At 68.5% G+C, this 57671-nt stretch carries 52 protein-coding genes and 5 pseudogenes (2 of these 57 cut by a window edge); 30 read left to right on the top strand and 27 right to left on the bottom strand.

The window, feature by feature from the left end; genetic code table 11:
- Positions 1-203, bottom strand: partial view of a glutamate ABC transporter substrate-binding protein gene (locus ACZ562_RS31730; protein ID WP_471186174.1) — the start only. The gene continues 751 nt to the left of window position 1, outside the view; only the first 203 of its 954 coding nucleotides appear in the window; its start codon is at positions 201-203; its stop codon lies beyond the left edge, outside the window.
- 210 nt (positions 204-413) lie between these two features.
- A complete protein-coding gene (locus ACZ562_RS31725) occupies positions 414-1139 on the bottom strand; it encodes an amino acid ABC transporter ATP-binding protein (RefSeq protein WP_471186171.1) in 726 nt (241 codons plus the stop codon).
- A 208-nt stretch (positions 1140-1347) separates the two neighbouring features.
- Between ACZ562_RS31725 and ACZ562_RS31720 the strand changes: the two genes are divergently transcribed.
- Positions 1348-2259 (top strand): LysR family transcriptional regulator, encoded by a 912-nt coding sequence (locus ACZ562_RS31720; protein ID WP_471186170.1) that lies wholly within the window; start codon positions 1348-1350, stop codon positions 2257-2259.
- 460 nt (positions 2260-2719) lie between these two features.
- On the opposite strand, the gene ACZ562_RS31715 is transcribed toward ACZ562_RS31720, so the two are convergent.
- From ACZ562_RS31715 to ACZ562_RS31700, 4 genes are all read right to left on the bottom strand, one after another.
- Positions 2720-3760, bottom strand: a complete 1041-nt coding sequence (locus ACZ562_RS31715) for a vWA domain-containing protein (protein ID WP_471186169.1) — start codon at positions 3758-3760, stop codon at positions 2720-2722.
- Positions 3761-4289: 529 nt separating this feature from the next.
- Positions 4290-4748, bottom strand: coding sequence for a Fur family transcriptional regulator (locus ACZ562_RS31710; protein ID WP_471186167.1), 459 nt, complete (start codon positions 4746-4748; stop codon positions 4290-4292).
- A gap of 1 nt (position 4749) precedes the next feature.
- Positions 4750-5298, bottom strand: a complete 549-nt coding sequence (locus ACZ562_RS31705) for an ATP-binding protein (protein ID WP_471186164.1) — start codon at positions 5296-5298, stop codon at positions 4750-4752.
- A gap of 310 nt (positions 5299-5608) precedes the next feature.
- A complete protein-coding gene (locus ACZ562_RS31700; RefSeq protein WP_471186161.1) occupies positions 5609-6061 on the bottom strand; it encodes an Lrp/AsnC family transcriptional regulator in 453 nt (150 codons plus the stop codon).
- 82 nt (positions 6062-6143) lie between these two features.
- Between ACZ562_RS31700 and ACZ562_RS31695 the strand changes: the two genes are divergently transcribed.
- Both ACZ562_RS31695 and ACZ562_RS31690 read left to right on the top strand, forming a co-directional pair.
- The gene (locus ACZ562_RS31695) at positions 6144-7337 is read left to right on the top strand and encodes a MalY/PatB family protein (RefSeq protein ID WP_471186158.1); all 1194 of its coding nucleotides are present in this window, start codon (positions 6144-6146) and stop codon (positions 7335-7337) included.
- Positions 7338-7361: 24 nt separating this feature from the next.
- A pseudogene (locus ACZ562_RS31690) lies at positions 7362-7580 on the top strand (zinc ribbon domain-containing protein); the annotation flags it as partial.
- Positions 7581-7623: 43 nt separating this feature from the next.
- On the opposite strand, the gene ACZ562_RS31685 reads toward ACZ562_RS31690, so the two are convergent.
- The 5 genes from ACZ562_RS31685 to ACZ562_RS31665 form a co-directional block, all read right to left on the bottom strand.
- The gene (locus tag ACZ562_RS31685) at positions 7624-8550 is read right to left on the bottom strand and encodes a hypothetical protein (protein ID WP_471186156.1); all 927 of its coding nucleotides are present in this window, start codon (positions 8548-8550) and stop codon (positions 7624-7626) included.
- A 533-nt stretch (positions 8551-9083) separates the two neighbouring features.
- Positions 9084-9305, bottom strand: a complete 222-nt coding sequence (locus ACZ562_RS31680; protein ID WP_471186153.1) for a hypothetical protein — start codon at positions 9303-9305, stop codon at positions 9084-9086.
- The gene (locus ACZ562_RS31675; RefSeq protein ID WP_471186151.1) at positions 9302-9700 is read right to left on the bottom strand and encodes a hypothetical protein; all 399 of its coding nucleotides are present in this window, start codon (positions 9698-9700) and stop codon (positions 9302-9304) included. The genes ACZ562_RS31680 and ACZ562_RS31675 overlap by 4 nt, the downstream gene beginning before the upstream one ends.
- 56 nt (positions 9701-9756) lie before the next feature.
- Positions 9757-11244, bottom strand: coding sequence for a sensor histidine kinase (locus ACZ562_RS31670; RefSeq protein WP_471186148.1), 1488 nt, complete (start codon positions 11242-11244; stop codon positions 9757-9759).
- The gene (locus tag ACZ562_RS31665; RefSeq protein ID WP_471186146.1) at positions 11244-11951 is read right to left on the bottom strand and encodes a response regulator transcription factor; all 708 of its coding nucleotides are present in this window, start codon (positions 11949-11951) and stop codon (positions 11244-11246) included. Before ACZ562_RS31665 ends, ACZ562_RS31670 begins: the two co-directional genes overlap by 1 nt.
- A gap of 454 nt (positions 11952-12405) precedes the next feature.
- Here ACZ562_RS31665 and ACZ562_RS31660 point away from each other — a divergent pair, with 454 nt between their 5' ends.
- The 12 genes and pseudogenes from ACZ562_RS31660 (at position 12406) to ACZ562_RS31605 (ending at position 25058) form a co-directional block, all read left to right on the top strand.
- On the top strand, positions 12406-13005 hold the full coding sequence (locus tag ACZ562_RS31660; RefSeq protein WP_471186144.1) for a DUF1349 domain-containing protein: 600 nt from the start codon (positions 12406-12408) through the stop codon (positions 13003-13005).
- Positions 13006-13487: 482 nt separating this feature from the next.
- Positions 13488-13841, top strand: coding sequence for a hypothetical protein (locus ACZ562_RS31655; RefSeq protein WP_471186141.1), 354 nt, complete (start codon positions 13488-13490; stop codon positions 13839-13841).
- A 192-nt stretch (positions 13842-14033) separates the two neighbouring features.
- Complete coding sequence (locus tag ACZ562_RS31650; RefSeq protein ID WP_471186139.1) at positions 14034-16805, top strand: helix-turn-helix transcriptional regulator; 2772 nt, start codon at positions 14034-14036, stop codon at positions 16803-16805.
- Positions 16806-17082: 277 nt separating this feature from the next.
- Entirely contained in the window at positions 17083-17283 is a 201-nt protein-coding gene (locus ACZ562_RS31645) for a hypothetical protein (RefSeq protein WP_471186194.1), read from the top strand.
- 318 nt (positions 17284-17601) lie between these two features.
- Positions 17602-17805 (top strand): hypothetical protein, encoded by a 204-nt coding sequence (locus ACZ562_RS31640; protein ID WP_471186136.1) that lies wholly within the window; start codon positions 17602-17604, stop codon positions 17803-17805.
- An 80-nt stretch (positions 17806-17885) separates the two neighbouring features.
- Positions 17886-18089, top strand: a complete 204-nt coding sequence (locus ACZ562_RS31635) for a hypothetical protein (protein ID WP_471186134.1) — start codon at positions 17886-17888, stop codon at positions 18087-18089.
- 377 nt (positions 18090-18466) lie between these two features.
- Complete coding sequence (locus ACZ562_RS31630) at positions 18467-20383, top strand: ABC transporter ATP-binding protein (RefSeq protein ID WP_471186131.1); 1917 nt, start codon at positions 18467-18469, stop codon at positions 20381-20383.
- A gap of 122 nt (positions 20384-20505) precedes the next feature.
- Positions 20506-22356, top strand: coding sequence for an alpha/beta fold hydrolase (locus ACZ562_RS31625; protein WP_471186128.1), 1851 nt, complete (start codon positions 20506-20508; stop codon positions 22354-22356).
- Positions 22357-22390: 34 nt separating this feature from the next.
- Positions 22391-22930 carry a DUF5819 family protein gene (locus ACZ562_RS31620; protein ID WP_471186125.1) on the top strand — a complete coding sequence of 180 codons (540 nt, stop codon included), beginning with the start codon at positions 22391-22393 and terminating at the stop codon, positions 22928-22930.
- Between the two features lie 8 nt (positions 22931-22938).
- Positions 22939-23211: pseudogene (locus ACZ562_RS31615) on the top strand (FAD-dependent oxidoreductase); the annotation flags it as partial.
- Between the two features lie 425 nt (positions 23212-23636).
- A complete protein-coding gene (locus ACZ562_RS31610) occupies positions 23637-24437 on the top strand; it encodes a phytoene desaturase family protein (protein WP_471186191.1) in 801 nt (266 codons plus the stop codon).
- A gap of 150 nt (positions 24438-24587) precedes the next feature.
- Positions 24588-25058, top strand: a complete 471-nt coding sequence (locus tag ACZ562_RS31605; RefSeq protein WP_471186123.1) for a GNAT family N-acetyltransferase — start codon at positions 24588-24590, stop codon at positions 25056-25058.
- 372 nt (positions 25059-25430) lie between these two features.
- Here the strand turns inward: ACZ562_RS31605 and ACZ562_RS31600 are convergent, their stop codons facing one another.
- Positions 25431-26648 carry an aminotransferase-like domain-containing protein gene (locus tag ACZ562_RS31600; protein WP_471186120.1) on the bottom strand — a complete coding sequence of 406 codons (1218 nt, stop codon included), beginning with the start codon at positions 26646-26648 and terminating at the stop codon, positions 25431-25433.
- Positions 26649-26823: 175 nt separating this feature from the next.
- Positions 26824-27507, bottom strand: coding sequence for a hypothetical protein (locus tag ACZ562_RS31595; protein WP_471186117.1), 684 nt, complete (start codon positions 27505-27507; stop codon positions 26824-26826).
- A 621-nt stretch (positions 27508-28128) separates the two neighbouring features.
- Between ACZ562_RS31595 and ACZ562_RS31590 the strand changes: the two are divergent.
- A pseudogene (locus tag ACZ562_RS31590) lies at positions 28129-28417 on the top strand (transposase family protein); the annotation flags it as partial.
- Positions 28418-28528: 111 nt separating this feature from the next.
- On the opposite strand, the gene ACZ562_RS31585 reads toward ACZ562_RS31590, so the two are convergent.
- The gene (locus tag ACZ562_RS31585; protein WP_471186114.1) at positions 28529-29260 is read right to left on the bottom strand and encodes a hypothetical protein; all 732 of its coding nucleotides are present in this window, start codon (positions 29258-29260) and stop codon (positions 28529-28531) included.
- 265 nt (positions 29261-29525) lie between these two features.
- Positions 29526-29659, bottom strand: a pseudogene (locus ACZ562_RS31580) (transposase); the annotation flags it as partial.
- Positions 29660-29690: 31 nt separating this feature from the next.
- On the opposite strand from ACZ562_RS31580, the pseudogene ACZ562_RS31575 reads away from it, so the two are divergent.
- The 5 genes and pseudogenes from ACZ562_RS31575 to ACZ562_RS31555 all read left to right on the top strand — a co-directional run.
- Positions 29691-30895 (top strand): annotated as a pseudogene (locus ACZ562_RS31575) (RNA-guided endonuclease InsQ/TnpB family protein); the annotation flags it as partial.
- A gap of 745 nt (positions 30896-31640) precedes the next feature.
- Positions 31641-31931, top strand: coding sequence for a hypothetical protein (locus tag ACZ562_RS31570; protein ID WP_471186111.1), 291 nt, complete (start codon positions 31641-31643; stop codon positions 31929-31931).
- A 43-nt stretch (positions 31932-31974) separates the two neighbouring features.
- A complete protein-coding gene (locus ACZ562_RS31565) occupies positions 31975-33432 on the top strand; it encodes an FG-GAP repeat domain-containing protein (RefSeq protein WP_471186109.1) in 1458 nt (485 codons plus the stop codon).
- Positions 33433-33462: 30 nt separating this feature from the next.
- A complete protein-coding gene (locus ACZ562_RS31560) occupies positions 33463-34893 on the top strand; it encodes a VCBS repeat-containing protein (RefSeq protein ID WP_471186107.1) in 1431 nt (476 codons plus the stop codon).
- 9 nt (positions 34894-34902) lie between these two features.
- A complete protein-coding gene (locus ACZ562_RS31555) occupies positions 34903-35154 on the top strand; it encodes a hypothetical protein (protein WP_471186104.1) in 252 nt (83 codons plus the stop codon).
- A 498-nt stretch (positions 35155-35652) separates the two neighbouring features.
- Here ACZ562_RS31555 and ACZ562_RS31550 read toward each other — a convergent pair whose 3' ends face one another.
- A complete protein-coding gene (locus ACZ562_RS31550) occupies positions 35653-36246 on the bottom strand; it encodes a TetR/AcrR family transcriptional regulator (protein WP_471186102.1) in 594 nt (197 codons plus the stop codon).
- Between the two features lie 169 nt (positions 36247-36415).
- On the opposite strand from ACZ562_RS31550, the gene ACZ562_RS31545 reads away from it, so the two are divergent.
- Complete coding sequence (locus ACZ562_RS31545) at positions 36416-37222, top strand: SDR family NAD(P)-dependent oxidoreductase (RefSeq protein WP_471186099.1); 807 nt, start codon at positions 36416-36418, stop codon at positions 37220-37222.
- Between the two features lie 1172 nt (positions 37223-38394).
- Here ACZ562_RS31545 and ACZ562_RS31540 read toward each other — a convergent pair.
- On the bottom strand, positions 38395-39096 hold the full coding sequence (locus ACZ562_RS31540) for a TetR/AcrR family transcriptional regulator C-terminal domain-containing protein (protein WP_471186097.1): 702 nt from the start codon (positions 39094-39096) through the stop codon (positions 38395-38397).
- Between the two features lie 151 nt (positions 39097-39247).
- On the opposite strand from ACZ562_RS31540, the gene ACZ562_RS31535 reads away from it, so the two are divergent.
- On the top strand, positions 39248-40714 hold the full coding sequence (locus ACZ562_RS31535) for an MFS transporter (protein WP_471186095.1): 1467 nt from the start codon (positions 39248-39250) through the stop codon (positions 40712-40714).
- A 42-nt stretch (positions 40715-40756) separates the two neighbouring features.
- On the opposite strand, the gene ACZ562_RS31530 is transcribed toward ACZ562_RS31535, so the two are convergent.
- Both ACZ562_RS31530 and ACZ562_RS31525 read right to left on the bottom strand, forming a co-directional pair.
- Positions 40757-40906, bottom strand: coding sequence for a hypothetical protein (locus tag ACZ562_RS31530; protein WP_471186092.1), 150 nt, complete (start codon positions 40904-40906; stop codon positions 40757-40759).
- 263 nt (positions 40907-41169) lie between these two features.
- Positions 41170-41340 carry a hypothetical protein gene (locus tag ACZ562_RS31525; RefSeq protein WP_471186089.1) on the bottom strand — a complete coding sequence of 57 codons (171 nt, stop codon included), beginning with the start codon at positions 41338-41340 and terminating at the stop codon, positions 41170-41172.
- A 161-nt stretch (positions 41341-41501) separates the two neighbouring features.
- On the opposite strand from ACZ562_RS31525, the gene ACZ562_RS31520 reads away from it, so the two are divergent.
- On the top strand, positions 41502-41936 hold the full coding sequence (locus ACZ562_RS31520) for a VOC family protein (RefSeq protein WP_471186087.1): 435 nt from the start codon (positions 41502-41504) through the stop codon (positions 41934-41936).
- 244 nt (positions 41937-42180) lie between these two features.
- Here the strand turns inward: ACZ562_RS31520 and ACZ562_RS31515 are convergent, their stop codons facing one another.
- Complete coding sequence (locus ACZ562_RS31515) at positions 42181-43728, bottom strand: serine/threonine-protein kinase (protein ID WP_471186084.1); 1548 nt, start codon at positions 43726-43728, stop codon at positions 42181-42183.
- Positions 43729-44462: 734 nt separating this feature from the next.
- Positions 44463-44603, bottom strand: a complete 141-nt coding sequence (locus ACZ562_RS31510; RefSeq protein ID WP_471186081.1) for a hypothetical protein — start codon at positions 44601-44603, stop codon at positions 44463-44465.
- Between the two features lie 586 nt (positions 44604-45189).
- Here ACZ562_RS31510 and ACZ562_RS31505 point away from each other — a divergent pair.
- Positions 45190-45738, top strand: coding sequence for a hypothetical protein (locus ACZ562_RS31505; RefSeq protein WP_471186079.1), 549 nt, complete (start codon positions 45190-45192; stop codon positions 45736-45738).
- Between the two features lie 139 nt (positions 45739-45877).
- Here the strand turns inward: ACZ562_RS31505 and ACZ562_RS31500 are convergent, their stop codons facing one another.
- Positions 45878-46003 carry a DUF6204 family protein gene (locus ACZ562_RS31500; RefSeq protein ID WP_471186077.1) on the bottom strand — a complete coding sequence of 42 codons (126 nt, stop codon included), beginning with the start codon at positions 46001-46003 and terminating at the stop codon, positions 45878-45880.
- Positions 45996-46736, bottom strand: a complete 741-nt coding sequence (locus ACZ562_RS31495; protein WP_471186075.1) for a TetR/AcrR family transcriptional regulator C-terminal domain-containing protein — start codon at positions 46734-46736, stop codon at positions 45996-45998. Before ACZ562_RS31495 ends, ACZ562_RS31500 begins: the two co-directional genes overlap by 8 nt.
- A gap of 27 nt (positions 46737-46763) precedes the next feature.
- Here ACZ562_RS31495 and ACZ562_RS31490 point away from each other — a divergent pair, with 27 nt between their 5' ends.
- Entirely contained in the window at positions 46764-48422 is a 1659-nt protein-coding gene (locus tag ACZ562_RS31490; RefSeq protein ID WP_471186072.1) for an MFS transporter, read from the top strand.
- A 321-nt stretch (positions 48423-48743) separates the two neighbouring features.
- Here ACZ562_RS31490 and ACZ562_RS31485 read toward each other — a convergent pair whose 3' ends face one another.
- A complete protein-coding gene (locus ACZ562_RS31485; protein WP_471186070.1) occupies positions 48744-49958 on the bottom strand; it encodes an NAD(P)/FAD-dependent oxidoreductase in 1215 nt (404 codons plus the stop codon).
- 603 nt (positions 49959-50561) lie between these two features.
- On the opposite strand from ACZ562_RS31485, the gene ACZ562_RS31480 reads away from it, so the two are divergent.
- The 3 genes from ACZ562_RS31480 (at position 50562) to ACZ562_RS31470 (ending at position 52219) form a co-directional block, all read left to right on the top strand.
- A complete protein-coding gene (locus ACZ562_RS31480) occupies positions 50562-50819 on the top strand; it encodes a hypothetical protein (RefSeq protein WP_471186068.1) in 258 nt (85 codons plus the stop codon).
- Between the two features lie 8 nt (positions 50820-50827).
- Positions 50828-51196 carry a PIN domain-containing protein gene (locus ACZ562_RS31475; RefSeq protein ID WP_471186186.1) on the top strand — a complete coding sequence of 123 codons (369 nt, stop codon included), beginning with the start codon at positions 50828-50830 and terminating at the stop codon, positions 51194-51196.
- Positions 51197-51406: 210 nt separating this feature from the next.
- Positions 51407-52219, top strand: a complete 813-nt coding sequence (locus ACZ562_RS31470; protein ID WP_471186065.1) for an SDR family NAD(P)-dependent oxidoreductase — start codon at positions 51407-51409, stop codon at positions 52217-52219.
- 174 nt (positions 52220-52393) lie between these two features.
- Here ACZ562_RS31470 and ACZ562_RS31465 read toward each other — a convergent pair whose 3' ends face one another.
- The 3 genes from ACZ562_RS31465 to ACZ562_RS31455 all read right to left on the bottom strand — a co-directional run bounded on the left by ACZ562_RS31465 (position 52394) and on the right by ACZ562_RS31455 (position 55332).
- A complete protein-coding gene (locus ACZ562_RS31465) occupies positions 52394-53284 on the bottom strand; it encodes an ABC transporter substrate-binding protein (RefSeq protein WP_471186063.1) in 891 nt (296 codons plus the stop codon).
- A 689-nt stretch (positions 53285-53973) separates the two neighbouring features.
- Positions 53974-54450, bottom strand: coding sequence for an Lrp/AsnC family transcriptional regulator (locus ACZ562_RS31460; protein ID WP_471186060.1), 477 nt, complete (start codon positions 54448-54450; stop codon positions 53974-53976).
- Positions 54451-54852: 402 nt separating this feature from the next.
- The gene (locus ACZ562_RS31455) at positions 54853-55332 is read right to left on the bottom strand and encodes an SRPBCC family protein (protein ID WP_471186058.1); all 480 of its coding nucleotides are present in this window, start codon (positions 55330-55332) and stop codon (positions 54853-54855) included.
- A 956-nt stretch (positions 55333-56288) separates the two neighbouring features.
- Here ACZ562_RS31455 and ACZ562_RS31450 point away from each other — a divergent pair.
- Positions 56289-57671, top strand: partial view of an amino acid permease gene (locus tag ACZ562_RS31450; RefSeq protein WP_471186056.1) — the 5' portion only. It continues 18 nt past the right edge of the window; 1383 of the gene's 1401 nt are visible here — the first part of the coding sequence; the start codon lies at positions 56289-56291; the stop codon falls past the right edge of the window.

The following is a 57671-nucleotide window of genomic DNA, read 5'->3' as shown; positions in this document are numbered from 1 at the left end:
ATCGAAGCGGGATCCGCCACCTCGGCTTCGGCGAGGATCGCGTCGAGGGTGGCGGCCTTCGCGGACGCCCCGGCCTTCGAGGGGAGGGCTGTCGTGGATGATCCCGAGCACGCGCTGGTCAGCGCAGTGACGGCAACCAGCGCCGCGGCCAGGGCGGTCCGGCGCCCGAAGGAGGCTGGTGCGGTTCTCACGGGGGTACGCATTGCTGCTCCTTGGTGCAACGAGAACGGAATGAAATGGGGGGTGTGTGGGCCCGTTGCTTCAGGCTCGTGGCTCGCGTGGCAGCGGGATCGGACGGCGCTCCAGCGGTTCGGAGGCGCCGTCAGGCGGTTTGGAAGGCGCTCGGCGGGCCCGATGAGCGAGGTGACGCGTTCACGGGAGTGGAGCGTTCGCGGTGGACGGGGCGGGAGAGGTCAGTGGGCGAGGACCTTGGACAGGAAGTCGCCGGCTCTCTCGTGGACGGGGTTCGAGAAGAAATCGGCCGGAGCGGCGGTCTCGAGGATCCGGCCCTGGTCCATGAAGACGACGCGGTCGGCGGCCTGGCGTGCGAACCCCATCTCGTGGGTGACGACGATCATCGTCATGCCCTCGGCCGCCAGCTCGACCAGGACGTCGAGCACCTCCTGGATCATCTCCGGGTCGAGAGCCGAGGTGGGTTCGTCGAAGAGCAGCACCTTGGGGTCCATGGCGAGAGCCCTGGCGATGGCCACACGCTGCTGCTGTCCACCGGAGAGCTGCGCCGGGTAGGCGTCCGCCTTGTCGGCCAGGCCCACGCGTTCCAGAAGCCGGCGGCCGTGCGTGTCCGCCGCGGAGCGCGCCAGTCCCCGCACCTTCACCGGGGCCAGGGTGATGTTCTGCAGTGCGGTGAGGTGGGAGAAGAGATTGAACGACTGGAAGACCATTCCGGCGTCGGCGCGCAGCCTGGCGAGGTCCCGGCCCTCACTGGGCAGTGGCACTCCGTTGACGGCGATCGCGCCTGCGGAGATCGTCTCCAGCCGGTTGATGCAGCGGCACAGGGTCGACTTGCCGGAACCGGACGGTCCGACGATCACCACCACCTCGCCCGCCCTTACGTCGAGGTCTATGCCGTGCAGGACCTGAGCTGCGCCGAAGTGTTTGTCGACCCCCCTGACCCGCACAAGCGGCTCGGCATCTACAGGGGGTGAGGGGGCCGGTCCCGGAGGACCGGTTCTGCGGGGACTGTTCACAGGCACTCCTGATGACAGCGACTCGAGACACCTTGGGTTTCGGGTTTCGGTGTGCTGCGGACATTGGAGCCGACCGGGCACACTGAGGTCCAACGAGGGTTTTTTCGCCAAGGGATAAAATTCGCTTATAGTGGTCGCTGTGCTGGATGTTCGCCAGCTGGAAGTGCTGGCAGAAGTCGCGAGAACGGGCTCCTACACGGCCGCAGCGGCATCGCTGGGCTATACGCAGCCCGCGGTGAGTTATCAGATGCGCCGGCTGCAGCAGGCGGTGGGCGCACCGCTGGTGACACGCATCGGCCGCGGGCTGCGGTTGACACAGACCGGCCTCGCCCTGGTGCGGCACGCCGACACGATCTTCTCGGTGCTCAGGGCGGCCGACCAGGATGTCGCCTCGATCGTCGCCCGCGGCGGCGGTCTGGTGAGGCTCGCCGCATTCCAGAGCTCCTGTGCGACCGTCGTCCCTGAAGCCGTCGCGCGGCTGCGCACCGAGCATCCCCATGTACGGATCGACCTCACCCAGTCCGAACCGGTAGAGGCCCGGCAGCTGATCCGCGCGGGTGGGGCGGATCTCGGACTGCTGTGCAACTGGGAGAACGAGGACGTTCCCGAGGGGGAGACGACCATGCTCCGGGTACCGCTCATGACGGACCGACGCTGTGTTCTGATGCGCCGCGACCACCCGATGGCTGACGGCACGGTGATCGGGCTCTCCGAACTCGCCCATGAGAACTGGGTGATGGAGAGCGTCCGCGACCGGTTCCTGGCCGCCTGCACCAATCTGGGCATCCGGCCGCGGATCAACGCGACCGTCGACGACCAGTTGGTCGTGCAGTCGCTGGTCGCCGCCGGTCAGGGCATCAGCCTCGTGACGGAACTGGCCCTCCGCCCCCACCTCCACCCGGAACTGGTGTACCGCCCGCTCCGCGACTGGCCCCTGCGCCGCACCTACGCGCTGTTGTGGCCGGACATGGCGAGCGTCCCCGCCGTGGCGACGGTCCTGGACGAGCTGAAGCGCGCCGCCCGCACCACTTCCGCGACCACTGCTCGATAGGCCCGACCCCGCACCGGTGGAGGCGGTGAACCAGGACCGCGGAGGCAGGCGGGGTGACGCGCTGTCACCGCAGGCGAAGCCTTCCGCCCCGCGAGTTCCTCCGCGGCCCCGCGGCGGCCGGGACGACGGGCCGCTCGTGTATACAGAGAGCGAGGTCGCGGGCCGGGCGCGCGGCGCCGCCAGGGATCCGCTGTAGCGTCGCCGGCTCGGTGTCGGCGATACGGCGCTGGCGGTGCCCGCGCACCGGCAGGTCGCGGCTGTACGGGGCCGGGGCACCGCCCGGTAGGGGAGTGGAGGTGTGGGTTCCGTCGGCGCTGCTGACCGCGGAGGGGTGATCGGCGCCAAGGCGGCGGCGGTCTCAGCGGCACGTACTCCCACGCCAGGCCCGCAGCCGCCGACCCTGTTGCTGGTGGGGTGCCGGGCCGACGAAGCCTCCGGGACCCGTCGTGGTTTCAAGGCGTCAGAGCATAAGCAGTAGCCGCGTGTTCGGTACGAGCTTCCGGTTCACGCTGGTGCTCTGCACAAAGATCGTGAAGTCGTCGTTGTGGTCCGGCTTGACGCGAACTTCCACGTCCGGCAGGCCGAGCAGGGCTCGGGCCTCGGGCCCCGTGTACACCCGGTCCGTCTTCTTCTCCAGCACTGCGATCTGCTTCTGCGCCTGGATCTTCTCCGACTTGCTCAGCTGGTAGAACGCACCACCGGTACGGTAGGTGTGCCCGCATTCGATGACCCAGTCCCGGATCGCCGCGTCACGAGCCACCGGGATCAGCTGGTACACCGACGGATCCACCGGGGTGAGGCCGGCTGCCTCGATGGTGTCCTTGTTGACCGCCTCTGCACCCATGGAGAACACGGCCCGTGATCCCCGGATGCCCTGGGCGCGGCCGACCATGAACTTCTCGGTGGCCTGCTGGATGACCTGCCCGGCCTCCTCCAGACCCTGTGTGCTCGTGGCGTCCCAGATGGCGATGTTGTCCTTCGGGAACCCGCACTGCATGGCCTCGCGCTTGCCCATCTGGTCCGGCACAAGGACGGCCAGCGTCCAGTTGTCTTCCTGTATCTCGATCATCTGGGCCACGGCCGCAACCAGTTTACGCGGATCCCTGGCAGCGGCATCCGGGCAGCGGTGACTTGCGTTCTCCTGCCCGTCGGTGAGTACGAACGTCAGGAAGCTGTGGTCTCCGTACAGTTGAGCTGTCTGCGCCAGCTCCCGCTGCGATTTGAGCGTCGCCGCCAGCAGCGCTGTCATTCCACCGACCCGGTACAGCTGCTTCAGGGACGGCATCCGCAGCACGTCCTTGTCGTAGACGACGCACTCCACGTTGTCAGCGAAGACGTACACCGTGACGCGGGTTTCCTGGTCCAGTTCCTGCGATCGTCGGGCCAGGTAGGCAATCTGCTGGTCGGCGACTTCGACGACCTTGCGGCTCAGGTGCGACATGGACGAACTGGCATCCAGCACAAGAGCGACGTGATTGATGTAGTTCTGGCTTCCGGACATGACGGCTCCCCCTCTTTCCGACTCGATGCTCCTACCGTCTCACGCACCACTGACAATCGACCTTGGCTCCCAGGCTGGATGGGGACGGCGGCGAGGATGGCGCGGGTCGCCACCTCCACGGCGATGTCGTGGCGGTAATGGTGGGTTGACCGCTGTGCGGCTGGAGGGACCGTGTCAACGGAAGGATTCAGTGGCGGCGGTTCTGCCTGGCTGGTCGATGTGGGTGATGTTGTCGCTGGCCTCCAAGGGCTTGGCGGAGGCGGGTGTTGAGGGCCAGTCAGACTCGTACGGGCTGCGCTGCGTGTGGTGCCGGCGCGGGAGGGCGGACTGCGGGCGGCGGAGATTTCCTTGACCGGTTCGGGGAGTGACGACGGAAGGTGGTGTTGCTCAGACCGAGCCTGCGGCCAGGGCGAGGACGCCGGGGCGTTCGCCGTTGTCTCGGCACTCGCTCAGGTACTGGCGCCCATGATTTTGCGGCCGCGGGTCTGGGCGGGGATGGCGGCGGTCCGGGTCCCCAGGAGAGGGCGCGTCAGGGGGCCAGGGCTTGCGTCCGGCAGTCGGGGCACAGCCCCCAGAACGTCACCGCGGCCTCTTGTGTGTCGTACTCCTCCGGCAGCTGAGGGTCCATGCAAGGAGCCGTGCCCACAGCGCACACCACGTCACGGATGGTGCCGCAGTGGCGGCACACGAAGTGGTGGTGATTGTCGTGGAGCTCTGTCTCGTAGCGGGCCGGGTGACCGGGGATCTGCGTGCACCGCACCAGGCCGGCGTCCGTGAGGGCGCGCAGGACGTTGTAGGTGGCCTGCAGGGACAGGCGGCCGGTGACCCGCTGGGCGTGCTTGCGCAGGGCATCGGCGTCAAGGTGGCCGGGCGACTCCTGGACAGCCACGAGGAGGGCCATGCGCGGGGCGGTCACCCGCAGGCCTGCCGTGCGCAGCAGTGCCGCGGCCAGCGCCATGGGCTCCTCGGCGTCGGTCGCGGTCGTCATGTCACCTTGCCCTTCCTGTCATGTCTCCGCATCCGCCCCAGCGGGGCGGGTCAGCGTCTGCGGAGAGCTCGAACCACACGCTCTTGCCCATGGGCCCGTGCTCCCAGCCCCAACGCGCGGCCAGCATGCCCACGAGCGCGAGTCCGCGGCCGTTCTCCTCCTCGAGGCCGGCGTCCGTCGGGCGGGGAATCACCGAAGAGCCGTCGGAGACCAGGCAGCGCACATCGGACACGTGCTCGAGTGTGAGGCTCAGCGGGGCGACGGCATGGCGCAGCGCATTGGACACCAGCTCGCTGACCAGCAGCTCGGTGGTCGGGACGAGACCGCCCAGGCCCCATCGGGAGAGTACGTCGCGTATGACCGACCTCGCCTGGGCGCATGCCGTGGGTGACCACGGCAACGTCCAGGGTCCGGCCACGAACGATTGCACCCTCATCACATTGGGGGGAGCGCCGGCGGTCACCGGTGGGACGGAGTGCCGGGGGGCGGGGACGGTCTCATCGGCGACCGTTCCGCCAGGGTGGGGCTTGAGGGGCACTGTGCGGTCCATGAGGCGCACCTTTGAGGGGCGGATTAGTCACTTCCAAGCTACATCTATTCTGGAATCGGTCAAGTGTATTGATAACGTCACTCTTCCCGACTCGGTCCAGACATCGCCCGGCCCTGCGACGTGCCGACAACACTCGCTCGATGCCACCGGTGGTCTGGACGTCCTCTCGCTGTGGCAGGCGCGTGCAGGCCCTGGGCCGGCGCCAGGAACCGAGGCTGTCGAGGACGGCCGTCGCGGGTGTGCGGTCCGGGTGGCCGAGGCACGGGTGGCGCGCCCTGCCGGCAGCGCGAGCCTTGTGGGTGGCGCCCTCTTACGCGGGCAAGGGGCGCGGGCCGACGACCCGCTTCATCACGATCGTGGAGGTCAGCCGATCCACGATCGGCAGTGTCGCGAGTTTCTCCTCAAAGAGCCGCTGGTACGCGTCGAGGTCGGCTGTGACCACGCGCAGCAGGTAGTCGGGAGTGCCGAACAGGCGCTCTGCCTGGACCACCTGCGGGATCGCCGCAACACCCTCGTCAAAGGCCGCAAGTGACGGGCGGTCACCGTGCCGCAGGTGGATGAAGACCAGGACCTCGAAGCCCAGCCCGACGGCTGCCGGGTCGACGAAGGCGCGGTAGCCGCTTATCACTCCGGAGCGCTCCAGCTCCCGCACACGACGCTGGCACCGCGACACACTCAGCCGCACCCGTTCCGCCAGCTCCGTGATCGTCAGTCGGCCGTCCTGCTGAAGCTCCGCAAGAATTTCGCGGTCTATGTCGTCCACGCGTCCAATAATCTCATGGACCGTGGCCGACCTGGCAAAAGAGGCACAAAAATCCTGGTCCAGGTCGCCTACTGTGACCCTCATGAACAGAACGCCCCGTGTCATACCCGGCGAAGCGAATCCGCTGTGCCGACTCTCCCTCGACCAGTTGCGAACCCGCACGAGCGAGAAGTGGCGGATCTACCCCAGCGATGTCCTGCCCCTGTTCGTGGGAGAGATGGATGTGCAGCTGGCCGACCCGGTGGTGAACGCGATCACGGACGCGGCCCGTCGGGGTGACACCGGCTACCCGGCCGGCAACGGATACTCCGAGGCGCTGGCGGACTTCGCGCGCGAGCGGTGGGACTGGGACGGGATCACCGTGGAGCGCACCGCCATGGTGCCCGACGTCATGCGGGGCATCGTCGAAGTGCTCGACGTGATCTGCGGCCCCACGGACGCCGTAGTGATCAACTGTCCTGTCTACGCGCCCTTCTACCACTTCGTGGAGCACACCGGCCGCCCCATCGAGGAGGCGCCCTTGGACGACGACGGTCGGATCGACCTGGCCGTCCTGCAAGACGCGTTCAGTCGCGCCGTGGCCCGCGGAAAGCGGCCCGCCTACCTGCTGTGCAATCCGCACAACCCCACCGGCACCGTGCACACCGCCGAGGAACTCGCCGCCGTCGCCTCCCTGGCCGACCGTTACGGCGTCCGGGTCTTGGCCGACGAGATCCACGCGCCCCTCGTGATGCCGGGCGCCGTGTTCGTGCCGTACCTGAGCGTGCCCGGCGCCGAGAACGGTATCTCCGTGATGTCGGCGTCCAAGGCGTGGAACCTCGCGGGTCTCAAGGCAGCGCTGGCCATCGCCGGGCCCGCCGCGACCGGCGATCTGGCCCGCATCCCCGAATGGGTCCGGGAAGGCCCCAGCCACGTCGGTGTCATCGCCCATATCGCCGCACTCCGCCACGCCACCGACTGGCTCGACGCCCTCCTGGCCGGCCTCGACAGCAACCGCCGACTGCTGCACGAACTCCTCGCCGAACACCTGCCGGACGTCCGCTACCGGCCCGGCGAGGGCACCTACTTCGCCTGGCTCGACTGCCGCGCCCTCGGTCTGGGCGACGACCCCTCGGCCGTCTTCCTCGACCGAGGCAGAGTCGCCCTCAATTCCGGTCCTTCCTTCGGAACCGGTGGCGCGGGGCACGCTCGACTCAACCTGGGCACCTCGCCCGAACTGATCACGGAAGCGGTCCGCCGTACAGCCGCAGCCGTCAGATCCTCAGGAACCCGATAGCGTCACGCGGTGACGCCCCTCTGAACGCAAACACCTCCGTCCGTGCACGACGCGGGATGGTCCGCGTTCGTCGGCATGCTCAAGCACGGCCGCACATTCGCCAAGGTGGACCGGGCCTTCCCGTCCTCTCAGGTCTGCTCGGCCTGCGGATTCAGGGCCGGACCCAAGCCCCTGCACGTCAGGGAGTGGACGTGCGGCGAGTGCGCCACCGCGCACGACCGCGACCACAACGCAGCACGCAACGCAGGCCCCTCTCCCCGCGCGCTGTGGGTGACTGTTGCAGTGCTCACCTCGTGACTCGGCTGGGCAGCCCTGTCGCCCGCAGCGGGGAATACGGAGCTGGTGCTTGGCCGTAGTCGTTCTGAGTCGAAACGAAGGCGCACGCTTGGATCTTGCGCCAGGCATCGCGATCGGCATCCGTCCGGGCGATCACGTACTGGAACGACTTACCCCGCGTGAGGGGCGAATGAATAGCCCACTGGGCCGAGGTGGCGTAGTTGACATGGAAGGCATCCGGCGCGTGGTGCTCTATGACGCCGCCGTCGGCCAGGGAGCACCCGTGCTGTCGCATGTCGGGGTAGCCACCACCGGCGTCAGCGAGGCTGCCGCCGCACCATGCGCCGTTGGTGAGGAACATCAGCCCGTGCCTGTCAGCTACGCGTCTGAACGTCTTTGACAGTGCGATCGCACCGTCGCGGTATGCCTGCTGCGTGCTCGACGACAGTTTGGTCCAGTCGAAACCGGCATAGTACGAGCGCGTGCCGAGGTCATCGGCGAACCAGCCGCCCATGTGAGGGTTCTCGGCGACCATCCTTTCCAGCACTCCCTCCAGCTTGGAATGGAGCACACTGCCGACCCGAAAATCTGTGAGGTAGCCCCATTCGTTGGCTTTGGGCAAGCCAGGCCACCGGGGAACGGCGGGCCCGAACTCGGAGGCGTTCAGCAACAGGTCGTGATAGCGGCCCCATCTGTTGTCGATGACGCAATCGAGGTAGATGAGGACGGTGCCGCCGGCCGCAGAGACCGACTCGAATGACCGATGGGCGTAGTTGGTACGGCCGGCCACAACCAGACCGCCCGGCCGTGCGTAGGACGACACATTGCTGAAGTTGTCGTCGTAAGCAATCGCGGCTGCCTGGGACGGGCGGTTGTACAGCCTCCTTACGGGTATCGGCTCATTCGAGGCCGACGCGCTGGGGGCGGCGCGCGGCACGGGCGAGGCACTCGGGCTGGGCATACTGGTCCGATCGGCCGGACCGGGCCGCATGGCCTGGGGCGTCCTCGACTTTCCCGAACTCGTGCCAGGGGAGGCCGCCGCGGCTGGCACCCCACTCGGCGTGGAGCTCGCCGAACAGCCCGTCCAGATACCTGTCGTAGTCACCAAGCCTGCGGCGGCCGTGATCTTCAAGGTGTCGCGCCGGTTCATAACAGGGCCGATCCTTTCCTACGTCTGCCAAGGCGCCCGCGCGCCAATAGTCCGGCCCCCGCCATGCCGCGTCGTCGACGACACTGCGGAGATCCCGGCTGCCCGGATCTGGTCCTGCCGGCCGTCGAGTGGGCCCTCGGCGAGCACGCCGTACTGCCGTGCTCGCTCACAGCCCAGGCGGGTCAGTACGGCGAGCACCCAGCCAAAGCCCACTACGAGCTGACCACTTGGAACTACAGCCGGCACGTGCGCGCGGGAGGTGGCCGGTCGGCGTCGTCAGCTCGCGGGCCGGTCCGCCCCGTTGAACGCTTGACGGCTTCTCAGTCGTCTTCCGCCGCTGCCGACTCGGCCTCGGCGACGGCCGATTCCGCGGCGTCGACGAGCTTGCGCATCTCGCCGACCTCCGCAGGCTCGGTGGTCACTTGTGCTCCGGCCGGGCCGCCGTCCTTGCCGCCGCCTGGCCCGCATCCGGTGATGCCCGCGAGGCCGGCGAAGCAGAGGACGGCGGCCGCGGCGGCGGCGGAGCGCGGTACGGCCGTCACTTCCCGTCTCCGTTGTCGTTCGTCTCGCACCAGGACTTCACCGAGGCCAGGTCTTCCTGGCGCTTCTCCAGGGTAGGGATGAGCGAACGACGGAAGGTGAGCTTGCCGTTGAGGTAGGTCTCGACCTCGGTGTGCCCGGCCTTCCGGGCGTTCTCGGCGCGCTTCTCCAGCCGGCTGATGGACCCGCGCTGCGTCGAATCGCCCTCGAGCCGCTCCAGCGCCCGCTCCAGCCGCTTCTCGATCCTCGGCACCCGCTTGCACAGGGCCTTCGCGCCGTCACCCGTCGGCGTGCTGTCAGTTGACGGTTTCCCGGTGTCGGCCGAGGCTGCGCCTGCTGTGGTGAGCAGGGCCGCGACGGCGGTGAGAGCCAGGGCCGTGGTCGTGGCGGTCCTCATGTCGGTGTACCTCCTGGAACGGCGCGCGGGCCCGTGTGCCCACGCCTGGCCGGACGTTAGGAGCCGATCTTGTGGAAACCTTGTGGGTGCGGGGCCGTCGCGATCAGCCAGTCCCGCTCGGCCGGCAACGACGGCACGGTCTCCCCTGGCACGGGCAGGCGGACCTCGAACCGGGTGCCGGCGCCCGACGGCCGGCCCCGGACCTGGACACGGCCACGGTGCAGCGCCGTCTGCTGCGCGACGAGGGTCAGGCCGAGTCCCGAGCCAGGGCTGTCGGGCCCACGGCTGAAGCGCTCGAACACCGCATCGCGCCGCGCCGGCGGGATGCCGGGTCCGCGGTCGTCCACGGTCAGCACCGCGACCGGCTCCGCAGGGGTGCCGCCCGTGCGCAGTCCCACCTCGACGTGGGCCCGGCCGTCCTGACTCCGCCCGTGGACCAGGGCATTGGCCAGGAGGTTGTCGACGACCGTGCGCAGTCCGGGCTCCCACCCGTACACACTCGTACGTGGCAGCGCGGGCACGCCGATCTCCGCCGTGGGGTGTCTGCGCCGGGCATCGGCGACCGACGCGTCGACCACGTCCGCCAGGTCCACCGGGCCGAAGGCGTCGGCCTCCACCAGGTCGCCCCGGCCGAGTTCGCGCAGCATCACCAACAGGCCCAGCAGCCGCGAGTGCTCGGTGTGCAGATCGTCCAGCACCTCCGTCCGCTCGGCCGGTCCGAGGCCGGGATGATCGGTGAGGACGTCCAGGTTCGTCCGCATGCTCATCAGCGGGGTGCGCAGCTCGTGCGCGGCGGCGGCCGCGAAGGACCGTGCCGTGGCCAGGGCGCCGGTGGTCCTGGCGGCCTGTTCGTCGTAGCGCGCCAGCACGGTCTGCAGGGTCCGGGCGAGGTCGTCGACCTCGGTGACGCCGGTCGCGGTGTGCTCCAGCCGGGCCGCGTCTTCCGTCGGGTCGAGACCGCTGGTCCGCTGCTGCAGCCGCTTCAGTGGACGGGCTGCCCGGGAGGCGACCGCCAGGCCCAGCAGGCCGGCCACCGGAGCGGCCAGCAGGGCCACGCTCACCACACGCCTGCGGACGAGGGCCAGTTGGTTCCGGCTCGCCGTGTCGGGCGAAAACAGCCACAGCGTGCTGTCGACGCCCGGCCGCGTTGCCCCTACGCGTACCGACAGAACCCGCCAGCTGTCGTCCCCGTCCTCGACGGTCACCGGGCTGGGGGCGTTGCGGGGGAGAGGTACGGCAGCGCTGGGCTGAGGCCCGCCCGAGACGGTTCCCCCGGGTCCGGTCAGCCGGATGCCGACATCCAGGGCGGAGGCGTACAACTGCCGCTCGCGAGCCCGCTCGACAACGGCCAGCCGGTCGGCCGCCGTGACCCGCAGCAGCCGGCGGGCGTCTCCCGCGGCCTGCGTCGCCCGCTCCCGCAGATGGGCGTCCTGCTGTGCGTGCAGATCACGCGCGACCAGCTGGAGCAGCAGCCAGCCGGCCGCCAGAACCAGTACCGGCACGGTGATGCCGACGGCGAGTGCGATACGGGTGGACAGTTTCATCAGTGCTGCCCTCCGTCGTCGCAGCGCAGCACGAACCCGACGCCCCGCACGGTGTGGATGCACCGTGCGCGTCCGCCGCTCTCCAGCTTGCGCCGCAGATAGCTGACGAAGGTGTCGACGGCGTCCGTACGCACCTCGAAGTCGTACCCCCAGACACGGTCCAGCAGCTGGTCCCTCGTGAGCACGATCCCCGCGTTGCGTGCGAGGGCCTCCAGGAGCTCGAACTCCCGCCGGGTCAGCGACAGCAGCTCCCCGCCCAGCCGTGCTTCCCGGGCCGCCGGATCCAGCACCAGCGGTCCGGCGCGGACGACGTCGGTGACCCTGGGCGGGCGCCGGCGCAGCAGCGCGTCCAAACGCAGCACCAGCTCCTGCAACGCGAACGGCTTGACCAGGTAGTCGTCGCCCCCGGCCTGCAGGCCGGCGATCCGGTCGGCCGTCTCGTCCAGCGCCGAGAGCATCAGGACCGGCACGTCGTTGCCGTCGTCGCGCAGGGCCCGGCATACCTCGATGCCGTTGACGTCCGGCATGGAGATGTCCAGTACGACGACATCGGCGAGCTGCCCCCGCACATGCGCCAAGGCGGGCCGTCCGCCCTCGGCCAGGGCCACGGCGAAACCGGCCAGCCGCAGTCCCCGCTCCAGCGATCGCCGGATCGCCGGATCGTCGTCCACGACCAGCACCCGCCCCCTGCCTGTGTCCGTGCCCATCCGCCCGCTCCCCTCGTCAATTCCAGCGGCCCGAGTTTAGGCAGCTCTTCCACCGACAGGCCGCGCTCGTGGCCGCAGCCGGATCACCGCCGGGAAAGGCATCTTCAAGTGCCGCACCAGTTCCCCGAAGGAGCCGAGGCTGGGGCGGGCCGGCCGGTTCAGCGACGGTGGGGCGGTCACCCAGAACCGCTCGGCAGACGCAGCCATGCTCGACACCTTCCTCACCGCCGCCCCCACCGGCCAGGCGAGCCCACCCCGACGGACACACCGGACTGCGCACCCTGCCCGCCCCGGCCGCCTACGAGTCACTGCGCACCGGCCAGCCGGTGACCCCTTCCTGTACGCCTGACAGCTCCGGAGACCGCCCTTGTCTGCACCGCCCAATGCGACCGTGCCCTGTCGATAAAGTAGGGCGTGAGCGGCCACCACGGCCGTCTACGAGGGAAGGGGTGTTGTGGGCGACAGTAGTGGGATCGCGCCGTGGGACGAGGCCGTGTGGCTCAACCGCCCACCGGCCGTGGAACGGGATGGCGGCGATCTGCTGGTGACCACGGCGCACGGCAGTGACTTCTGGCGCCGTACCAGCTACGGATTCATCCGCGACGACGGCCACGCCCTGCTCGCCGACTTCCCGGTGGGCACCGCGGTCGAAGTGACTTTCGAAGCCGACCTCACTGCCCTGTACGACCAGGCCGGGGTGATGGTCCGCGTCGACGAGCGAACCTGGGTCAAGGCGGGCGTCGAGGCCACGGACGGCAGCCCGCATCTGGGGGCCGTGGTCACCCACGACAGCTCGGACTGGTCGCTGGCCCCCGTCCCCGAGTGGGCCGGCAAGCCGGTTACCGTGCGCGCCAGCCGTTCCGGCGACGCGCTGACCATCCGCGCCCGCAGCGGCAACGACGCCTGGCGGATGGTCCGTCTCGCGCATCTCCCGCCGGACGCGACCACGAAAGCGGGACCGTTCTGCTGTTCACCTCAGCGCGAGGGTCTGCAGGTGCGTTTCACCGGCTTCACCTTCGGCCCGGCCGACGCCGGCCTGCACGAAGGTCTGTAGCCGCACCCGGCCAGCATCCAAAGCGATCAAACGGCTCGGAACCGTCGATGGGAACCGACAACCGACAACGCTGGGACAACCTGCAACGAACACCAGCACCGTCGTGGCGACCCTGGCTGCAGGCGGCCGATAGCTGCCGCCACAGGCCCGACCCCTGGTCGTGAAGAACAATGTGAAGAAGACGGCCATGAACAACCGCAGTGGGAAGGGGGTACAGCGTGTCGAAAACAGTCTGGTTCACCCTCGGCGCCGTCCTCCTGGCGGCCGTGGTGGTGTTCGTTCTCATGGTGTTTCACCTCATATGTGAGCGTGTCGTCGACGAAAAAGCATGGCGGGGGGCTGGCACGTGGCGCCCGGACGCCCCCGACCAGCAAGAGTGGCCGGAGTGAGGGTGACCGCGTCCCCGACGGAGCTGCGTCCGGCCCCAGCACCTGCCGCCGCACCGGCCCGAGACACGGCTGAAGCCACCTGCGCCAGTGCCAGTGCGGTTGGCGAATCCACCTGCCGAACTCGGCACGCTCGCTGAGGAACTCAAGAAGATCGACACACCTGCCTCCGAGGTACATCGGGTTCATCTGGGCCGAGTCACTCGACCGCTGGCTCTGGTGGTCACTCGTGGCGCCGCGGTGCGCAAGCGATCACTCACCGTGTCCGGCGCGTCAGGCGCCGCCAGGCAGTTGCTCGACTACGCCCTGGAACGCCTGCTCTTCCACATGGATTTCACAAGATCGGTTCTTACGGTGCGGGCATGGGCAGCGCTGTCGGCCCCACACACAGGCGAAGAGGAAGCGCGCGATGAGCAACTCCTGGTAGAAGGGGGCCCGGGTGATGAATGAGCTACTGCCCCGTGCGGGCCGGTAGGCCGACGGTCTCCATGCCGCGGATGAAGCCGCTTTGTCCTGCGGCCGGTTCTCTCCCGGTACCCGCTCAGCACATCGTGGGTTCGTCGGCGCGGACAGACAAACCAAGGGGGAGCCTCTACCGGTTCCCTCCTGCAGAGGAAGATCACGTGTAGGTGGGGGAAAGACGTGGTGCCTGAAGTCAATGTCGCTGCTGCGTCGGCCGCTGGCTGCCGTGCGCTCTTTGGCCGGGTCGACGAGATGGCAGCGCTGCAGGCGGCGTTGCGCGGCCTGCAGGCGGGGAAAGGGCATGCGATCGCGCTGGTCGGGGAGCCTGGGATCGGCAAGAGCGCACTGATGCTGGCGCTGACGGCGCACGCTCGCGCCGCCGGGATCCCGGTTCTGGCTGCGCAAGGGCACGACTGGGACTCGTTGTACTTCCGCGGCGCCATGCCTACCGGCGGCCGTGATGTGCATGGGGACGGGGCGCCGAAGGGTGCCGCCGTGGTGGTCACGGTGGACGACCTGCATCACCTTGCGGCCGATGAGATACCTGCGGTGCAAGGGTTGATCCGGGCAGCCAACACCGGTCCGATACTGCTCCTCGTGGCGTACCGGGACCGCCAGCTCTCGCACGCTCTCGCCGCGATGCTGTCCCGTGCGGCGGGCGCGGGCCAGCTCGATGTCGTGAGGCTGGGCCCGCTCTCCCCGGAACAGACCCGCCTGCTTCTCTGCGATCAGCAACTGCTGGAGGGCCTCCACCGAGCGGCCATGGGCAATCCGCAGTATCTCAAGGCAATCGGGGTCCTCGGCGAAGCGAGCACCGACGGTGCCACGGCGATCCTCGGCGAGCTGGCCGGCCTGGACCGTGCCGCCCTGTCGGTAGTTCATGCGGCCTCCGTTCTCGGTGAGCGGTTCCACCCGGAGTTGCTCGCCGCGGTCGCGGGGTTGGAGGTGGCCGAAACAATGACCTTGTTGGACGAGCTCACCCGCCTCGACATCGTTCGGCCGACGGATTTCGCGGGGCAGTTGACCCTGCGCCATCCGGTGGTGGCCGATGTCGTCTACCAGCAGCTTGAGCCCGGTCAGCGATCGGCGTTGCACCTGCGTGCGGAGGCCGCGCTGGCCAAGCGGGCGGCTCCGATCGCGCAGCGCGCCCACCATGTCGCACGGGCCGCAGATCCGAACCGGCCCGACCATGTCACCACGCTGATCGCCGCCGCACACGAGACGCTTTACCCCGCTCCTGCGGTCGCCGCCGGATACCTGGAGGCGGCTGTGTCACTGCTTCATCCAGGGGAGGCTCACTGGCGGGAAGCTCAGGTTCTGCTCGCTCGTGCGAGGCTGCTGACGGGGAAGGCCGTCGAAAGCCGGGCCCTGCTGCATGCGCTGCGACCGGGCTCACCGGGCGAACCGCCTTTCGACCTGTCCGCGGTCGCCGACGCGTGCCGGGTCGAACGACGTCTCGGCCGGTACACCGAAGCAGCCGCCATCGCACGGTCCGGTCTCGCGGCGTTGTCCGACCATGACACAGCGGTAGCCGCCGCCTTGCACACCGAGCTGGCCGATACCGCTCTGGACGAGCAGCACTACGAGGCGGCCCGGCAGCACGCCGAGACGGCTGCGGCGATCGCACGCACTCACCACGAGGTCGCCGACGAGGCCCACGCACTGGCGCTGGCATCCGTCGCCCACCTGTTCACAGCCGACCAGGCCGCAGCCCGGACCACGGCCGCCAGAGCAGCCGAACTCGTCGACGCCGCCACCGACGCCACTGTCTTGACGAATCTGGAGGCCGTCTACCAGCTGGGCCTGACCGAAGCGACGATGTTCCGGTTGACCGATGCCGGACGCCACCTCGCCCGTGGTGCCGAGCTCTCCCGGCGCAGCGGGCAGACCGAGATCCTGCCGCCGATCCTGAAAGCACTGGCGGACGTCCAGCTGCGGTCGGGTGATCTGAGCTGCGCATTGGCCACCCTCGATGAGGCGGCGCAGTATGCCGAGCGCGGTGGCAGCCCCGGGACACGGGCCCTGACCATGGCGCTGCGAGCCAGGGCTCTGTTGTGGCAGGGCGGCCACGGTGATGTGAGCGAGGTACTGACGCTGGCGGAGCAGGCACGGCATGTCGCGAGTGGTCCCGCGACCGCGTGGGCCGTCATCGTCCGGGGTTTCCATGCCGAGGTCGTGCTGCTCACCGGCGACCCGGAACGCGGCAAATGGCTCCTGCTGGACGCCGTGGGCGGGCCCGAGCTGCCTCGGCTGACGACATGGCGCAAGCCGCGCTGGTGCGACACCCTGGCGCATGTGGCAGTGGCCAGCGGCGACGAGCGGTTGGTCGAGCGGTCGGCCACGATCGCCGAGCAGTGCGTCGAGCAGCTTCCCTCCCCCGGCCGACGGGGCTTCGCCCTGCGCGCACGGATGCGAGCGCTTGCCATGTGCGGTGACACCGAGCGGGCCGTGCGGAGCGCACAACAGGCCATCGAGGACTTCTCCGCGTGCGGCAAACGTATTGAGGCATGCCGCACACTGCTCGCCGTGGCCGCGCTGTCACTGGACGCGGGGCGAACCCACGGCGTGGACGACTGGCTGAGCCGTGCCGCCTATCTGGCCCGGGAGTGCGGTTCGGCCCGCCTGGCCGCCGAAGCCGCCTCCGAGCAAAGTCGGCTCGCCACAAGCATCGCGAAGGTGCACACCAGAGACGGGCTGGCAGTGCTCAGCGCACGAGAGCGGGAGATGGCCGACCTCGCCAGTACCGGCATGACCAGCCGTCAAATCGCAGACGAAGTCAAACTGAGCGTGCGGACGGTCGACACCCATCTGGGCCGGGTTTACCGCAAACTGGGGGTTTCGAACCGCGCGGGACTTACCCGCACCGTACTGAGCGGTAGTGGACGGATCAATGCCGGTCCGCGCTCATCCGGGAATCGGGACACTGACGGCAAGGACATCGCAGAATGCTGAAGCTTGTCCTGCCGCGTGGGAACCGTCGCGCGGCCTGACCTCGCAGAGTGAGACCACCACCCGGCCACGAACTACCGCAGGCATCAAGCGATGTCACCCCCGACAATTCAACGGAAGTTCAATAGCAAAGCCGTTGTACGTGACGTGCGCGGTCGACCGCGCCGTGGCCGCTTTTTGGGCCGTGGCGAGTCGCCCTCACGTGAGAGGAGTCGATCACCGCCCGCGACCAGTCCGGCTTCCTCGCGGCCCGCAGCTCTTCAGCAGCACGAGATGCAACGTGTCCCACACGCCCGCCTCGTTCCACGCGGCCAGGCGCCGTCAGCACGTCATGCCGGAACCGAAGCTGAGGATGGGAAAGCCTTTTCACCGCTTCCGCAAGGTCGTCCGCGGCCGTACAGACGGCCTCCAACTGTCGCAGGAGGGCGAGCATCTGCTTGCCAAGGGCGGCGTCCTCGACCAGCGGAGGCAGGTAGCGTAGCCGACCCAGAAGGTTTCCCCTCCCCGCGGACCTCGGGCCGACAGAGCCCGTTCTGCCATTTGGCGCATGCTCCAGGGCGGCCGGGTAGTAATCGCGCAGCAGTGAGCGGAGCTGGTTGCACAGCTGCTGCCGGAGGAACACTGCGCCAGGCCAGGGCCGGCGAAATGACGAGGCTGCAGATACCACTACGTATTTCTGAATGACGTATTCCTGCGGATACCCGAGGCAGGCGCTGCCTGAGAGTCTCAGCCATGCAGCGAGGAATGGGTGCTGGAACACCCGCCACGCCAAGTGTGAGCTCAAGGAAAGGAATCCCTGATGTCCCTTTTGTTGCAGCAGGTCAACGCCAGTAGTGGGCTGGCCGCGATCCCGATGCGCACCGCTGAGGCACACCAGCTCGGTGACCTGGCACCCGCCCTCTCCACGCCCGCCGCGGTGATCGCGGGTGCGCAGGTCGCCGCACTCGCGGTCGCCGCGTTCTCCGCAGGTTACGCAGCCGGCACCGGCCACCTGCCGAGCTAGTGGGCGCCCGTCCGCGCACATGCCCGACGCGCGCGGACCGACATTCCACCAGGTGTGATGACAAACGAAGGAGAAGTTCCATGTCGGTACTGGCAGAGCGGGTGAACGCCAGCGGTGAGCTGGCCGGGATTCCCATGCACACCACCAGGAGTCGGCAGCTCGGTGACTCGGCTCCGGTCCTGTCCACGCCCGCCGTGGTGGCGGGTGTTTTCGTGACCGTCGCCGGGTTCGCGGCGGGCTATGCCGCCGGGCAGGCCGCCGGCGGCAATACCAAGCCGAACTAGTGCCGCGTCAGCCAAGGTTTGCCCGTCAAGGAGCGGCGTCCGGCACGCACTCTCGGCGTGCCGGCCGGAAGTCCTCGTACTGGACGTACTTGGGCTTTCGGCCGGTGCGGCGAGAGTGCGTGCCGGGTGTCGCGACGGGGCGAACCTTGGCTGACGCGGCACTAGCAGGCGCCGGATCCGCGTACGTGTCCCCCGCGCGTACGCGGGTGCGGCTACTGCGATTTGCCGCGTGATGTCGTCTGGCGCAGTCCTCGCAGCTGCGGGGATGACTGACTCGAGGGCGACACCACTCAAAGATCATCAGTAGCCGGCCCGACCGGTCATCGTCCGGACAGCGGAAAACATTTCAACCTATAGCGAAGGAAGCGGGACGACCGATGGCCGACGCCTCCCTGCGGGCCGACACTCAGCGCGGCGAGCGGAGTGCCGACGATGACAAACCGGACGGGGAGGCAACCGCTCGTCCGGCTCCGGAACAGTCCGAACCGCCCGGATCTCTCAGCTCAGACGCCGACGAGCGGCCTCTCTCGGTGAGAGAGACGCTCGTCGCTCTGCGGGAGCATGTGCGGCCGCATCGCCGCGAGATCGCTCTGGCGAGCGTGCTCCTCGTGCTTTCCGGTGCGGTCGCCCTGGCCCAGCCTCTGGTGGTTAAGCAGCTGTTGGAGGCGTTCGGAGCGGGGCGCGGGCTGCGGCTGCAGGTGGTGGAACTCGTCGCCCTGGTCCTGGGCGACGCCGTGGTCCTGGCGGTCGGCAACTTCCTGCTGATGCGGGCGGCGGAACGCGTCGTGCTGGCCGGTCGGCGGGCGCTCGTGGGCCATCTGCTGCGACTGCCGATGGCGGAGATGCGCCTTCAGAAGCCCGGCGACTTGCTCTCCCGGGTCACCGGCGACACCACCCTGCTGCGGCAGGTCGTCACCCAGACTCTCGTGCAGTCGCTGACCGGGTTGGTAACCGTCATTGGCACTCTGGTGATGATGGCGATCGTCGACCCCGTCCTGCTCGCCGTTACCTTGGGAGTGATCATCCTGCTGGGCGCCGTTGTCGGCGCCGTCATGCCGCGGATCCGGAGCGCGGCGCTGCGCGCCCAGGTCTCTGTGGGGCAGATGGGCGGCGCGCTGGAGCGGGCACTGACCGCGTTCACCACGGTGAAGGCCTCAGGAGCGGAGAGAGTGGAGACTCGGCGCGTCGGTGAGGGCGCCGTGGCCGCCTACGAGCAAGGGGTCCTCCTGGCTCGGTGGACCTCGGTGGCCGGTACGGCGGCGGGCCTGGCCATTCAGGTGGCGTTCCTGGTGGTTCTGGGTGTGGGCGGAGCCCGAGTCACCAGTGGCGCGATCTCGCTGGCGACGCTCGTGGCGTTCCTGCTGTACGTGATGTACCTGGCTCAGCCGGTTCTGTCCCTGGTCAACGTCGGAACGTACTTCCAGGCCGCCCGCGCCGCCGTCCAGCGCATAGCCGAGGTCACACGACTGCCGGTCGAGCCCGGCGCACCGGAGCCCGCAAGGGCGGTCACCGGCGCGCCGATGGAGAAGGTCGTGAATTCCGTGGCGGGTGCGGAGAAGGCCTCGGCCAGCGTCGTGTTCGACAACGTCACCTTCACCTATCCCGGCCGGGACATACCCGCGCTGCGTTCTTTCTCGCTCACGGTCCTGCCCACCCGGCTGACAGCCCTGGTGGGCCCTTCAGGGGCCGGGAAGACCACCGTGCTCAACCTCATCGAACGGTTCTATGCCCCCGACGCGGGCGGTGTCCTGCTCGATGGCCAGGATCTCGGGCAATGGCGCCTGGAGGACTTGCGGGCGGGCATCGGCTACGTGGAACAGGACGCGCCCGTGATGGCAGGCACGTTGCGCGACAACCTGATCTATGCGGCGCCTTCGGCCGACGACGCGCAACTTGAGGAAGCGCTGCGGATCACTCGGCTCCAGCCGCTGGTGGAACGGCTCGGGGGAAACCTGGACGCTGAGATCCACCATCGCGGTGCCTCGCTGTCCGGAGGCGAGCGCCAACGGATCGCCATCGCGCGCGCTCTGCTTCGCCGTCCCCGCCTGTTGCTGCTCGACGAGGCCACTTCGCAGCTGGACGCCGTCAACGAGGCGGCACTTCGGGCGGTCATCCAGGACGTGGCCACCCGCACAACCGTGCTGGTCGTCGCCCACCGTTTGTCCACCGTGCGTTCGGCCGCCTGCATCGCGGTCATCGAGGACGGCGCACCGAGAGCCGTGGGCACCCATGCCGAACTGCTGCGGCATGACGACCTGTACGCCGAACTCGTCGCGAATCAGCTGCTCGACTGAGTTCCGTTCCGACCCATTGCAGCCGGCCCCGCAGCCGCGAGGCCGGGAAGAGGAGTCTGTCTGTCATGGCTTTGCTGCCGCGATTGCTGCGCACCCTCACGCCCTGCGTATCGTCCCCCTCGGTGAGCAGAGCCACGGCCCTGACGTCGACCGAGCGGCTCAGCGCGGTGACCCACCTGGTGTCCAGCCTCGAATACCTGAAGATGGAAGAGGACCGCGCAGCAGGAGGGGTGAACAACTGGGAGATCGGCCGCGGTTCCTTCGCCAACTGGCCGCCGTCGCTGCGAAGACTTCTCGACGCCGCCTCGGACCGCCGTACCACCAGGGCCCTGCACATGATCCGCGCGGGCGCCGCGGCCTCTTTGCTGGCACCGCTGCCGCGCGGCGGGCGCCTGGCAGCGAACGCTGTGGTCACGGCGACGTCGCTTGCCCTCTATCCGCGCCACCACTACGGCACGGACGGGGCCGACCAGGTGTCGTTCCTGGTGACGGCGGTCGCGACGGTGGCGCGCGCAGGAGAGCGGCGACCCGAGCTGGTCGACGCATGCCTGTGGTTCATCGCGTCGCAGTCGGTGCTCTCCTACGCGGTGTCCGGATGGGTGAAGGTCACCAGCCCAACGTGGCGAAGCGGTCGCGCACTGCCCGGGATCCTGCGCACGCAGTCCTACGGTGACCGCACTTCCTGGGAGCTGACGCAGCGCTACCCCCGCACGGCTCGCCTGCTTGGAGCCGGTGTCCTGGGGCTCGAGTGCGCCTTCCCCGCCGTGTTCCTCGCCCGGGGCCGGCTGGCTCCCGCGATGGTGGCGTCGGCAGCCGCGTTCCACGTGGCCAACGCGCGGGTGATGGGGCTGGGGCGGTTCGTCTGGTCCTTCGGCGCCATGCACCCCGCAGTGCTGTATGCCGCCGGTCCACGGAAGCGCACGGGGCGGGGCGGTCGGCCGGAGTTGCGCGACGACGCCTTCCCGGCGGTGGGCGCGGGTCTGCTGGCGGCCGGGTGGAGTGCGGCCCTGGCGGCCGCGGCGCGGGACCGCAGGACCGTGCTGCGCGGCCGAGGCGATGAGGTCATGCTGGCCACCGCCTCCGGCAACACGCTCGCCTACCGCTGGATCCCCTCGCACGAAGCGAACCAGGGTTCCTCCGCCGCTTTGAAACCCCTGGTCATCCTGGAGAGCGGCCTGGGGACGACCGCGGAGCACTGGGAGTGGACAGCCTCTGCGCTCGCGCGGTGCCATCCCGTCATCACCTACCAGCGGGCCGGCCAGGGCCGGAGCACCTACAGCGGGCCCAAGAAGGGCTTCCGCCTCGACGACGCGGTGAACGACCTGATCGACCTGGTCAAGCACACGGGCGGCGACCGCCCGGTCGTGCTGGTCGGCCACTCCCTGGGCGGCTACCTGGTGGCGAAGGCCGCCGAGCGGCTCCCCGGTCACGTCAGCGCTGTCTGCCTGCTCGACTCCAGCCACCCGGCCGAGCTCAAGCGCTCCTTCCGCCAGGCGCGTGGTGAGCAGGCCCTGACCGGCATGCTCTCCCAGATGCCGCCGTCGCTGGCCTTGGGGCTCGGTGTCCTGCTCAAGCGCCCCGACTGGGCCGAACGGCTGCCCGACAACGTCCGCCACCTCGCTCTGGCGCAGTACCGCGACCGGCGTCTATGGGCGGCGGCGCGGCGCGAATGGAGGGCAACGCTCGATGAGTTCACCTCCTTCGACGGCACCCTGCCTCGCATCGAAGTGCCCGTGATGGTGGTCACCGCCGGCCGGACCGCAGCGAACGACCCGGTCCAGTACGAGCTGCACCAGGAATTCACGCATGCGACTTCCCGGGCCGAGCTCCATCTCCTCGACGGAGTCGACCACGATCAGATGCTGAGCGACCGGCGCGCCGCCGGCCGGGTCGCCGAACTTCTGACGGCCTTCATCGACGACCAGCCCAGCCCGAGCCTGCAGGGGGACACCGATGGCGACTTCGCGAACTGACGCCGGTGTGCCTCGGCGCCCGCAGCACGGGGCCATGTCCCTGCTGGTGCTGGGCGGCCTGGCGGCATGGTTCGGGGTGACGGCGGTGAGCCAGCACCCGCAGAAGGTCTTCGACCGTATGCGGGAAATCGACCGAACGGGGCTTCTGGTTCCGAACTGGCGCTTCTTCGCCCCCGAGCCCGCACAGCATGACTTCCACGTCCTGCACCGGGTACTTACGGCCCAGGACGAGCAAACGCCCTGGGTCCAGACCACGCAGGTCACGCCCCGGACGTGGTCGCAGATGGTGTGGTTCCCCTCGCGGCGCCGCGAGAAGGCCATGTTCGACATCTGCGGCGAGATGATCACCATCATGGGACGGGCGGACCACGATGTGACCCACTATCCCGCGTACGCGATGCTGCGCGATCGCGTGGCACACCAGGTGCTGCGCGAGTACGCCGACCGCGATCAGCCGCAGGGCTTCCAATTCCTCATCGCCAGGGACAGCGGATACGACCGGAAGCCTGAACCGGACTACATCTTCGTCTCCCCGTTCGTCCTGCTCCCGGCGTCCGCCGCGCGGGAAGCGTGAGCAGGCGCATGGGCGCGTGGCTGGGGAACGCCTCGCACGGTGCGGTGGACGCGGTTGTGGTCGGCTCGGGGCCCAACGGTCTGGCCGCGGCGATCACCTTGGCCGGAGCCGGGCTCCAGGTCGTCGTGTACGAGGCCGCCTCCACCGTCGGAGGCGGCACTCGCACCGCTGCGCTGACACTCCCGGGGTTCTGCCACGACGTCTGCTCGGCAGCTCATCCCATGGGCATGGCCTCACCCTTCTTCGAAGCGTTCGACCTCGCGGCCCACGGCGTTCAGATGCTGCAGCCCGAGGTGGCCTATGCCCATCCCCTGGACGGGGCCACCAGCGGCCTGGCCTGGCGGGACCTGGATCGCACCGTCGAGGGGCTGGGACGCGGCGGGCGAGCCTGGCGGAACCTGTTCGATCCGCTGGTCAGCCGCTGGCGGGAACTGGCGGACCTGGCGACATCGGATCTCCGGCACCCGCCCGCGAATCTGACCACGGCGATGCGGTTTGCCACGCGCGTTGTGGAACGCGGCTCTGTGCTGCGGGCGGCACGATTTCGAGACCAAGCCGCCCCAGCGCTGTTCGCGGGCGTCAGCGCCCACGCGATGTCGCCGCCGGGGTCTCCCGCGACCGCGGCGATCGGTCTGGTTCTCGGCACGCTGGCACATGCGGTCGGTGGCCCGTCGCTCGGGGCGGCAGCCAGGCCATCGCCGACGCCATGGCGCGGGAGCTGGTCAAACGCGGCGGGTCGATCGTCACCGGTCACCGAGTGGAGAGCCTGGAGCAGTTGCCGCGTGCCAAAGCCGTCCTGCTGGACGTCGGCCCGGACGGGCTACTGGCGCTCGCCGGCGACGCCTTGCCCGAGGGCTATGTCCGTGGACTGCGGGCCGTCCGCCACGGTCCGGCAGCCTGCAAGGTCGACTTCGCCCTGTCCGGCCCCGTGCCATGGGCCGACGCGAGCTGCGAACTCGCCGGCACCATGCACCTGGTGGGAACGGACGAGGAGGCGGTGGCCGTGGAGCGGGAGGTCGCGCAGGGCCGTCATCCCGAACGCCCCTATGTCCTGGCAGTGCAGCCAGGGGTCGTCGACGACAGCCGCGCTCCCAAGGGGCGGCACACCTTCTACGCCTACGCGCACGTCCCTCATGGCTCTCCCCTGGACCTGGGTGACGCAGTCACCGCCCAAGTGGAGCGCTTCGCCCCGGGGTTCCGCGACCTGGTACTCGCGCGCCATGTCGTTCCTGCGGCCGAGCTGGAACGCCACAACCCCAACTGTGTGAGCGGTGACATCAGCGGCGGTGCCCTGTCCCTGTGGCGGACCTTCATGCGGCCGATGCCGCGCTGGGACCCATACACAACCCCGGTCGACGGCCTGTACCTGTGTTCGGCCTTCACACCTCCGGGCCCCGCTGTGCACGGGATGTGCGGGCTGCATGCCGCGGGACGGGCCTTGCGGCACCGCTTCGGAATCCGCACGGACCCACTGGACCTGGTGGCCGGCACCGGGCGGGTCCCGTGAGCAAACACGACCCGTTCCTCGAACTCTGCGACAACGCCACCAAGGCCAACGCTGTCTGATGCTCTCCCGGCACGGGGCGCTTCGGGTGGGTAGCCCCGTGGCGCAGGGGTGCCAGGTTGTCAACGCGAGCGCGTATGCAAGGCTGTGACCATGGCTCTTTCACCCGCATCGGGTATCTTCACGATCCGCAGCGCACGCCCCGAGGACTACGACACGATCGTCGCGGTGGTCGATACCTGGTGGGGACGGCCGGTGACAGGCCTACTCAACCGGCTCCACCTGAACCACTTCCATGACACCAGCCTGATCGCCGAGGGCGAGCACGGCGAACTCGCCGGCTTCGTCATCGGCTTCCTGTCCCCCTCCCGACCGGACGAGGCCTACATCCACTTCACCGGGGTCGCCCCGATCACGCGGCGCACCGGGCTGGCCCGGTCGCTGTACGACCGGTTCTTCGCCGGCGCACGCCAGAGTGGCCGTACGGTCGTCAAGGCGATCACCTCACCGCAGAACACCCGCTCCATTGCCTTTCATACCGCCATGGGCTTCGACTGCTCGGAACCGGTGGCCGACTACGACGGCCCGGGACAAGACCGCGTCGTCTTCTCTCGCAGTCTGTGACGGAACCGATGGGGAACGCGCCGGGCCCGTCGGCCAGTTGGCCCCGCACGGAGCCTGGGCTGACGCGGCACTAGGTAGCGCAACTGCACTGGGTCTACTGACTTCGGCGTTTCGGGGTCTGGATGTGTCGGGACCGGGGGCGCGGCCCGTCCGAGCCGGTACGCCGGAAGCATGCGGTATCCGGACGAGGGCGGGCTGACCGCCCAGCAGCGCAGGCGCTGGGAAGAGGTACGGATGCCGGGCCCGCGGTCGTGGGCGCGCACTCCTCGCACGCGCTGCGACACGCTGACGATCGCGCGGGTGCTGCGCAAAAAGGGAGGGCCAGCCCTTCCGGACGTGGCCGGCCGGATCCGGCTGGCCACGGGCCACGCCTTACCGCCCGCCGTCGCGCTGCGGCATCGCGGCCCCGGCGGTGTCCCCGACCTCCACTTGGGCGCGAATCACGTCCGCGAGGATGCGAACGCCCTCCCGGATCTGTTGTGGCGGCGGGGTGCAGAAGGACAGTCGCAAGTTGCGCTGCCCGTCACCGTCGGCGAAGAAGCAGGCGCCGGGCACGTAGGCCACCCGCGACTGAACCGCCGGTGTCAGCATGTGCATCGAATCGAGACCTTCGGGCAGGGTCACCCACACGAAGAATCCACCGCCCGGCGTCGTCCAGGAGACACTCGGCGGCATGAACTCGTCCAGAGCCTCCAGCATCGCGTCCCGCCGTTCCCGGTACATGACCCGAAGACCTTCCACCTGCCTGTCCCACGGCTGCGTGCGCACGAAACGGTCCACGGCCAACTGAGCCAACGGAGAATGGGAGAGCATGGCGACCTCGGCGGCGAGCACGAACTTGTCCCGAACCGCGCGCGGTACCAGCGCCCACCCCACGCGCAGCCCAGGAGCCAGCGTCTTGGAGAACGATCCCAGATACACCACGTCCTGCGGCGCGTCGGCCCGCAACGCACGCATGGGCTTCCCGTCGAAGTACAGCAGGCCGTAGGGATTGTCCTCCACGACCAGCACCCCGGCGCGACGGCACACCTCCAGGACCCGAGGGCGCCGCCACGTGGTGAGCGTTACCCCTGCTGGATTCTGAAATGTGGGCACGGTATAGAACAGTTTTGCGGGACGCCCCGCTGCAGCGAGTCGAGTGAACGTCTCCTCCAACGCCTCCGGCACCACACCCTGCCCGTCCACGGTTACCTGTACCACCTGTGCCTCGTGTACGGCGAAGACACCCAATGCGGTTAGATAGGAAGGAGCCTCCGTCACGACGGCGTCCCCGCGGTCGACGAAAAGGCGCGTCACCAGGTCCAGGGCCTGTTGCGATCCGACCGTGACCACGATGTCGTCCGGATGCGCGTCGATGCCCTCTGCGGCCATCACCCCACAGATCGTCTCCCGCAGGTCCGCGTCACCCTGTGCGGTCCCGTATTGCAGCGCCACCGTGCCGCGCTGCGTCACCAGATCGGCCATCATCGCGCCGAGGGTATCCATGGGCAGGTTGCCCACATCCGGCATGGCGGCGGCCAGCGGCACTATCTCGGGATGAAAGGCCGTGGCGAACAGTGCCTGTATCTCGGACGCGTCCGCTCCCGCCACCCGCTGGGCATAGCGTCCGTGCCAAGGATCGAGGTGCGCTCCCCGCTGAGATGCTCCGTGAATCGTCATTCAGCCCACTCCGTGTTTCCCGGCCCTCGTAGCCAGGAGAGTTGGTTCCAGCGAGAACGGCCTGCTTTTCGTACAGGCTCCGCAGCACTCGCTCATGGAGGCTGCGCTATGCGACTGGCCCACTCATGCGGGACCGCGCGAAACGTGTGATCGACCGCAGCCAGGACAACGGCAGGAGGCGCCAGAGCGGGGCACCCGGCGACATCGGGATCCGTGCGCGGATCACGGCACCGTAATCCATCGACCGTTCATGCGGGAAGTAGCCTGGCTTACAGGCCACTATGTGATCGAATCCTTTCCTGTGGTAGTAGCGGAGTTGCGGATCCAGCGGCAGACGGTCGCGTCGCAGAGTACGCACGTATGTCTCAACGGGCTCCTCGGGGTTGCTGCTCCGCCAGGCCCGCAGGCCTGGCAGGGGGGACCCAAGGTAGATGTCGCGCCAGCCGCCTTTCAGCGCTATCGGCCAGAAGAACGCCAGCACAGCGTCGACGGCTTCCGGGTCAACGCTGGTGAGGCTGATCCCGAACAAGCTCCGTGTCCTCCCCTCAGCGGGAACGTCCGCACCGGCGCACTGCGCCCACGTGTCAGCGGCCACCACCTGCTGCACCGTGATCGGTTTCACGAACAGGGACGCCAGTGCCTCGCCGGTGTCCACCGAGAAAGCACCGATGCAGAGTTGCGGATTTGCCGCCAGCCGGCGCTCCAGGTCCAGGAGAGATGCAGCCTGATCGTCGGTCCACGTCGCGCGCTCCAGCAACATGAGCCGCTCGAGGTCATCCGGCTGCAGCAAGCGTGCCTTCGTGGCCCTGGGTGAGGATGGGGGTTTCCCGGCCCCGGTTCCCTTGACTGACGGCACCGCACTGTGCCTATCAGCGATGAACGTAGCCAACTCGCCTCCACGATTGGCGCCAATTTCTCACGGAGAGAAGGTATGTCGCGGTCGCGTGCTTGGGGTGGCGAGCACGTGTCCTCTCAATGACGAATCCACAGCGCCAAGATGTCTTGGTGCCGCCAAGAATCACGGGGAATTGCTTGGACTTTGGAATGTGTCGGTCCTGCGGCTCTCTGCGTGAGAGCATCCCTGCGGAGCCTCGGCTCTGGCCCAGGGGGCGTGTCCAGCGTATCGGCCGTGTTGGGGTTCCTTCCCTCGGGCAACTGGTGAGTGCTCATCAGCAGCGCCTTTCTGTGGTGGCGTTGTCGGGCGGGCGGCGCTGTGACCGACAACTGGTGCTTGCGTCGCAGCCTCATGAGCGCCGGTGCTCTCGTCTCTTCCGGGGGCCGGTTCGGGGATGCAGACAGGTCCCAGCGGAGAAGAAGGGGAAATGCGGCTGCGGCCTCGGACCCCAGTCGGGACGCTGTCGGTCAATTAGGTGCCTGCTGCTTCGCCCCGTCGATCCCCGACTGCAAGACATGGGTGCTGTCCGGAGCGAAGGCCGCCGTCGGCCGTACAACGGTGACCGCCGACGGCGGCTACCGGGGTACCAGCCTGGTCATCCCGTACCGCCGCGAACCCGGCCAGACGGAACTGCCGACCTGGAAGGAGGAACACGATCGCTCGCAATCGCAAGGTCCCCGCCCGCGTCGAGCACGCCTTCGCCCGTATGAAGAGCTGGAAGATCCTCCGCGACTGCCGCCTCAAGGGCAACGGCGTCCACCACGCCATGCTCGGCATCGCCCGCCTGCACAACCTCACCCTCGCCGAAGGACGAAGAAACAGGCAGGTCAACCAACAACGTCGTAGATCATTTACGGGACAGCGCTACATGAGCCGAGAAAGGCCGTGGTGGGTGCCCCGGTCCGCTCTACGTGGGTCAGGCCTTGACGCGCACCTCTTTGCGGACCTTGGCGGTCAGATCGGCCGCGTCCTCCAGCGATGTGGGCAATGTCGCCGAGGCACTCCCCAGTCGCGGCGGGTTGGACGTGACATAGCCGAGCGTGCTGTGGTCGCCCCAGATGCAGAACGCGTCTGTCTGGATCACCACCTCGTCGGTATCGACCTGCTGGCACTTCATGATGCCGTTCCCGAAACCGGACGGCTTGAGCTCCTTGGGGCTGCCCACGAATCTGCGGTTGCGGGAGCTGGTCTCCGACTTCACCTGGGCGAACCACGCATCGACAGCCTTCTCGGGATCGTCGATGCTCCCGTAGAAGCCCGAATAGGACAGGTAGTTCGCGGTGAGACCCCTTCCCGCCTGGTAGAGGGCGCTGATGTCTTTGAAATCCTCAACCCCCCACGACTCGACGGTGTTGATCCCGTCCTCTGTCAGCGGGCCGCCGTTGCGGATCTTCTTGTACCGCCCGTCCAGGAGCGTCGCGGGCGCCGACAGCTTGTGCGCCCCGTCATCGGTGATGTGCGAGCCGCCGCTTGCACCGATAGTCATGAACGCGACCAAGCCAATTGCGGCGAGGACCGCGATGCCGCCGATGAGGATGCCGGTCTTCTTGCTGCGACCGTCCGGCGCCGGGGCCTGCGGCGGGTCGCTCTGCGGGGGCCCGGTCTGCTGGAGTTGGCCGCCGTACGGGCCCTGCTGGCCGTGACTCATCTCGGGTTCCCCTCCCGGATCGTTGCAGAGAGGTTCGCCTGGCCCGCCAACTCGTACACCGCAAACCCCCGGTACACGGCCGACCCTAGCAAATCGCTACCGGGATTCATTCGCAGTGCCTCGGCGTTCACGCCGAGGGTGAAGCGAATCTGATGGTGGCGACGCGGAGCGTCGCCGCATCTGCTCCGGCGGAGTCGGAGACGGCACATTCGTCACTCATGGCGCGAAGCGTCATGACGGCCCGCCACGGCGGAGCCGGGAACGCTCATACCGGACGGTTCTGCTGCTCGATGTGCTGCCTGACCACGGTGAGCGGGGCGCCGCCGACGGTCGGGCGAAGTAGGAGCCGGACCACAGCTTGTTGGCCCGCCAGTAGTGGCGTACCAGGTCGGGAAACTCACCCATAACCCAAGTATGTATCGTAGCCGTCATGCAGCTCGGGTACGCCTTCAGGTTGTACCCGGACTCCGGCCAGCAGAGGGCGTTGGCGAAGGCGTTCGGGTGCGCCCGCGTCGTGTTCAACGACGCGGTGCGTGCCCGCGAGGACGCCCGCAGGGCCCAGCAGCCGTTACCGAAGATCGGCGAGCTGTCCACCCGCCTGATCACCCAGGCGAAGCAGACCACCTCACGCTCCTGGCTGGGCGAGGTCTCCGCGGTCGTCCTGCAGCAGTCCCTGCGCGACCTCGAGACTGCGTACCGCAACTTCTTCGCCTCCCTCAAGGGCACCCGCAAGGCCCCAGGATCGGCCCGCCCCGCGTCAAGTCCCGCAAGGACAAGCGGCAGTCGATCCGGTTCACCGCCAACGCCCGCTGGCACCTCAACGACAGCGGCCGGCTGAAGATGCCGAAGATCGGTCCGGTGAAGGTGAAGTGGTCCCGTACCCCGCCCACCACCCCCACCTCGGTCACCGTCATCAAGGACGCGGCCGGCAGGTTCTTCGCCTCCTTCGTCATCGACACCGACCCCGCCACCGATGCCGCCCGGATGCCCAACACCGACCAGACCATCGGCATCGACCTGGGTCTGACGCATTTCGCCGTCCTGTCCGACGGCACGAAGATCGACTCCCCCAGGTTCCTGCGCCGCGCGGAGAACAAGCTGAAGAAAGCCCAGCGCGAGCTGTCCCGCAAACAGAAGGGATCCAAGAACCGGGAGAAGGCCCGCCGCACGGTTGCCCGCACCCACGCCACGGTCACCGACGCCCGCCACGAGTTCCACCACCAGCTCTCCACCAAGCTGATCGCCGAGAACCAAGGGATCGCCGTGGAAGACCTGTCGGTGGCGGGACTGGCACGCACCAAGCTGGCCAAGTCCGTACACGACGCCGGATGGTCATCGTTCATCAACATGCTCCAGTACAAGGCGGAGCGGTACGGACGCACCCTGGTGAAGATCGGCCGGTTCGAGCCGACCTCCCAGACCTGTTCCACCTGCGGCGTCCAGGACGGACCCAAGCCCCTCGATGTCCGGCAGTGGACGTGTGCCGCCTGCGGCGCGGTCCACGACCGTGATGTCAATGCCGCGATCAACGTGAAGACGGCCGCCGGACTGGCGGTATCGGCCTGCGGAGCGCCGGTAAGACCAGAACTCCTTCTGGCACAGCGCGAAGAAACAGGAAGCCACGGATTCCCGACCCAAGCCCCGTGCCGGGTAGCGGCACGGCAACGGAACGGAAGGCCAGAATCCTCGGGCTTCAGCCCGAGGTGCAAGTCAAGGAAACGTCACGTGGGCGGATTCGCATGCGGCCAGTCAATCTGCCGAAGCCAGTTCGTCGATGCCGCCCTCAAGTTCGACGTCGACCAACTCGTTCCGCTTGCCGAGGCCCCCGCCGTCTACGTGCTGGGATGGGCCACCGGCGCGAGAGGCTTCCCGCCGTCTTGATGTCGACCGCGAACAGCAGCGCGAACGTCGGGATCAGCAGCTCGCCCATGGCCACGCCCATGATCGCCGCGACCACCCGATACTGGCCTCGACCCCGCTGGGGCTCTGCGCCCACATCGGACGAGCGTTCCCCACGGTGGTGGTGTGCGTGACCAGCAGGGCCGCGGCCATAAGCACCATCAGCCCGGCCAGCATCTTGCACAGGGTGGAGCTGCGCATTCGCACTGCCCACGTTGCTCCGGCCCAGGCACCCAGCAGGCTCCCGGCCGGCAGGTTGACCGCGACGGGCCAGTGCGCGGCCATCTCGGAGGCGGAAGCCGCTGCCAGGCGGCGGGCAGCGCGACCAGGACCGCGACCAGGCTCATCGTCTTGTTCAAGATGACCGCAGAGAGCGCGGCTCACCTGAACAGGCCGATCAGCAGCGGCAGGCGGAACTTTGCGCCGCCCAGACCGATCAGCCCGCCCTAGCTTTCTGATAGGCCCCGGGCCGCGCTGGATCATGGTCACCCGCAGCACGCCTGCCGCAGTCGACGTCATCTGGGACCGCATCCCCGGCAGCGGCAGTTGTACCCGGACCAGACATGCTGCGGCCGGCACCTATCTGGTGGAGGCACAGGTTTTCGGTGAGAAAGCGCGGACCAGCTTCGCCTTGGCAGCCAACGAGTCCGCGGCGGACCGGGCGACGCATGCACGCAGTCTTAACTCCGGGAAAAGTCTCGGCGCACAGCAGGGCAACCATGTGCTGATCCGGCGAGTCGTACTGGGCAGCACGGGGGTGGATCTTGGATGACCACCCTCCGTGGCCAACTGCCCTTCAGATTCCCGGAGGTGATGTGTCCGAGCCCCGCTCGCGCAGCATGCGGCGTACCGTCGTGGTCGCACTCGCCCTGCTTGCCGCCACCGCCACCGCCACCGCGCTGCCGGTCGCCCAAGCCCGGCCCGCTGCCGCCGACACCGCAGGCGACGCGACGACGGTGCGGCAGGACTTCAACGGGGACGGATACGAGGACCTGGCCGTAGGCGCCTGGGCCGCGACGGTGGGAGGCAAGTCCAGCGCCGGCTACGTCGCCGTGCTGTACGGGTCCGCGAGCGGGCTCGACACCGGCAGCCGGAAAGTCTACACGCAGGCGTCTCCCGGCATCCCCGGCACCGTCGAGGCGCACGACCATTTCGGTTACCGGCTGGCCGCGGCCGACCTGGACGGGGACGGGTTCACCGACCTGCTGGTCGAGACCGACAACGAGCAGTGGGAGCAGAACGGCATCGCCCGGGACGGCAACAGGACCGTTCTCTGGGGCAGCCGCGCCGGATTCACCTCGGGCAACGTCCTGCCCGCCCTGACCAGCAGCAAGGGCCAGGGCGGCCTGACCCTCGTCGGCGACTTCAACGGTGACGGGCACCAGGACCTGGCCGGGCAGGACGTCGTGCGCTTCGGTCCCTTCGGTCGGGACGGTGCCGCTCGCTCCGTCCAGAGGGGTGCCGAGTTCGTCGACGACGACGTCTGGATGACGACCGTGGAGGCCGGCGATGTGGACGGCGACGGCATCACCGACCTCGTCGCGCTGGGCCATCACGACTTCGACGAGAACTACGACTACACCTACTCCCTGACCTATGTGCAGGGCAGCCGGGACGGCCTGCGTCCGCCCGTCGCCGTGGACGACGTGCAGTTCCTCAGCGGCGACCCCTGGAACGAGGGGCTCGCGCTCGGTGATCTCGACGGAGACCGTCGCGCGGAGATCGTCGCGGGCGGCGGCGACGCGGTGAGGATCCTCCGCGGCACGGCGAACGGCCCGGACACCACCGCGCCCCGGATGATCACCCAGGACACCCCCGGCGTGCCCGGCGCCCGGGAAGAGGGCGACGCCTTTGGCCATGCCGTCGCGATCAGGGACGTCGACGGTGACGGGCACCGGGACATCCTGGTCGGCAACCCGTTCGAGGATCTCGACGGGGTGAGCGACGCAGGCACCTTCGCCGTCGTGCCCGGCGGGCCGGACGGACCGACCGGCGCCGGAACCAGGGTTCTCAGCCAGAACAGCCCCTCCGTGCCCGGCACCGCCGAGCCCAATGACCTGTTCGGCTACAACGTCCACCTGGTCGACGGCAACGGCGACGGCCGGGCCGAGCCGGTCGTGGCCGCGGTCGCCGAGAACGCATCCTCCGGCGCCGTGTGGGCGTTTCGCTCGACCCCCACCGGGGTCACCGCCGCGGGCTCCTTCTCGTTCGGTTCCAGCACCCTCGGCATGGTCGCGAAGAGTGCCGGGCTCGGTCGCAGCTTCCCCCGCTGATTTCGCCGCTTCACCTGACAGGAGTACGTGATGAAAGAGCATCGCAGGACGTGGCGTATCGGCCTCGCCGTCGTCATGACGGTCGCCGGGGCGGTTGCCCTGCCGGCGGCTTACGCCACGCCCGATGCCGAGGCGAGCGTACGGCAGGACTTCAACGGCGACGGGTACGAGGACCTGGCCGTCGCCGCCGCCTTCGCAACCGTCGACGGCAAGGCGGAGGCCGGCTACGTCGCCGTCCTGTACGGGTCCGCGAGCGGGCTCGGCACCCGCGGGAAGCAGGTGTACACACAGGCGTCCCCCGGTGTCCCCGGTGCCCCGGAGACGGGGGACCTGTTCGGGAGCGGGCTCGATGCCGCCGACCTGGACGGGGACGGGTTCACCGACCTGCTGGTGGAGGCGAGGGACGAGAAGTGGCGGCAGGACGGCGTCGTACAGCGACTGAGCCGGACCGTGCTGTGGGGCGGCCCCTCCGGCTTCTCCTCCGGGAAGGTGCTGCGCGCCGACACTCGTAGCGGGAACCAGCGCGCCGAGCCCGTCATCGGTGACTTCAACGGCGACGGGCACCAGGACCTGTGGCTGCCCGGCCGCGTGGAGTTCGGGCCGTTCGGGAGGGACGGCAGCGCCGCCTCCGTCCAGGACGACGAGGGACTCATCGAGTATGACAACGACCAGTGGCTGACCGACCTGGTGGCCGGTGACGTGGACGGTGACGGCTTCACCGACATCGTCCAGCGCGTCATGCAGACCGAACCGGACAGCAACGAGGACTACCCGGCTCATTTGAACTACCTCCGTGGCAGCCGCGAGGGCCTGCGGCCGCTCACCGCCTTGAAGGACGCGCAGGGCAACACCTTCGAGCCGCGCGGTACCGAGTTGGCGCTCGGCGACCTCAACGGCGACGACCGTGCCGACCTCGTCATCGGCTTCAACAAGCTCAGCATCTTCTACGGCACCGCGAACGGCCCCGACACCGCCACACGCCAGGTGATCGACCAGGACACCCCCGGCGTGCCCGGCACCCAGGAGCCGCTTGACGGCTTCGGCTCCGCGCTCTCCATCGGAGACGTTGACGGCGGCGGGTACGGGGACATCCTGGTCGGCAACAGCGAGGAGGCCGTCGGCAGCCTGACCAGCGCCGGCACCTTCGCCGTCGTCCCCGGCGGACCGCAGGGGCCGACCGGCGCCGGCACCAAGGTCTTCGGCCAGAACAGCGCGGATGTCCCCGGCACAGCCGAGAAGTACGACGCGTTCGGCAGTGCGGTCCACCTCGTCGACGGCAACGGCGACGGTCGCGCGGAGCCCGTCGTGGGGGCGTTCGGCGAGAACGACTCCGCCGGTGCCGTGTGGGTGTTCAGGGCCACCTCCTCCGGAGTCACGGCCAAGGGCTCCTTCTCCTTCGGCGCCCGCACGCTCGGCACGGTCGCCAAGGACGGCAAGCTCGGCTACTTCTTCCCGAACTGATCAGGAGGCATGGACAAGGACGGGTACGCGGACCTGATCGTCGGTGCGGGCGGCGAGGACACCGGCGCGGGCACCGACTCCGGTCTGGTCGAGGTCATCCGGGGCGGCGCCGGCGGGCTGTCGGGCGCCGCGTCCATCGGATCCGGCGACGTGGGCGACCGGCTCGGCGCGCAGGGGCGCCTCGCCGCGGCCGACGTGGACGGCGACGGCGCGACCGACGTCCTGACCGTCAAGGACCAGCACGACCTGTCCGTGACCTGAGGTCCCTTCGCCCGGGACGGCTCCGTCGTCAACCAGGGCCGACTGGTCGAGGAGCGGTACAACAGCCGCGTCCTGGACCTGGCCGTCGGCAACATCAACGGCGACGACATCACCGACGTGGCCGCCACCGAGAACGACGTGTTGGAACGACGCACCTCGCCAGTGCGGACACCCGGCGGTTCGCCTGGGAGGTTCTGCGCCCCACCGTTATGACCAGGACGCCTCATCTGGACCGCCGGCCCGAGTTGGGGGGAGCCGCCTTCGACGCCGTCGTGCCGCAGTCCCTGATCGCCGAGGCCGGCCGCTTGGACCAGATCGCGGAAAGCCTTCAGCTGTTCAAGGTGATATGCCGGCTGCCCGACCACCAGCTCGACGTCGCCATGCCTCATGGCCTGTCAAAGCCGGGCGGCGTCGCACAGGAGGCCCTTCGAACTCGTGATCCAACTCCGAACGGGCCCTGGCAGGGTCGGACGGCGCCCGCCGTGTTCCTCCGATCGGTCAGGAAGCGCGCGGGCCGACGCCGTGGAGGAGGGTGTCGACGATCCTGGCCGCGAGTGCGTCGGGATCGGGGGTGAGATTGCGGTCGGTGGCGTTCTCGCCGTGCAGGGCCTCGCCGATGAGGGCGTAGAAGACGCGGCGTACCCACTCCAGGTCGGCGTCCGGGGCGATCACACCTTGGGCCTGGATCCGGCCGAGCAGTTCGGTGCAGCGGCGCGCGATTTCCTGGTGCGTCCGCGTGGCCTGCTCGCTCTGGGGGGCGTCCGGGCCGAGGGTAAAGCCCCAGGCCGCCTTGACCCGTAGCACGTTGGCGGTGGCACGGTGCAGTGCGACCAGCGGAGGGGCGGTCTCGGGGTGGCCGTCCTCGATGGCCTCCGCGAGCTTCGACGCCGCCTCGGCCGCCAGGGCGTCGACCAGGGCCTGCCGGTTGGTGAACCGCCGGTGGACGGTGGTCCGGGTGACTCCGGCGGCCTCCGCGACCTGTTCCATGGACGCGCCCGGATTCTCGGCCAGGACGCGCTCCGCGGCCGCCAGGATCGCGCGGACGCTGCGTTCGGCGTCGGCCCGCAGCGGGCGGCCCGCCGTCTTGCTCATCTGATGCCTCCAGCTTTGTCGTACCCGGAGACGTTACAGCGGGGGAGCGACTCTGGTCATAACTGCAACACTGCTGTTGCAGATTGGCTAATATCGGATACTCTTGTGTCACAGATGATGGGGGGGCGGTTCGATCCGCTCGTCCCGCGTTTCCACGAAGGAGCACCACTTGCGCACCACTGCTCTGATAACCGGCGCGTCCTCCGGCCTCGGTGCGGAGTTCGCCGCCCAGCTTGCCGCGCGGGGCCACGACCTTGTCCTCGTCGCCCGCTCGGCCGACCGCCTGGCAGCCCTCGCCCAACGGCTCGGCGAGGCCCACGGGGTGAACGCCCACGTCCTGGTCCAGGATCTCTCCGCGCCGGATGCCGCCCGCCGTATCGGCGCCGAACTAGCCGACCGCGGCCTGACCGTGGACGTGCTGGTCAACAACGCGGGCTTCGGCACGTGCGGTCGCTTCGAGCAGATCGACGGGCAGCGCGACCATGACCAGCTGATGGTCAACGTCGTCTCGCTCGTCGACCTCACCCACGAGCTGCTGCCGGGCATGCTCGCGCGCGGCCGGGGCTCGGTGGTCAACGTGGCGTCCACCGCCGCCTTCCAGCCGACGGCGTACTTCGCCGTCTACGGCGCGTCCAAGACGTTCGTGCTCAATTTCAGCCTCGCGCTCCGCCAGGAGTACCGGCGGCAGGGCATCCGTGTGCTCGCGCTCTGCCCGGGGCCGGTGGAGACCGCGTTCTTCGACGTCATCGGGACGCGGAAGGCCGCTGTCACCGGATCCTTCACCACGCCAGAGCCGGTGGTCCGGTCCGCGCTGCGTGCGTTGAACGCCGACCGCGCCTACGTCACGCCCGGCCTCTCCAACGCCGTGACCGCCCACCTGTCGCCACGCCGCCCGCGCACTCTGGTCGCGGCGATCGCCGAGCGGGTCTCGCGCGGTGTCCGGGACGCACAGAAGGATGCGCAGCGGGCCGCGTGACGTGTCGCCGGCCGACGGCGTCACTGTCGGGTTCCGCCAGGAGGCCAGGTCCCGAAACATCTCGGTCTCCGGCTGGCCGTACAGTTCCGCCAAAGCAGTGATCGCCGACGTCGCCGACCGCGGCGGGGTGGACTGGGAGCTGGGCCGTGGACTCCACCATGGCCCGCGGCCACCACCACGCCGTGGGGATGGACGCAGCCTGGGCCGGACGGCGACGGCGGCGGCGCCGGCACGGGGCCAGGCTGAAGCGGCGGGATGGGCCGCTGCGGGGTGGGCTGACCACCAAGGTCCACTTGTCCGCCGACCGACGCTGCCGCCCGCTGTCGCGCTTGCTGACGCCCGGTCAGGCCGTCGGCAGCCCCCGCTTCGCCGAGGTCGTGGACAAGATCAAGTTCTGCGGGCGGGCCGGACGGCCCCGCGCCCCGTGCGGGCGAGGTGGCCGCCGACAAGACGTCCCACGCGGATGGGCGTCAAGTTCGGGCAGTGGAATGATCTTCCAACAGGCCCTCTCCGTGGCAGGCGAAGTGGGCAGTCGAGCAGTCGGGCTGCCGGCCGCCCGAGGGCGTGGGCTCTGGTCGGACGCGCATGCGTGGCGGCGGGGGTGCCAGTCAGTGGAGTCGGGCTCAAGGAACAGTACGGACTCGGGCAGACGCTTCCGCGGCACGGCGACTTCAGCGGATACGTGGTGCAGCCGTCCGGCGACGCAAGGCGTAGTCGGCATGGCGACGATCAGCGCATGCTGACCCGAGCCCTCGGGCGCCCGGGTGCGCTGCCGGGCGTGGCCCAGAGCGCCGACGGTCGGCGTGCAGGAAGAGATAACACGGTCCAGAACGGCGCCGGCCTCACTTCGTCCTCACCCAGCCGGGCTCAGTGAGCGACCATGACCCGGCCGACCGCGCCACCCGCCCGGCACCACCGCTTCCACCCCGCCCGAGGAGAAACGCCAGCAGACGGCCGAGGAGTTCACGTCAAGCCGCAGACTGGATTCCTGACCACGGCGCGTCCCTGCCGCTGGCCGCCGACATCGCCCAGGACACCATGGCAAAGGCCTGTCAAAACCTGGAGCGACGTCATCGGTCAGGGCTCCACCCGCTGCTGCACCGGAGCAGCACGCCCCAGCAGCCTGTGCTTGGCCCGGTTGCAACCACCAGCGGACCGGTGGTCCCCATCAGTCACTCGACGTAGGTCTCCAGACCGCGCAGAAAGAGTTCGATCTTGAACTCGAACCGCTCGTTGCCGATTCCGTTGGTCATGACCCCGGCCATGCTGCTGATCAGCGGGAACCTGTCCTGCGGCAGGTGGGAGAAGTACTCCCGGACCCGGGCGACGTAGGCGTCGGCTCCCGCTTCGTCCTTCAGCCTGGCGGCGTACAGGGCGGCCTCGTACGCGTCCGAGTCGATGAGCTGCCCCAGGCCGTCCAGTGCCCAGGCGGCCACCCCGGCCGGAATGCCCACCTCCAGCATCAGGCTCAGGACGAACTCGGCGATCCGCAGCTGGTTCTCGCCCAGCGGGATGCTGCCGAGCGAGACCGCGCTGACGTCGCGGTGCGAGGTGTAGACCCGCTGCGCGTCCAGGCAGATCTCCTTGATCTGCTCCTTCCAGCGGTCGGGCTCGGGCCGCTCGGGGAGCCGGACCTCGCCCGCGATCCGCTCCAGCATGAGTTCGAGCAGCTCGTCCTTGTTGGCCATGTGCGCGTACAGCGAGGCTGCACCGGTGTCGAGCTCCTGGGCGACCCGGCGCATGGTGACGCCCTCGAGCCCGTCGCGGTCCAGCACACGGATGCCGGCGTCGACGATCGTGTCCCGGGTCAGGGGCTGCCGGGTATCGGTCCTGCGCGCCTTGTGCCACGGGATCGCGGGCATGTCCGAGGTCAAGGGCCACCTACTTCCGTGCTGTTTCGTGGGTGAAATCGTAACGGATGGCGAACGCTGTTCGGCACCGCGAATACCGTTTGACACAAACGCCGATCGTCTCGTAGAACGTTGTTCGTCAAGTCAAACGTTGTTCTACGCCACTGGAGGCGCCATGACCGACAACACACCCGCCCCTTACCGATGGCGATGGGCCGCGCTCTTCGTGGTCCTCGCCGCGGAGGTCATGGACCTGCTCGACTCGCTGGTCACCAACGTCGCCGCACCCGCCATACGGGCCGACATCGGCGGCAGCGAGAGCACCATCCAGTGGCTGGGCGCCGCCTACACCCTCGCGATGGCGATCGGCCTGATCACCGGCGGCCGCCTGGGCGACATCGCCGGCCGCAGGCGCATGTACCTGATAGGCGCGGCCGGCTTCACTCTCGGCTCGATCGGCTGCGCTCTCGCTCAGGGCCCCGAGCAGCTGATTGCCGCCCGGGTCGTCCAGGGGCTGCTCGGGGCCGTAATGCTGCCGCAGGGCCTGGGCATCCTCAAGGAGATCTTCTCCGAGAAGGAACAGGCCACAGCCTTCGGCATGTTCGGCCCGGTCATGGGCCTGTCTACCGTCGGCGGCCCGATTCTCGCCGGATGGCTGGTCGACGCCGACCTCTTCGGCACCGGATGGCGGATGATCTTCCTGATCAACATCCCGCTCGGCGTCTTCGCCCTCGTCGGCGGTTTGCTGTTCCTGCCTGAGTGGCGCAGTGCCCGCACCGTCCGCCTCGACCTCGTCGGCGCCTTCCTCGCGGCGGCCGGCTCAGCGCTGATGATCTTCCCGCTGGTCCAGGGCCGCGAGCACGGCTGGCCGGCCTGGACGTTTGTGCTGATCGGTCTGTCGGTGGCGGTCTTCGTGGTGTTCGGCCGGTACGAGAGCCGGCGAGGCCGCCGCGGCGCCGACCCGCTGGTGGAGCCCAGCCTGTTCGCCAAGCGCGGTTTCAGCGGTGGCATGGTCCTGGGCCTGATCTTCTTCTCCGCCATGACGGGTTTCTGGCTGACGTTCAGCCTCTACACGCAGATCGGCCTGCACTACTCGCCGTTCAAGGCCGGACTGGCCGGCATCCCGTCCTCGCTCGGCATGGTTGTCGCCTTCGTGGCCTCCCAGGCGCTGCTGAGGTTCGGCCGCAGGGTCATGCACGGAGGTCTGCTCGTGATGGCGCTCGGCATCGTCGGCGTCATCCTCACCCTGCAGTTCGCCGGGACGGGCGTCACCCCGTGGCAGCTGGCACCCGCGCTGGCTATCGCCGGCCTCGGCATGGGCTTCGTGATGGCACCGTTCTTCGACACCGTCCTCGCCTCCGTCGAGCCGCACGAGACCGGATCGGCCTCCGGCACGCTGACGTCCGTCCAGCAGTTCGGTGCCGCGCTCGGTACCGCGATCCTGGGCACCGTTTTCTTCGAGCAGGTCAAGAGCGGCGACTACGTCCACGCCGAACAGATCACGCTCGGTGTCGAACTCGCTTTGATGGCTGCGGCGTTCGGCGCGATCTTCCTGCTGCCCCGCCACGCCCGTTCCCACGACGGCGCAGCGGAGTCCGAGGAAACCACGAGTGCGGGCCGCGTCGAGAAAACCCACGCCTGATCCGGGCTGCCACCTCCCGAGTGCGCTGCCCCTCACCTTCGGTCAGCAGGCGGGCCACGGCCGGCCGTGGGCGGTGAGCGCGGCCGTGACCTGGTCCCACTGTGCCTGCCGGTTGGTGAACGCCTCCTCTGCGGCGGGAGTGCGGTCGTTTGTGCTGAACAGGGCCCTGAGATCCCGGCCTGCCACATCCACCCCCGAAAGATGATCACTTTTCGGGCACCCAACCTATGCCCGCCGTGCGGGATTCGGGGAGCCCGACTTGCCGCCGCACCGCGGTTTCAGGCCTGCCCGCCGGCCCTGAAGGCCGTGACCATCCATCGGACCCCGTGGCGGGCCCGGAGGAGAACGGCCGCTGTCCGCCGCTGTCGGCACAGATCCTCGATGGCCCCTGCTCCGGCGGGGGCCATCATTGTCGAGCGGCTACTTCGCCCGCACCGCGCGTTCCGCTCGGACGGTCAGCTCTCCGGCCCCTCGATCTCGCCCTGCGCCGTCCACGTCCTGCGCACGCGCTCGCGGCCGTCGGTCTCCTCGATGGCCGACCACCCGTGACGGTCCGGTAGGACTGGCCGGACGAGCGGACCACCTATCAGGGTGTCGGTCGAACCGGACGGCTCGGGCTCGGTCACGCCCGCACCTTCTGGTGGCCACAGCGGAGGGACTACGGGTCGCACACCGCAGCGGCGCAGAGCCCTCCCGAAGTGCGGTGGCCAGCAGGGGCCGTCCTCCCGACAACATGCGGATCCACACCGGGAAATGAGCAACAGAGTCCCCCTGCTATGGTGCGCCGATGTCATCGATCAAGCAGTTCCAAGTCACCTTCGACTGCGCAGAACCTGAGCGCGTCGCTCGCTTTTGGTGCGAGGTGTTGGGGTACGTCGTACCGCCGCCACCAGAGGGGTTCGCTACGTGGGACGATTTCGACCGCTCTCTGCCGCCCGATCGGCAGGGCTCAGGGTTCGCCTGCAGTGATCCCTCAGGCGTGGGCCCGCGACTGTACTTCCAGCGCGTCCCCGAAGGCAAGGTCGTCAAGAATCGGCTGCATCTTGACGTGCGAGTCGGCACCGGGCTCGTGGGTGAAGAGCGCCTGGCCACGCTCGAAGCCGAGTGCGCACGACTGGTCGCGCTCGGCGCAACACGCGTGCGGCTGCTGCTTGCCGATGACCACAATGAGTCGTGCATCGTGATGCAGGACATCGAGGGCAACGAGTTCTGTCTCGACTGAGCATCCTCCGAGACGGTGAGGTGGGAGCCGTCTCCCTTGGGCCTCTTGTAAAGGCGGTCCCGTTCTGGTTGGCCTTCCGCGGCGGCTTGTCCATCAGCCTGCCAGCAGATTCAGCGCTTCCTGGCTGACGTACCGATCGGGGGTCAGGGGACCGCGGGTGTCGACGCAGGTGATCGGCATCCAGCCCTTGCTCTTGGAGATACCTGGCGAGCGCGCCGCCCCGGCAGGAAGGTGTAGGCCCCTGTCAGGACGGGGCTCCCAGTGCCTGGGCGAGGAAGCGGGCCTCGTTCTTCTTGAGGTTGAGGGCGACCGGGACCTTGGGGCCGGTTATTTTCTCCAGAATGGCGGGGTTGGTCAGGAGGCGTCCCGAGTCCCGGATGACGAAGGCCAATTCGTTCCGTGGCTGGGGCTGTCCCGCCACCTTGGCGGTGAGGCGGGAGAAGGCGGCCCGGGCGCCGTCGTCCAGGGTGACTTCCACCGTCCACCCGTCCAGGCCGTTCTCCGACTGGTAGAAGGCCCTGACGCTCTTGAACTGCCGCACCGTGAGCCCTTCTTCGTTGGCCGTGACCACGCAGGTCTGGCGGTCGTCCGACGTCCAGGACCGTCCCTCGGGGGAGTCCGTGGGGCATACCCCGGGCGACTCGCTCAGCACCGGCAGGATGCCGACGGGACCGTCCGGTTCGCCCGCGCCGCCGGTTCCGGCCTCCGCCGTCCAGGGACGCAGAACCAACAGGGCGCCGACGGCGAGAGCGGCAGCGGCCCCGCCGGCCGCCAGCAGCAGGGTTCTCGAGCGCCGGGTCGCCGGGCTGACGCCCTGCGTCGTGATCAGGCGCGCGGTCGGCCGTGGCGGCTGGACCGGCTGGGTCTGAGCGTCCGGCCCCACCCGGCGTCGCGCCTCCCGCACCGCGTGCGTGCGCCGCGTGCGGTGGCGCTCGATGGCCTCTGTCCAGTTCCCCGGCAGCCAGTCCTCGCCACCCCGGGCGCTGGGCCGTTCTTCCAGCCGCTTCTGGGAGCGTGCCACGATCTGCGCGGGCGCCGGCCGTGTGGCGGGGTCGAATCGCAGGCAGGGGAGGATGAGTTCCTCCAGGTCGCCAGGTAGTCCGGTGAGGTCGAGTTCACCCGCAGCGGTGCGCACGAGCTGCTCCAGCGCCGAACTGGCTCCGCCGTCACGGTAGGGCGCACGGCCCACGGCGAGGTGGAACAGGGTCGCGCCCAGGGAGAACACGTCGGACGCCGCGGTCGTCGGCTCACCGCGTGCCTGTTCGGGCGACGCGTACGCCACCGTGCCCAGCGCCGCCTGTGTCCGGGTGACGTCGTGGGCCTGCGAGATACCGAAGTCGATGACCCGCGGACCCTCCACCGGCAGCAGCACGTTGGACGGCTTGATGTCCCGGTGCACCAGTCCGGCCGCATGAATGCTGAGCAGTGCTTCCGCGATGCCGGCGGCTATCCAGTGCAGCGCGCCCGCCCCGAGCACCCCGCAGCTTTCGACCAGGTCACGCAGCGACGGGGCGGGAATGTACTCCGTCGCCATCCACGGCACCACGGCCTCGGCGTCTGCCTCGATCACGCTCGCCGTGTAGACGCCGCGCACACGTTGAGCGATTCGTACCTCGCGGGCGAACCTCCGCCGGTCGTCGGCCGAGTCGGCCAGGAGCGTCTTCACCGCGACGGTACGGCGCCCAGGGGAACGCGCGAGCAGGACGCGCCCCATTCCTCCGCTGGCCAGCTCCTCCAGGACGACATACGGGCCGAACCGCTCCACAGGCATTCCCCATCCCCCCGTCTTCACGATGCCTAGTATCACCGGGCGTTCACCCCGGGCACACCTCATCCACCGAACTCGCCACGTACCAACGGTGACAGTGCCGGTCCCGTCGTCCATGGCGGTGCCAATCGGACCCGCCCGCAGCCCGCGCCGGGCGAGGACGCCCGGCCGCCTCAGAGGCTGCTGTGGCGTCCGCGTTCCGATCGGGTTCCTGTTCGGCTGCTCTGTGCGGCTGCGGTCGTGTGACCGAACAACTCTGCTGCTTTCTCTGCCGCTGCCAACACCCAGGGAAGGATACGTTTGGCCTCCGCGTCGACCTCCAGCACGCCAAGAGCAGAGGTGAACGAGCGAGGTCAGGCGTTGAGTCTGACGGACTGGACGCTGCCAGACACAGCCGGCCCCGCGTGACGTCGAAGCTGGCTGTGTGGAGCGCCCGCGCGTCAACACGGACGACCGAATCCGTGCGGTCGGTCGGTTCGTGCGTGACGTGCATGACGGCCACGCCGAACCTCCCCTCCTCGTGTGCACCCATCGCCTTCTCCGCTTCAGCGACCAGGGCGCGCGCGATGCCTTTCCCGCGCCACTCTTCGACGACCGCGAGGGAGTCCGGGCTGGCGACGAGGTCAGCGCTGATGTGTGCGTTGGGCGATCCCAAGAGCACTGGGTGGGGCAGCGCCCAGGGCGCCGACAGTGCGAGCGCGTCGCCGCCAGTGCGCTGGACGAGGTCTCCTCCGCCACGCGTACATGCGTGTACCTTTCTAAGGATCGAGACACCGGCCGATCGCGGCAGGAAGCTGCCGCCAGGAGCCCTCGGGGTTGTCCGGGTCGGCCATCTGGATCACAGGTGTCAGCGGGGCGGCGTCGGTGTCGCTCAGCGCCCGCCGAGCTGGGAGCGGCACGCGCCGACCACAGCCGGATCCACACCGCTGTCCTGCGCCCACGCGCACACGACGGACGGGTCGTACGACGTGCGCGGCCGGGAGGGTGGACGCGGACCTGGGGGCCGCGGGTGCGTCGTCCGGCGAGCCGGCGCGGTCGGCCGCGGTCGCTGCGCAGGGGCCTTGGCCTGATGCCGCGCCAGTCCCGGCCGCGCCGGCGACACGGGACGGCTTTGCGGTTCGGAGGGCACGCGCGAGTGGTGCCGAACGTGCGGCCGCGGGCCGGTGCGGACGAGCCGGGCCTGACCGCGCGGCGCGGAAACCTGCAACAGGGGGAGCGGGGACGGGGCGCCGGCGGCGGCGACATGCCGGTCCGGCGGAGGGGCGGCCGCGGGCGGGACGGTGACACAGCCCGATGCGAACAGCACGCTGGCGGCGATGAGAAGCAGTGCGCGGCGCATTGATCCACTGTGGCGCTCCCGGCGGTGCTGACGCCGGCAACGCGCCTACCGGCCACCAGAACGGGTGACCTGCTGACATGCCGATTCGACTGCAGGTTGAGTACTTCCACACATGTGGCGGGGGGAGAAACACATGATGATCACCTGTGACCGTCGCCGCTGAGAGTGGTGACGAACAGGAGGTCGCCATGGAAGAAACGAGGGCAGGGAGGACGCACGTGAGTGGTACGGCCCCTCTGGGACGCCGAGGACTGCTCGCACTCGGCGCGGCAACGGTGCTTGTGGCGTGTACGTCGACCGCGAAGAGCGCGGACGGCGAGAAGGTCTACACGGACGTGGAGCCGCTGGAGCGTCAATTCACCCTGCTGGGCCCGCTCACCGAGGCGCATTGGCTCGAGATCCTGGAAACCAAGGATTCAAGGGTGTCCGCTCCGGGCCCTTCGACATTCCGCACGGTAGGAACCGCCCATCTCAGCGCGGGTGCTGCCGCCGCCATCGTGGGAAGGCCGCTGCGGGACTTTCAGCCCGAAACACCCAGCCAGATTCCGGCAGAGCTCGTCGAGTTCATGCCCAAGGGTGCCAAATGGGTCCGGAGCGCGAGCTTCGACGATGAAGTGACGGGCGTGGGATACCACGGCAGGTGCTACCTCGATCCAGGCACGGGCAGGGTCTATTTCGACGTACGGAACATGTGATCCGGTCTTGACGACCGCGGACAGTGCAGCCCGTGATGTCCGTCTGGCATTGTCGGTTTGGTCGAGTTCGGGCTCGTGAAGAACGCTCTGTCGGCGCACCCGCGGAGGCCATCCAGCGGGTACCACCGCAAACAACTGCTCAAGCAGGCCGCCGAAGATGCAGTACTCCGAGCTTGCGCAGACGGTGAAAGAGTGCGGCACGTTGAGCCGCGTCGAGGTCGGCGAACGTGCCGCGGACGATGACGCGGTGGGTGCGGTCACCCATGTGTCGGGGGCTTCCCTTCAAGGGGGGCGGGTTCAGCTGTCGGGTGTGCGTGGTTCTCGGCGAGCAGGGCTGCCAGTCCGTCGAGGAGACGTTCGAGGCCGAAGGCGAAGCGGTCCTCCATGGACGGGGCGGTGAGGTCGCCGGCCAGGGCGACGAGGTTCGGGAAGGTCGCTTCCGGCAGTCCCCGCAGCCGGTCGGCCGCCATCTGGGCGACCTCGCAACGACTGGCGCCCTCGGTCTCGGATGCGGAGATGGGCGCCTCCTCCTGGAGAACAAAGCCCTGGACGAAGGCACCGAGAAGGTAGTTGGCCAGGGCGGCGTCGGCATCAGTGAATCCGGCTTCCCGAAGCCGGTCCAATTGATCCTCCATAAGACGCAGCAGGTTCGGGCCGAGCGCCAGGCGCCCCGCGACGACCTTGGCGGCGTCCCGCTTCGCCAGCAGGTGCCGTCGGTAGCGCAGTGAGTACTCGCGGAGCTGCTCCCGCCAGTCGCCCCGCCTGGGCGGCGGCTCGGCATCAGCCATGAGCTCGTCGGTGAGGAGGTCAAGCAGTTGTTCCTTGTTGCGGACGTGCCAGTACAGGGAGGCCGCTTTCACCCCCAGTTCGGCGCCGACCTTGCGCATCGACAGCCCGGCGATGCCCTCACGTTCCAGCACCCGCAGAGCCGCCGCCACGAGCGTCTGGCGGGTCAGTCCGGGCTGTGCCCGGCCCTCGGGTGCGCTGTCGTCTGCCACCGGCCACCTCCGTCGAAGAAAACCAGTTTGCAATCTAACACCGTTAGAGGGACTCTGGCCGAGCTGGGCGATCAGCTAACACCGTTAGGGAGAGTGATGGAGGAGTTCACGTCCGGGCGCAAGAGGCTCGTGCTTGCAGCCTTGTGCGCCACCATGTTCATGGCGATGCTCGACAACGTCATCGTCAACAACGCTCTGCCCCGCATCGGGCAACAGTTGCACAGTGGAGTCAGCGGACTGCAGTGGGTGGTCGAGGGCTACAGCCTGGTCTATGCCGCCCTCCTGCTCACCGGCGGCACGCTCGGCGACCGGTACGGCCGCAAACGGATCTTCCTCAGCGGACTGGCGCTGTTCACGGCAGGATCGGCGGCGGCGGCACTGTCCGGGTCGATCGGCATGCTGATCGCCGCACGGATGCTGCAAGGACTCGGCGCGGCATTGCTCACGCCGGGCAGCCTGTCGATTCTGCGGCACGTCTTCACCGACGAGAAAGAGAGGGCCCGGGCTGTCGGACTCTGGTCCGGCGTGTCCGCCGTGGGCCTGGCGATCGGCCCGGTACTGGGCGGGCCGATGGTGGACGCGTTCGGATGGGCCAGCGTGTTCTGGATCAACGTCCCGATCGGAGCGGCCGGGCTGCTGCTTGCCGCCCGGGTGCTCCCGGAGTTCGCAGGCCGAGCCAGGCGAGTGGACCTTCCCGGCCAGTTGCTCTCGGCGCTGGGCTTCGGCGCCCTGGTCTACGCACTCATCGAAGGACCGGCCCGCGGCTGGACCGACGCCCGCGTCCTGGCCGTCGCAGCGGCGGCGGCAGTAGCCCTGCTGGCCTTCGTCGCGGTCGAATTCCGCACCACCGACCCCATGCTCGACCTGAGTATCTTCCGGGACCCGGTGCTCAGCGGAGCCGCGGTGAGCGGATTCATGATCAGCTTCGGTATGTTCGGTGCGTCGTTCTTCTTGCCGTTGCTCATGCAGGATGTGATGGGCTGGGCACCGTCGAACGCGGGTCTGGCAGGGCTGCCCATGACCGCGATGATCGTTGTCGCCGCGCCGCTGTCCGGCACACTCGCCTCACGCCACGGTCCCCGGATTCCTCTGGTGACCGGCCTGGCCCTGTGCGCCGTGGCTCTCAGCGGCCTCTCTTTCTACGGTGAACACGCCCGCTACCCGCAGTACCTGTGGGTGTTGCTCACCATGGGAATCGGCATGGGGATGACCTTCACGCCGGTGTCCATCATGGTCATGCAGCGCGTCCCTCTCACCCAGGCCGGTATGGCCTCTGCGACCCTCAACATGCTGCGCGAGATCGGCGGCGTCGTCGGCGTCGCAGCCCTGGGGGCCGTCCTCACCAGCCGCCGGGCCGCCGTACTGACCGGATCACTCGATCGGCTCGACGTTCCCTCCGGAACACGTCACGGCCTCGCAGAATCGGTCGCCGGCACGGGAGCAGACAGAACTCTGGTTCTGCCCCCACCCGTTCATGACGCAGTGAACACCGCGTTCATCGAAGGGCTCCATCTGGCACTGCGCTGCGGCGGCGCTGCCATGGCCACCGCAGCTGTGCTCGTGGCCGTCCTCCTCCGCTCGGCATCAGGCCAGGCCGCGCCCGCCGGCGAACCGACACGGCAAGGCGAACCGGCCCACCAGGAGCGGTTGGTGATCAACCGGCTTACGGATGTCGATGAGAAATGACGGCGCTGTCGCGTCCGTAGCGTGGGGCGACGAGCCCGTCCGAGCATCTGGCCGTCGAAGGGCGGCATGCGCCATGCCTCGTCCACGACCGGTAGGGAAGGCCGCGGACGGGGCAGGTCACGTACAGATTCCGGGGTTCCGGCCGGGCAACTTCTGGGCGAGGGCGGCCGAGTCACGGATGCCGTCGGTCTCGGGCTCGGGGGCGTAGTGCCGTCGACCATGTGGTCGGCAACGGCACGGTCGTCCAGGGAGGGGTGTGGGCTCTGTTGACGGGGCTGCCTGGGCCGGGCGGCTCTGCTGGCCCAGGTGTGGTGGTGTGTGTCAGTGGGCGTCGTAGATGCCTTGGTAGTGGCCGAGTGCGGTCTCACGGATCTTGTCGTCGCTCCAGGTGACGAAGCGGCCGGGTGCCAGCCGCTCGGGGTCGACGAGGAGGTTGCCGGTCTCCAGGAGCATGTTCGCGAGTTGTCGGCCGACGCCGCCGGCGTGGGTCACCCATGAGGCTTCTGCGAACCACAGGCCGGCTACCTCAGTCGCGGGGCCGACAAGCGGGATTTCATCGGGAGTCAAGGCGAACACGCCGTTGAGCCGACGTCCCCGGGGTGCTTCCCGGAAGGCCGGGACCAGGGCGGTGGCCTCGGCGATGGCCGTGCCGAAGTCGGCTTCCTGGAAGGGTAGTTCCGCCGATGCGAGCGTGGGGGATGGGGCCAGCGGGATCGGTGCGTGGGCGTAGCTTCCCATTCCGTAACGGCGGCCATGGCGGCGCGTGTAGACCGCTTGGTCGGGGTAGCGGATGATCGGTGTGTCGATGGGGGTGTCGTCGAGTTCGGGCAGTTCGGCAGTGAACAGGTATGGGTGCTGGACGTCCACCATGGGCAACTGCACTCCGGCATCTGCTGCCAGGACCGGGCCCCAGATGCCAGTGGCCAGCACAACCCGGTCGGCCCTCAGCAGCTTGCCGTCCTTGCCTGCACGGACGCCGACGACCCTGCCCTGTTCGGTCTCCAGCGCCAGTACGGGCGTGTTGAACCGGAAGCGGGCTCCGCTCGTCTCGGCGGCGTCAACGAGAGCGTGGGTGAGCGCGACCGGGTCGGCAGCGCCGTCGGAGGGGATGTGCAGTGCACCCAGTGCACGTTCGGCGTTGACCAGCGCGGGGGCCAGCGCGACGGCTTCGGCGGCATCGAGCACCCTCGCCTCGATACCGAGGTGTTGGCCGTGTTCTACATCTTGGTGGGCCTGCTCCAGGCGGGCGGGGGTGGTGGCGATCTCCAGGCAGCCGACCTGGCAGAAGGCCGCTGCGGGTCCGGTCTCCGCAAGAGCTCGGTAGGTGGCGACGCTGTCCTTGGCCAGCACAGCCAGTTCTGAGGTGGCGCTGAGCTGGCCGACGAAACCGGGGGCCAGGCCGGTCGACCCGGGCAGCACAGCTCGGTCACGGGCGTCGAGCACTGTCACCCGGTCGTGCCCTAGCCGGGTGAGGTGATAGGCGACCGAGGCCCCCACCACACCGGCACCGACGATCAAAATCTCTTCGGTAGCCACGAGTGTCTTCTCCGTCCTCATGGTCGGTTCACCTTCCTGCAGATGGAGGCCCAGCGGTGCCTCGCACGGAGATCGTCGATCACGGGCTCCCAGTCGTCCAGGTGTCCAGGCGATTCAGCGACAAACGATCGGGAAAACCCGGCTGATTCGGCAGGTTGCCGCCGGGCGTTTCTGCCCGTGCTGCCGGATCAGGACGATGACATCGCTGGACAGCAGCGTGGCCAACATGAGGGCGCTTGGTCAGAAGCGGCATTCTCGCTGCTCAGATCCATCCTCCGCTGTCGCGATCGCCTGCCGGACCGTCCGCCCGGTAAAAGCGCGGACGGTCCTGCGGGCCCACGGCGTACGCGCACGCATCCGCCGCATCCCGCTGCCGGTGGCCGGTAGCGCGGCGGGGGCCGCCCGCACGCGGCCCGGCTGCGCCCGCACACCGGGCCGCCGCTCAGCCGCTACGCCGTCGACGTGCTCGCGCAGCATGCGCATGACGGTCGCGGGTGAGGGTGGCACTGGTTTCGGACAGGCAACAGGGTCGTGACTGGAATCAGTCACGTGACGGGTACGTACCCGTACCCGTATCCTTGAGGGAGAGGAAGGAGCACGACGATGTCCGATGCCAATATCCGTATCCCCGAGGAAGCCAAGGATCGGCTGGCTGTTATAGCTGCCGCTGAAGGGCTGTCGCTGCGCGCGTACCTCGCCCGTCTCGCTGAGACTTTGCTGACTCCGGCGGAGCGTGCCGAGCGAGCGGAGAAGGCCCTGGCAGCGTTGAAGGAGTTGAACGGCTACGCGCCGACCGCTGTCGAGGAGCAGGACCTGGACAGAGAGCTGGATCGGCGCCTGGCCCAGGTGACCGCCCCGTGAGCGACGCTATGCATATCGTCCTGGACGACACCGCGATGGCCGCAGCCGGCCAGGGCAACGTTCTTGCTTCCCGCCTGATCCACCGCGCCCACGCCGAATCGGGCTGGTTCCTGTACGCCCCGGCCTGCGCATTAGTTGAAGCCGATCGCGTCCGCCCCGGAACAGCCGAACATCTGGCCTCCATGCCCGGGATCACCGTCCTCGATCTGGACCTGGCTGCCGCCCTGGCCGTCGCGCGGCAGGAGACCTGGGCCGCGGCGCACAGCCAGTACGCGGCCCAGCCCACCCCGGACCGTCCCGACGGGGCGATTATCGCCACCACCGCCCCGCACCGGTGGGCAGGTGAGCCGGTCCGCGTTCTGGACCTCACGCCCTGAACGCAGCGGCAAATCGAGCGTGGCCCCGCCACCCGACGGGGCCACGGGTGCGTCACCGGGCGGCATGCAGGTGATCGCGCCGGTTGGTGCCCAGAGCCCCCACCGCTGGCGGGCGGGCTGCTCCGATGTGACGTAAGGAGCCTGGTGGTGGCAACACCAGGCTCGGCACACACTCCCTGGCCCTCCGATGGCACTGCCAGGCTGGCTGACATGACCCAGCGCACCACCTTGATCACCGGCGCTACCCAGGGCATGGGCCGCGCTCTCGCACTCGACCTGGCCCAACGCGGCGGCACAGTCCTGTTGCACGGCCGGGACCGCTCTCGCTTGGAAGCCGTGGCCACCGAAGCACGGGCCGACGCCCCCGGTACCGCCATCCGCACATACCTCGCCGACTTGTCTGACCTGGACCAGGTGCACGCAATGGCCGACCGGATCCGTACGGCGGAGCCGCACCTCGACGGCCTCATCAACAACGCGGTGGCGGGCGGCGGCGCCGAACCGCTCAAACGCGAATTGAGCCGCCAAGGCCACGAACTCCGCTTCGCCGTGAACCACCTCGCCTCTTACGCCCTCACCCGCGACCTGCTGCCCCTGCTCACCGCCTCATCTCCGGCACGAGTGATCAATGTCGCCTCGATCGGCCAGGAGCCCATCGACTTCGGCAACATCATGCTGGAACGGGACTACGAAGGTCTGCGCGCCTACTGCAGAAGCAAGCTGGCCATGATCATGGCGACCTTCGAGCTGGCCGCCGAACTGCAAGGCACCGGAGTCACGGTGAACACCCTCCATCCGGCCCACCTAATGGACACGAACGGCGTCCGCACGTACGGCCTCACCCCCATCACCAGCACGGACGAGGGTGTCCGCCCGACGGTGCGCCTACTGCTCGACCCGGAACTCGCCACCACCACGGGCCGCTATTTCGACCAGTTCACGGATACGCGGGCCCATGACCAGGCATACGACACCGAGGCCCGTGAGCGCCTGATGAAGCTGACGCACAGCCTGATCGGATAGCGCCCGCTTGTCTTTGGCTCCTGTGTGGTGGCCGTCATTCATGCCCGGCTAAAGGCGCCTTTCCGCTACCACCACCGCAATTCGACGCACAACAAATGCTGGAACGTTGCGGGGCTCATCTCGCAGGTGATCGAGGCTCTGGCCAGTGAGGTGCCGGCCGTGCGTCACGACAAATCATCGAGTGGCTGGATCGACCGGAAAGTACGGAACCTCGGACGGATCACGGCCATAGGCCTTTCCCAGGTAGACAGCCGAGAGCCTGGCGAGGGTACCGTCATTGATCAGTTGCCGGATGATCCGGTCCAGCGTCGCTTTGTTCGGGGATCCCTTCGGATAGAGGGCTCCGTAGCGCTCGCCGCTCCGGTACTGGCCGAGCACCTGCATTGTGCCGCCCGATTTCTGAGCGTACGCCAGCAAGATCGTCGTATCGTGCACGACGGCGTCCACACGCCCGTGGGCCAGGGCTGAAATCATGGCCGGGTCGTCGCGAAACACCGTCACCGGTCCGGCATGCTTCAGCCCGCTCTCGACGAACCTCTCACCCGTCGTGCCTGCGGAGACGCCGATGTGAATGTGACGCATGTTGCGGGCGTCGATGGTCGCATCAGTCTTGGCAAGCACCCCCTGGTCGACAGAGAGGTAGGGCGGGGAGAAGTCGGCCACCTTCTCGCGCTGTCGGTTGATCGTGATTTCGGACAGTGCGAGGTCGAATTTTTTCGTCTTCCCGGCCACGAGTTCGGTGAAGGGCACGTTCTTTACCTTCACTCTGTCGAGCCCGGCTCGATAGGCGATGTTGGCTGCCATGCAGTACTCGTATCCGTCCCGGATTGTGTCGGGCGTTTTGCCATTCCACCAGCCTGGTGCCGGGAGGCTCACTTCGACCGTCAGCGCACCGGCCGACGTCGGAGCAAGCTTGAACTGCCCATACCTGCCCGAGACCTCGCAGTCGCCGTATGTCGGGTCTGCGGCACGCGGCTCTCCTTGATGGATGCATGCCACCATCCCGATCCCAATGACGAAGGCTCCGGAGGCGGCCCGGGTGGCGATCGCTGCTGCGTTGGGCATGGCACCTCCGGTAAAGCAGGCCATCGTTCCTAGTAGAACATCGCGAACGTACGCACACCGTGCTTTCGATCGGAGTCTTCCCCTGACACCGGCGGCAGCACTGAGAGGGTGCCTGGAGCTGTCAACGGCGACCGCGGTGTCACCAGACAGGCCAGACCCGCTGTCGGCCCGGGCGGGCACTTTCTGAAGAAGAGGAGGCTGCCCCGCGCGGACCGGGGGAGGATCCGCGCGGGACAGGTTCGTGGGGCAGCCACGGCGTGCTCGCTCATCTCGAGAGCTTCGATTCGACCAGTTCCCGCAGGCCACCTGCGTCCTCGGCGCTGTTCGCCAGCCTGTGGTCGAGGCAGGGCACCGTCGGAGAGGTGCAGTCGAAAGACTGGCGTACTGGCCGGAGTTGGTCACAGCGACGCCGGTGCGTCCTTTGCGATCTCGATGAACGCCCAGGCTGCAAGTAGATCTTCGGGAAGCCCACCGATAGGAGTCCAGGTATCCTCATGTCGGCTCACTTTCGATCCCGTGTACGGCATGAGCGTAGGGGCTGTGAATGGCCACACGCAATGCGTATTCATTGCCTGCCAGGCAGCGATTGCTCCACAAATCCCGGACTCGCGCAAGATCGTTGCGTGACACTGGTCGATGTACGGCTGTATTGATCTACGCGTGGTTCGCCGACAGGTCGACTGCCATCGTCAGCCGATGAGGCGGGAGAGCGCCACGGAGCTGCGGCTGCGCCGAACCCCCGGCTCGCGCCGGATCCGCTCGATGACAGCTTCCAGAGCCGGGATGTCCCGGGTCTGCAGATGCACCAGCGCGTCTGGTTCCCCTGTGACCGTCCAGGCGGCTGTGACTTCGGGAAACTGGCGAAGAGATGACAGAATCTCCTCCGGAGGAGTGCGTTCTTTGCAATAAATCTCGACGAAGGCTTCCGTGGCCCATCCGAGCAACACGGGGTCGAGGACTACCGTGAAACCCCGAATCACTCCTCGGGCCACCAGTCGGTCGATGCGGCGCTTGACTGCACTGGCGGAGAGGTTGACCTTTCCTCCGGCCTGCGCGTAGGAAGTCCGGCTGTCTTCTCCCATTATCCCCAAAAGCGTGCGGTCGATATCATCGAGGTCGATGGACGACGTCGAGAGATCCTGAACCAGGGAGCGATGAAGAGTCACAGGAGCAGTCCAACTTCCAATATTACTAAATTGGGCAAAAAATGCGAAAGGGGCGGGCGATTTTCCCGGAATATTTCCTTCCGGTGAAGGCTTCCAGAGGAAGCTTCGCCGGGCTACTCGGTGGTGTGTGCGTGATCCCGTGCCAATGCGTCGGAATCAGGATCGGGCAATGGTCCCTGAGGTCGAGCAAACGCCTCCTCGGACCGACGCGCCGCGCGCAGCAAGGCAGGCCGGGAGACGCCGTCCCATGGATTCCATCACGACGACCCCGGCTTCGCTCGCTTTCCCGTGTTCTTGAAGACCCATGGGCGAGCTCAGTATGGGAAACGGCTGGGGAGGCGTGTCACGGGTCCCGACGGCGCCCGTGATTCGGTGCTCCGCCAACTCCAACACCGCCCGGTGTCATCTGAGCGTTTCCAGCGTACTGGGGTGCTCCGAAGGTCCGAACGCCGTCGACTCCAGAACCTGCTTGAGGCGAGAGAAATTGCGGTCGAGGTTCCTCTGCGTGGAGGATGCGATCAGGCCCTGGCACACGCGCAGCAGGCCGGTCGGACGGCCGGTCACGGCGAACTCCAGTTCGGTTCCTTCGCCTTGAGATGAGAGCCGATACGCGAGTGTCATGGGGAACGGGCCAGACGTGCTCTCTATGACGATGTGGTGTGGTCGTTCGTGCATCACGATCTTCCACGTGTAGCGGTACTCGCGTCCCATCGATCGCAGCCGCGTACGTACCGTGGTTCCGATCCCTATGGGCTCGGGAGAGGTGAGCTCCTCGCTGATCACATCTGTGTCCCACTGCGGTCGATTGCGCGCATCTTCAACAAAGGAAAAAACCTCTTCGACGGCGCGGTCGATCGAGATCCTGACGGCACTGGTGAACATGTCGAGTTCCTCATCATGATTTAGTGGCAAAACCGGTGCAGCGCCTGGAGACCTCAGCCATCCGGTTCGGCGGTCGGCCGGGCTGCCTCGCGCGGCAGGCCGCGAGCTGTGCGGCCGTCACTACGAGAAGGACATCGCCTCTTGCCAAATCGTCGTCCAGAGGTGCCACGGGGGTCAGTCGCCTCTTTCGCGTCTTGCCCCCGGAAAACAGGGGGCTGGTTCGATGTTTGCCCACGCGGAGCCAGTGCTCGTTGCCTGTTCGCCACCGGTCCCTCGGAAGGTTAGGGCGCGTGCCGGGCTGGCGCTGTGTCCACTCGTCTCCTCTGTGATGTGGCCACTTCGGGGCGTCGTCTCCTCTGTGATGTGGCCACTTCGGGGAGCCGGTGCTGGTGGTCGGCGTCCTTGTCGAGCCTGATCGCTGTGGGCCGGCTGTGTCGTCCGCTCGGGGAAGATCAGGGGCGCCATGAACACGATCACCTGGCCCGGTGACGACTGCGAAGTTCCCGCCAGCACCACGATCCAGCTCAGGCCAAGCATCGAGACATCGGCACCAACCGCATCCGGCGCCTGGCACCGGACGGCGGCGAGCGCGTCGCGGCCGTCGTCCGCCAGGACTACCGAGAACCCGTTCCGCTGCAGTCCGCGCTCCAGGGGGCGCCGAGTGGCCCAGGCGTCATCGGCGACCAGCGGTCAGGTCGAAGGAAGCGTCGGGAAGGGGTGGCGAGGTGGGCGCAGCCGTGCGTCAGCGCTCTGCCGGTTGTGTGATTGGGTGCATGGCCGAGCCGAGCCAGCGCTTTGGCCGACCCGCCAAATCGCCCTGCCAATCTCTGGCTGATCCGCCCACCGCCGCCTGTCTCTCCGTCCACATCATCAGGGGCCAACAGCGCATTCGTGGAGGGAGTGGCCCGGTGGAATCAGTCGGTACTCGGACCGAGGTCAGGCAACGGACAGGCCCCGTGGGCAAGTGGACGAGGCGGCAGGGCGTCGGTGCAGCCGTCGACGCAGCCTGCGACAGCCCGCTGAAGCGGACCATGGGCGTCGCCCAACTCACCCTGCTCAGCGTGGGGGCCACCCTCGGTACCGGCATTTTCGTCGTGCTCGGGGAAGCCGTCCCCGAGGCCGGGCCTGCGATCGTCGTGTCATTCGTGCTGGCCGGCGTGACCGCGCTGTTCTCCGCGCTGTCGTACGCCGAACTGGCTGGCATGATGCCCGGCTCGGGGTCGTCGTACAGCTACGCCTACGCCACCCTCGGCGAGCTGGTCGCCTGGGTCTGCGGCTGGTGTCTGATCCTGGAGTACGGAGTCTCCGTCGCAGCCGTGGCGGTCGGCTGGGGGCAGTACGTCAACGAGCTCCTCGACCTCACGTTCGGTGTGACTCTCCCCGAGTCGCTGAGCGCCCCGCCCGGCCTCGGCGGCACCCTCAACATCCCCGCCGCACTCATCGTCGTACTCGCCATGGTTGTCCTGCTGCGCGGCGCCCGTGAGAGCGCCGTCGCCAACACCGTCATGGTCGCCGTGAAGGTCGCCGCGCTGCTGATGTTCTGTGCGGTCGCGTTCACCGCCTTCCACGCCGGGAACTTCCAGCCGCTGTTCCCCCTCGGCGCGGCAGGGATGAGTGCGGGCGCGGCCTCGCTCTTCTTCTCCTACATCGGGTTCGACGCCGCCTCGACTGCGGGTGAGGAGGCCCGCAACCCACAGCGCGACCTGCCCCGCGCGATCATCATCTCCCTCGTCCTCATCACCGCGCTCTACGTCCTCGTCGCGGTCGCCGCGCTCGGCGCCATGCCGTGGAAGGCGTTCGAGGGGACCGAGGCCACGCTGAGCGAGGTGCTCGTGCAGGCCGTCGGCGGAGGCAGCCTGTGGCCGATCCTCCTCTCCGTCGGTGCCGTCGTCGCCACCACCAGCGTCGTGCTCGCCGTGCAGTACGGGCAGATCCGCATCCTGTTCGCCATGGCCCGGGACGGGCTGGTGCCGCCGCTGTTCGCCAAGGTGCATCCGCGCACCGGTGTCCCGCGCGCCAACACCGTCATCGTCTCGTCCTTCATCGCCGTCCTCGCCGCCCTCGTCCCGCTGGGCAGCCTCGCCGACGCCACCAGCATCGGCACCCTCTTCGCCTTCATGCTGGTCAACCTGGCGGTCGTGCTGCTGCGTCGGCGTAACCCCGAGGCTCCCCGCTCCTTCCGCGTCCCCTTCTCGCCCGTGACGCCGATCCTGGGCGTCCTGTTCTGCGGCTACATGCTGTTCAGCCTCGGCGCCGACACCTGGATCGCGTTCGGCGTCTGGATGGCGGCGGGCCTGGTGATCTACGGGTGCTACGGCGTCCGGCACTCCAAGCTGAAC

It is taken from the genome of Streptomyces sp. NPDC040410, assembly GCF_055595715.1.
The sequence above is the reverse complement of the archived record's forward strand: the minus strand, read 5'-3'. Positions and strand labels throughout refer to the sequence as shown.

Coding starts and splice junctions, on each gene's coding strand:
- ACZ562_RS31715 (WP_471186169.1), bottom strand. CDS start 3,760: ATGTCCGGAAGCCAGAACTACATCAATCACGTCGCTCTTGTGCTGGAT.
- ACZ562_RS31710 (WP_471186167.1), bottom strand. CDS start 4,748: ATGACGACCGCGACCGACGCCGAGGAGCCCATGGCGCTGGCCGCGGCA.
- ACZ562_RS31705 (WP_471186164.1), bottom strand. CDS start 5,298: ATGGACCGCACAGTGCCCCTCAAGCCCCACCCTGGCGGAACGGTCGCC.
- ACZ562_RS31695 (WP_471186158.1), top strand. CDS start 6,144: ATGAACAGAACGCCCCGTGTCATACCCGGCGAAGCGAATCCGCTGTGC.
- ACZ562_RS31675 (WP_471186151.1), bottom strand. CDS start 9,700: ATGAGGACCGCCACGACCACGGCCCTGGCTCTCACCGCCGTCGCGGCC.
- ACZ562_RS31670 (WP_471186148.1), bottom strand. CDS start 11,244: ATGAAACTGTCCACCCGTATCGCACTCGCCGTCGGCATCACCGTGCCG.
- ACZ562_RS31665 (WP_471186146.1), bottom strand. CDS start 11,951: ATGGGCACGGACACAGGCAGGGGGCGGGTGCTGGTCGTGGACGACGAT.
- ACZ562_RS31640 (WP_471186136.1), top strand. CDS start 17,602: ATGTCCCTTTTGTTGCAGCAGGTCAACGCCAGTAGTGGGCTGGCCGCG.
- ACZ562_RS31635 (WP_471186134.1), top strand. CDS start 17,886: ATGTCGGTACTGGCAGAGCGGGTGAACGCCAGCGGTGAGCTGGCCGGG.
- ACZ562_RS31630 (WP_471186131.1), top strand. CDS start 18,467: ATGGCCGACGCCTCCCTGCGGGCCGACACTCAGCGCGGCGAGCGGAGT.
- ACZ562_RS31620 (WP_471186125.1), top strand. CDS start 22,391: ATGTCCCTGCTGGTGCTGGGCGGCCTGGCGGCATGGTTCGGGGTGACG.
- ACZ562_RS31610 (WP_471186191.1), top strand. CDS start 23,637: ATGGCGCGGGAGCTGGTCAAACGCGGCGGGTCGATCGTCACCGGTCAC.
- ACZ562_RS31605 (WP_471186123.1), top strand. CDS start 24,588: ATGGCTCTTTCACCCGCATCGGGTATCTTCACGATCCGCAGCGCACGC.
- ACZ562_RS31585 (WP_471186114.1), bottom strand. CDS start 29,260: ATGAGTCACGGCCAGCAGGGCCCGTACGGCGGCCAACTCCAGCAGACC.
- ACZ562_RS31570 (WP_471186111.1), top strand. CDS start 31,641: ATGGTCACCCGCAGCACGCCTGCCGCAGTCGACGTCATCTGGGACCGC.
- ACZ562_RS31560 (WP_471186107.1), top strand. CDS start 33,463: ATGAAAGAGCATCGCAGGACGTGGCGTATCGGCCTCGCCGTCGTCATG.
- ACZ562_RS31555 (WP_471186104.1), top strand. CDS start 34,903: ATGGACAAGGACGGGTACGCGGACCTGATCGTCGGTGCGGGCGGCGAG.
- ACZ562_RS31550 (WP_471186102.1), bottom strand. CDS start 36,246: ATGAGCAAGACGGCGGGCCGCCCGCTGCGGGCCGACGCCGAACGCAGC.
- ACZ562_RS31535 (WP_471186095.1), top strand. CDS start 39,248: ATGACCGACAACACACCCGCCCCTTACCGATGGCGATGGGCCGCGCTC.
- ACZ562_RS31520 (WP_471186087.1), top strand. CDS start 41,502: ATGTCATCGATCAAGCAGTTCCAAGTCACCTTCGACTGCGCAGAACCT.
- ACZ562_RS31500 (WP_471186077.1), bottom strand. CDS start 46,003: ATGGGTGACCGCACCCACCGCGTCATCGTCCGCGGCACGTTCGCCGAC.
- ACZ562_RS31480 (WP_471186068.1), top strand. CDS start 50,562: ATGTCCGATGCCAATATCCGTATCCCCGAGGAAGCCAAGGATCGGCTG.
- ACZ562_RS31475 (WP_471186186.1), top strand. CDS start 50,828: ATGCATATCGTCCTGGACGACACCGCGATGGCCGCAGCCGGCCAGGGC.
- ACZ562_RS31470 (WP_471186065.1), top strand. CDS start 51,407: ATGACCCAGCGCACCACCTTGATCACCGGCGCTACCCAGGGCATGGGC.
- ACZ562_RS31465 (WP_471186063.1), bottom strand. CDS start 53,284: ATGCCCAACGCAGCAGCGATCGCCACCCGGGCCGCCTCCGGAGCCTTC.
- ACZ562_RS31455 (WP_471186058.1), bottom strand. CDS start 55,332: ATGTTCACCAGTGCCGTCAGGATCTCGATCGACCGCGCCGTCGAAGAG.